Source organism: Lentzea sp. NPDC036955 (genome assembly GCF_055608005.1).
Genome location: NZ_JBVJRC010000003.1, coordinates 1 through 57,508, shown reverse-complemented (window position 1 = coordinate 57,508; position 57,508 = coordinate 1). Strand labels below are relative to the sequence as shown.

Sequence of the window (57,508 nt, the reverse complement as noted above, 5' to 3'; positions counted from 1 at the left end):
CTGCTCGCGCTGCAACCGGGTCAGCGCCTTCTCCGCCGCGTCCAGCCGTTCGGACGCCGAGCGCAGACCACCGAACGCGTAGTCCGAGTAGGTCTTCAGGAACGTCGACAGCGCACTGTCCGCAGTGGACAGCCGGACGATGTTCTCGCGGATCGACTCCAGGTCGTCGAACGACGTCGCCAGCTGCTCGACCATCGCCTGGTCCAGCGGCGGCAGCGCGTCGGACAGGATCTGCTCCAGCTGGCCTTCGAGCACCTTCAGGCCGACGTCGGGGTTGCGCAGCGTCCGCTGCAGGTGCAGCAGGTCGCCGTAACGTGCGGCGGGCACGCCGTAGACCGCGTCGGCGACCTTCGCGCGGAACGCCGGTTCCTCGAACATGCAGTCCGCGCCGATCAGGTCCCGCAGCTGCGCCGGGCCGTGCGGCACGCGTTCCGGGCCGGCGAGCTGGAGCTCGGTGCCGACCCGCATCGGCGTGACGAACCGCCACGAGTCCGTGATCGCCTGCGACGTCTTGGACGCCTTCACGCCCAGACCGCAGGTCAGATACTCGTTGCCGGAGTGGTCGGCCGCCTCGCGGACCAGCTCCACCCACGCGTAGCCGATGCGGTTCGGCCCGCCGTCGTAGTCGTCGAGCATCAGCCGCCGGATGCTGACCGTGTCGAAGCCCTTGGACCCGAGCTGGCGCAGGTCGCCGTCCAGGCACAGCGGCAGCAGCAGCTCCAGCGTGCGGGACTTGCCGGAACCGTTGGTGCCCTGGAAGATCGCGCGGCCACCGGAGAAGTCGAACGTCTGCTCGGTGTACTGCCAGATGTTGACCACGCCGCCGCGGTGCAGCCGCCACCTGCTCATGACACGTTCTCCTCGTCGAACAGGGACCAGCTCGGCACTTCGCGCACCACAACGGGTTCCGGTTGTTCTCGTTCCGGGTCGCCGTCGGGTGACGGCAGCCAGCGGTGCGCGGCAGCGCTGATCGACCAGCCCTCGGCGCACGGGACCGCGAGTCCCATGCGCCGCAGCAGTTCCGCCACCTCGGCGACCAGCCGGTCGAGGTCGTCGGTGAACTGCTTCGACCACGCGGCCGGGTAGTCCTCCACCAGCCGCGCGCAGACCTCGCGGAGCCGGTCGACCGTGACGACGTGCCGTGCGGGCGCGTCGTCGGACGGGTCGTCCAGCAGGTCCGGCAACGCGAGCAGCGCGATGCGCGCGACCGTCGAGACACCGGGGAACGACAGGTCCGTCAGGTAGTCCTCGGGGTCGGCGGCCAGCACGCCCTCGACGCGGCACTCGGTGAACAGCCCGAAGGCCTGCTCCAGCAGCGCCGTCTCCTTGCGCTGGTTGCGCCGCAGCCACTCCGCCTGGTCGGCGGGCAGGTCCGCGTAGAGCACCAGCGGCGTCTCGACCAGCTTGCGCCGCACCGCGTGCTCGACACCGCGCGGACCCGGTCTGGCCGCCAGCTCGACCAGCCGCGCCGGGGAGTCGGCCTCGCCGACCGGGCCGGTCACGAGCTGGCCCAGCAGGTCCGTGTCGATCGTGATCAGCGCCTCCTGCGGCACCACGTCCTGCGCGACCGAGCCCTCGGTCTCCTGCAGCACGCCGAGGGACACCAGGTGCCGCAGCGCCGCGGTCAGCGCCCGCCGCTCGGTCACGTCGTCGGGTGCGCTGATGCCCGCTTCGGCCGCGGCGGACCGGATGTCGGCCACCAGCCGGGACAGCAGCGCCTGCCGGCCGGTCCCGGTCAGCACGGCCAGGGTCAGCGCCAGGTAGGCGTACCCGCGCGGCGACATGCTCAGCACGCCGCGGGTGTCGTCGTTGCCCGGCCCCGACTTGTACAACCGCGCGAACCGGCGCTCCACCACGAGCCGGTACCCGAGCAGCCCGGCGAACAGGTCCTGCAGCACCGCCCGGTGCCGGTAGACGAGCGCCAGCAGCTCGCCGTCCGGGCCCTCGGAGCGCAGCAACGGCCTGCGCAGCAACGTTCGCGCGCACCGCACCACGTTCGCGGCGTCGATCTCGGAGAGGGTGTCGAAGTGGTTCATCGCTCCAGGGCCACCGTGGCGTCGTGCAGCGTCAGCGTCCCGGCGGCGGACTTGATCTGAGTGGTCGTGCCGGGGGTGATCGCGAGCTTCAACCCGCGCACGGGATCGCTGGCCGACCCGCTGTCGCGCGGTGAGTCGCGCTGCGCCATCGCCAGGGTCAGCAGCTCGCAGAACACCTCCAGCGCACCGTGCGACAGCGTTGTGCCGCCGAGGTTCCCGGCCGCGGAGGTCAGCTCGGCCACGTGCCGCGCGCGGACCTCCTCCGCCTCACGCGCCTCCGCCAGCAGCGACTGCTCGGTCATCGGGTCGTCGAGGATGCGCGACGGCCGCCCGCGCCCGCCCCGGTCACTGCGCGACCGCACGCTGACCGTGACGTCGCAGACCGGGCCGTCCCGCCACGGCGTGCGCTCGTTGTCGGAGTCGTGCTCGGGCGCGGGGGAGAGGTGGCGGGAGGAGTACAGGCCGAACGCGGAGGCGTAGATCTCGTGCGCCTCCTCGCGGGTGGCGCCGTCGAACCAGCTCGCGAGCTTGAGCAGCTCGGCCCGCCGGCCGGGCAGCAGGCCGCCACCGGACGTCGCACGCTTCACGCTCGCCAGCAGGCTGCCGATCGCGCGGGCGGTGGCCTCGCGCAACGCCGTGACCTGGCTCGGCCGACCGGGCCGGTCGACGAACCAGTCGGTCAGCTCCTGCCAGTCCTCCGGCGTGCGGCCGCGGGCGCGTTCGACGTGGGCGCCCAGGTCGGTGCCGAGCAGCCGGAGCAGCTCGGAACGGGCCTTCGCAAGCGCGGCGAGCGCCGCCGCGATCGGCGGCGTGTACTTCAGCACGTCCTCGACGACCCGCTGGATGTACTCGACCAGCAGGCTGCGGAAGCCCGCGATCTCCTCGGGCGCCAGGTGGTTGCGCGTCACGACCTGGCCGAGGTAGGCGTAGAAGTCGCGGACCGTGGCGGCGAGCTCCGCGTGCTGCAGGAACAGGGTGGTGACGCGTTCGGCGAGCAGCTCCCTGGTCTTGTCGCCCTCGTTCAGCAACGCCACCGACAGCGACCCGCCCAGCTCGTTGAGGCCGCGTTCGATCGCGGGCAGCAGCTCGCGCGACACCTCGCGGGCGCCCTCGGGCACCCGCAGCAGCTCGTCGACGTCGCGCTGCACGCGGACGGCGAGCTTGGAGACCTGGTAGCGGACGCTGCCGTGCTGGAACTCGGCGATGCTCGCGGCCACGACCTCGCGCCGGCCCTGCACCAGGTTGCCCCACTCGACCAGCTGCCGCAGCCGGTTGATCACGTTCTCGATGCGCGACTCGCCCTGCTCGACACGGCCCTCGCGCTCCTGGCCGGCGAGCGCTCCCGCGACCTCGCCCGCGCTGAGGTCGGCGAGCAACGTGGAGGTGAACAGCCGCATGATCGCCAGGTACGTGCGCTGGTGATCGCGCGCGTCCAGATAGGCGTACAGCTTCAGCCTCTTGTGCTCCACGACCGGCCACCCTAATGCGCGTGCCCGGGCGGTGCGGCGCTACCGTGCCTTCGACGAGCTGGGGAGGATGCCGTGGGCGCGGGTCGCGCGTTGGGGTTGGTGCTGGGCGTGGCCGCGGACGCGGTGTTCGGCGATCCACGCCGATTTCACCCGGTAGCGGCATTCGGGACCGCCGCCGCGGCACTGGAGAAGCGCGTGCACGCCGACTCCAGGGCCGCCGGCGTCGCCTACACCACCGTCCTGGTCGGCTCCGTCGTCGCAGGCGGGATCGCCGTCGAACGGCTCGCGCGCCGGCACTGGCTCGCGCAGGCGCTGACCACCGCCGTGGCCACGTGGACCGTGCTCGGCGGCCGGTCGCTGGCCGACGAGGGCACGTCCATGGGCCGCGAGCTCGACTCCGGTGACGTCGAGGCCGCCCGCGCCCGGCTGCCCCACCTGTGCGGCCGCGACGCAGCCCGGCTGGACACCTTCGGCCTGGCGCGCGCGACCGTGGAGTCCGTGGCGGAGAACACGTCCGACGCCGTCGTCGGCCCGCTGGTGTGGGGTGCCGCGTTCGGCGTGCCCGGCCTGCTGGGCTACCGCGCGGCGAACACGCTCGACGCGATGGTCGGCCACAGGTCCGCGCGGTACCTCAGGTTCGGCTGGGCGTCCGCGCGGCTGGACGACGTGCTGAACCTGCTGCCCTCACGGTTGGCGGCGCTGCTCACCGTCGGCGGTGCGCCGGTCGTCGGCGGCTCGGCCCCGCAGGCGTGGGAGACGTGGCGCCGTGACGCCGCCGCCCACCCGTCACCGAACGCGGGCCAGGTCGAGGCGGCCTTCGCGGGCGCGCTGGAGATCAGGCTGGGCGGCCGCACGGTGTACTCGCACGGCGTCGAGGAACGGCCGGTGCTCGGCCACGGCCGCAACCCCGACTCAGGTCACGTGACGCGTGCCGTGGAGCTGTCCCGCGTCGTCGGCCACGGTGCCGCCCTGGTCAGCGCCTTCGTCGCCGTCTTCCGCAAGTAGCTCGGCGATCGACTTCCGCTTCGCCTTCGCCTTCGGCGCGGTGTCGAGCGCACCGCCCGGCCGCGCCTCGCGGATCGTGAAGTACAACCACCCGCCGACCGCCATGACGCCGAACGCGATCCACTGCAGCGCGTAGGAGTAGAACGGCCCTGACTCGATCCGCGGCAGCGGCATGGTGTCCAGCGCGCCCGCCTGGCCGTCGATCAGCTGGTAGTGACCGGGCTCGATGCCGGGCCCGACGGCGTCGTTGTTGATCGAGTAGATCTGCCGGTGCCCGTCCTGCTGGATCGCCGGTCGCGCGTCCGACTCGTTGGTGCGCGCGAGCCCGACGATCGTGACCTCGCCCGTGGGGGCAGGGGCGAACCCCGGCGGCTTGATGCCGTTGACCGGCCGCACGTAACCGCGGTTGACCAGCACCTTCTTGCCGCTGTCGGTCTCGAACGGCGTGATGACGAGGAACGCGGCCTCGCCCTGGACCGTGCGCAGCCGGGCGAGCGCCTCCCCGTCGGGCAGGTACCGGCCCTTCAGCTCGACCTTCTGCCACTCGTCGTGCTGCGCGCCGAACGGCACCGCGGCACTGGCCAGCGACTTGGTGATCGCGGAGTTCTGCCCCTGGCGCTCGTCGTTGCGGCCGAACTGCCACGGCGCCAGGAAGTAGACGCACGCACCCGCGAACACCCAGACGGCCAGCGTCAGCGCCAGCCAGCCCGGCTTGAGGAGGAACTTGAACCGCACCACCTCACGGTAGATGCGTGACCTGGACCTCCTGGAACTGGGTCACGAACCCCTCACCCTCCGGGCTGGCGGCCATGACGCCGACCTTGGTCTCGATGTCCGGCGGGAAGTAGGCCTGGCGCAGCACCGTGGTCGGCTCCTCGCCGTCGACGCCGTACCGGATCCAGACCGCGTCGCCGCGGCGTTCGGCGGAGACGGTGAACCGCTCGAAGTCGCCGGTCAGAGCCAGGTTCCAGTCGGAGAAACCGCGGGTCACGACCGCGCTGGGACGCAGCTGCCCGTCGAACAGCTCGACGCCGGCCTTGATCCACGTCTCGTCGTCGACGAGCAGCCCGATGCCCGCGTGGTCGTACTGCGCCGCGTACTCGCCGGAGAAGGTCGCGGTGATGGTGAAGTCGCCGGCCAGCGTGACGCCGTAGAGGTGACCGCTGTCACGCACGACCCCGTTGCCGGTGCGGCGCCAGAAGTCCGAGCCGGGGTCGGCGTGCACGGTCAGCGGGGTGGCCGACCACTTCGCCGGTTCGTTGAGCCAGGTCCAGGTGGTGAGGTCCATGACCCTCATCTTCCCCGCAAAGCGGTCCGCGCCGCCGCCACCGCCTCTGTCCGGTATCCGCCACCGAACAGCACGGCGTGCACCAGCAGCGGGAACAGCTGGTGCAGCGGCACCCGCTCTCGCCACCCGTCGGCCAGCGGCGCGACCTCCCGGTACGCCCCGAGCACGTGGTCGAGGAACGGGCAGCCGAACAACCGCAGCATCGCGAGGTCGCTCTCCCGGTGCCCGCCGTGCGCCGCGGGGTCGATCAGCCACACCTGCCCGTCCGCGCCCCACAGCACGTTCCCGCTCCACAGGTCCCCGTGCAGCCGCGCGGGCGGCTCGGCAGGCCCGGCGAGGTCGGCGATGCGCTCGTACAGCTCGCCCAGGTCCAGCCCGACCCGCACCGCGTAGGGCTCGATCCGCTGTGACGCGAACCACTCCGGCCACGACGGCGCAGGTTCGTTGACCATCGGCGCCTGTCCGATCGTGGCCTCCCGCGGCCCACCGGGTGGCGGTGCGCCGAACGCCGGCGCGCCCGCCTGGTGGAGTGCGGCCAACCGGCGCCCGAAGGTCACGGCCGCCTGAAGATCCGGCGGGCCGACCGGGACCTCGTCGATCACCAGTTCGCCGCCGTCCGCCGAGTGCACGACTGGTACCGCGGGGCCGCCGTCGACGCGCAACCACCGCAGGCCGGCCGCCTCCGCCGCCGTGGCCCGCGCGGACTGGACCTTGCGCCTCAAAGCCTTTCCCGCACCCACGCCAGCAGCTCCGGCACCGCCGCCTCGATCATGCCCAGCACCTGGTCGAAGCCCTGCCGGTCGCCGTAGTACGGGTCCGGCACGTCCACGCCGTCCGCGTCAGGGTCGAACGACCGCAGCAACCGGACGCGATCAGGACCGACCATCCGGCGCAACGCGCGCGCATGACCGGAGTCGAGTGCGACGAGCAGGTCGGCGTCGAGGTGCTCGGGACCGACCTGCGCGGCCACGTGGTCGGTGGGGTAGCCGTTGTCCGCCAGCGTCTTGAGCGCACGCGGATCGGCCGGGTCCCCCACGTGCCAGCCGCTGGTGCCCGCACTGGACACTTCGACGTGGGAGGACAATCCTTCGCGCAACACCCGCTCACGGAACACGAGCGCTGCCACGGGGGACCGGCAGATGTTGCCGGTGCAGACAAAGGCGACCTTCACCGCCACACGGTAACGCTCAACCCTTGTCGCAAGATGTACGGACAAACGACATGGAGGCCGCCCATGCAGACCGGTACTGACGTGCCCCCGCAACGGGAGATCATCGGGTGCACCGACGCCCTCGGGCGCCGTCGTGCGTTCGAGGTGTACCTCAACGAGAAGGGGCGTGTGTGCTTCCGCACCCCGCCCGGTGAGTCCGCGCAGCTCGACGCGTTCCAGCTGGACGAGCTGATCAGCCACCTCACCGAGCTCCGCCGCTACATGCAGTGACGCGCGCGCCTGGGCTGGTCGCTTACTATTTGCCGCGATGACCAGCCCAGACCTGCGCCACCACGGTGACGTCGACGCCGCAGCGGGCCTCGCCGACTTCGCCGTCAACGTGCGGGTGCCGCGCCCGCCCGCCTGGCTGCGCGACCGGCTGTCCGCCGCGCTCGACGACCTGGGGCGCTACCCGTCCGCGGCAGCGGAACAACGCGCCCGTGAGGCCGTCGCCGGCCGGCACGGGCGCTCACCCGACGAGGTGCTGCTGCTCAACGGTGCCGCCGAGGGCTTCGCGCTGCTGCCGAAGCTCGCGCCCCGCCGTGCCGCGATCGTCCACCCCGGCTTCACCGAGCCGGAGGTGGCGCTGCGCGACGCCGGGGTCCCGGTGGAGCACGTCACACTGAGCGGCGACTTCACGTTGCCCGAGGTCAGCGCGGACGTCGACCTGACCGTCGTCGGCAACCCCACGAACCCCACCTCCGTGCTGCACCCGGCCGCGCGCGTCAAGCGGCTGCCCGGTCTCCTCGTGGTCGACGAGGCGTTCATGGACGCCGTCCCCGGCGAGCCCGAGTCGCTCGCGCACGACCCGGACGTGCTCGTGCTGCGCAGCCTCACCAAGACGTGGGGGCTCGCCGGGCTGCGCGCCGGTTACCTGCTGGGCGACCCGGAGACGTTGCGGCGCTTGGCGTTCGGCCGCCCGCACTGGCCGGTCGGCAGCCTCACGCTCGAAGCAGTCACCGCGTGCTGCGAACCGGCGGCGCTGCGGGAGGGCGAACGGCTCGCGTTCGAGGCCGCCGCGCACACCGCGCACGCCGTGCAGCAGCTGGGCGACCTCGTCGTCGTGCCGCCGAAGGGCCCGTTCGTGCTGCTCAGGGTGCCGCGCGGAACGCGTGAGGCGCTGCGCGACAAGGGGATCGCGGTGCGGCGCTGCGACACGTTCCCCGGACTGGACGACACGTACGTGCGCGTCGCGATCCGGCCGCCGGAGGAGTTCGCGGTCTTCGTGGACGCGCTGCGGGTAGTGATGGAGGAACTGGCGTGAAGCTCGCCGAGGTGATCGCGGTGCTGGCGGACGCGTACCCGCCGCGGATCGCGGAGAAGTGGGACGCGGTCGGCCTGGTCTGCGGTGACCCCGCGGAGGAGGTCACCAGGGTCCTCGTCTGCGTGGACCCGACGCGGTCCACTGTGGACGAGGCGGTCGAGGTGGGCGCGCAGCTGCTCGTCGCCCACCACCCGCTGCTCCTGCGCGGCGTCAACGGTGTTCCCGCCGACGAGCCCAAGGGCGCGTTGGTGCACAGGCTCATCCGCAGCGGCACCGCGCTGTACTGCGCGCACACCAACGCCGACAGCGCGCTGAACGGCGTGTCCGACGCGCTCGCGCAGGCCATCGGGCTCCAGGTGACCGGCCCGCTGGAGCCGACCGACGAGCCCGGTGTCGGCCTCGGCCGCATCGGTGAGCTTCCCGCCGCCGAGCCGTTGCGCGTGTTCGCCCAGCGCGTCGCCGACGCGTTGCCCGCGACCGTGCAGGGCGTGCGCGCCGCCGGCGACCCGGACCGCCCGGTCAAGCGGGTCGCCGTGTGCGGTGGCGCCGGCGACAGCTTCCTCGGCGCCGCCACCGCGGCGGGCGTCGACGCGTACGTGACCGCCGACCTGCGCCACCACCCGGTCTCCGAGCACGTCGAGGCCGGCGGGCCCGCGCTCGTCGACGTGGCGCACTGGGCCAGCGAGTGGCCGTGGTGCGAGCAGGCGGCGGAAATCCTGCGGGAGGCCTTCGGCGGTAGGGTCGACGTACTCGTCTCCACCCGCCGGACCGATCCGTGGACCGTCGGTGCGACGAGCTCAGCAGCAGGAGGACTTGCGTGAAAGCCGATCCCGCAGTGCAGCGCAGGCTGCTCGACCTGGCCCAGGTCGACGCCGAACTGGCGCGTGTCACCCACCGGCGCCGTACGCTGCCGGAGATCGCGGAGATCGCCGAGGTCGAGCAGCTGGTGCGCACCAAGCAGGACGCGCTGGTGGCCGTCGAGACGACGCTCGGCGACATCGACCGCGACGTGAAGCGCCAGGAGACCGAGATCGACCAGGTCCGCGCCCGCACCGACCGCGACCGCAAGCTGATGCAGTCAGGTTCCGTCGGCGCCAAGCAGCTCACCGACCTCGAACACGAGCTCGCCACCCTCCAGCGCCGCCAGGGCGTCCTCGAAGACGACCTCCTGGAGCTGATGGAGCGCCGCGAGGCCGTGGCCGCCGACGCCTCCTTCGCCCGCGTGGAGCTCGACAAGGCCCGCGAGACCCTCGAAGCCGCCGCGCGCCGCCGTGACGCCGCACTGGCCGACCTGGAGGCAACCGAAACCCGCCGCACCGCCGACCGCACCCTCATGGCCAAGGGCTTCCCGGACGACCTGCTGAAGCTCTACGACCGCCAGCGCGAACAGCGCGGCATCGGCGCGGCCGTGTTCCAGACCCGCAGCTGCGGCGCGTGCCGCATCGAGCTCGACCGCAGCGCACTGGGCAAGGTCAGGGAGGCCGCCGCGGACGAGGTCGTGCGCTGCGAGGAGTGCGGCGCGATCCTCGTGCGCATCGCCCAGCCCGCGGGCGCCTGACCCACCCTCGTCACCCGGCCGGCTGCCGCCCCAGCGCGGGAGCCAGCCGCGTGGCGATGTCAGTCAGCAGCTGCACGTAGTCGGCGTGCTCGAAGCTGAACGGCAACGCGAACGCCACCTCGTCGACCTCCCGGAACGCCGGGTCGGCGTGCAGCTGCTCCGCGATCTGCTCGGACGTGCCGACGAGGTCCCGCGCGAACATCATCCGCCGCGGCCCCACCGGACTGGCCGTCCGCGGCGTCCGTTCGTCCACGTACCGCTGGTACTTCTCCCGCTGCTCAGCCGTGGCCGAGTCCGTCGGGATCACCACGAGCCCCTGCGACACCCGCGCCTTGTCGCCGTCGGGGTGGTGCTCGCGGAACTTCCGCACCAGCGCGTGCTGAACCCGCGCGAAGTCCTCGGACTCCTCGGCCTGCACGACGTTGCTGGTGAGGAAGTTCAGCCCGTTCTCCGCAGCCCACCGCGCCGACCTGAGGCTGCCCCCGCCGTACCAGATCCGCTCGCCCAACCCCGGCGAGTGCGGCTGCACCCGGTCCGACCAGACCTCGATGCCCTCCCTGCCGCTGAACTCGACGGCCTTCTCACCCCTCACGAACCGCAGCAACCGCTCCAGCCGCCCGTAGCCGAAGTCCTCCACCTCGGCCGTGTCCGGGTAAAGCGCACCCTTGACGTCGTCCCAGTGCATCGGCGGCCCGACGCTCAGCCCGGGGTTGAGCCGCCCACCGGACAGCACGTCCACCGTGGCCAGGTCCTCCGCGAGCCGCAGCGGGTTCTCCCACCCCAGCGGGATGACGGCGGTGCCGAGCGCGATCCGGCTCGTCCGCTGACTCGCCGCCGCCAGCACCGCGACCGGCGACGAGATGCCGTGCTGCAGGTGCCGGTGCCGCACCCACGCGCTGTCGAAGCCCAGCTCCTCGCCGAGCTCGATCAGCTCCAGGGTGGACCGGTGGCCGGCAGCCGGATCGTGCTCGTCGAACTGCCCGATGGTGAGGAACCCCAGCTTTCGCAACGGCATGCCCGCCAGGGTAGGTGACACCTCAACTACCCGGCCACCGCGTCCACATGCTGGTATGCGCGCATTTTCGAAAGTGGACACAATTCTTCGTGAATTGTGGACAACTGCGATCAAGTAGCCGCATACCTCGTACGGGTTCCCGAAACTACGAGATTGTTGCGCAAATCTTATTCTCTGCGGATTTGCGGCTCATGACGTACGTTTCAAGGGTCTTGCTCCTCTCTGCCAAGGTGGGCGAAATGGCGATGTCTCGAAGGCAGGCGTTGGTGAACGCCGGTCGCGGTGCCGCGGTTCTCGCAGTCGGTTCACCAGCGCTGACCGCCTGCGGTGCGGCCAAGTCGATGCTCGCGGGAGCGGCGGGGGCCTGGCTCGCGGAGCTGGGCGATGCGATCAAGGCCGACATCGCGGCGAAGGCCGTCGAGAAGGGGAAGCTGGCGTTCGAGGAGCTGTGGAAGAAGTGGGAGAAGCCCACCTCGGACATGAAGACGAAACAGGTCGCCGAAGGGTTCGCGTACTTCGGGACCACGATCTACGGCCACGCCGTTCCGGGCACGACGCTGGTGAGCGTGCACCGGGTGAGGCAGGTCGACCCGGCCACCGATCGACTGGCCTGCGTGAGGGAGTCAGGTGAGCACGTGGTCCTGGAGAGCTGGGCGTGGAAGGGGATGCTCGCCTTCATCAAGCACGAGCTGGAGGGCAAGGAGGGCGACGACAAGCTCCACGCCCTCCAGCTGCTCGCCATGACCTTGATGCCGCACGGTGCCGTCCTGCCCGGCACGACGCCTGCCGGATCGGTCAGCTGGGTCAGCTACCCGGCGCGCGACGGCGCGGTCGAGATCGTCAAGTTCAGCGACGGCGGCAAGGACAAGGTCGGGGTCACCGCTTCCGGCTACTTCTCCGGCGACCACGGCAAGGCTACGAAGCTGACCTTCGATCTTGCGTGATCGCTTCACTCCTCACGACGGGGTGTCGGCACTGGCTCGATCTTCGTCGTCTGCTCGCCGGCGGTCAGGAACGACCGCGTTGATCGAGTTGACCCTGTTGCCGCCGTAACTGCTGGCGTCGACGAGCTTGCTGGGCGCTGGCAGGACTTCCGCAACAGGTGCCGTTTTCGCTGTGGCCTGAGCGGACAGGTGGCCGGTGGTGGCCACCGACTGACACGACTGGTGGGTGTGTTCCAGCGGCGTGCAGAGAGTCCTCGGGGTGTGATGCCGGGGACGTGGCCGCCTCTCGGGTGTGCGAAGACCTTGAGCAGAAAACAGCAAAAGAGGCCGTCTGCGCGACGACCTCTCAGTGCATGTGGTTAACGCTGGTGTCCGAGGGCGAAGTCACACACTATTCACTCGTGTCGCTCTGCCTGGCATCGAGTAGGTCTACCCGGCCTGTTCGGCACACGAAGGTCGTCCGGCGGCAATTACGCCGGACGGCCTCATGCCTAAAGGTTGTCCCGTAACGGCGCGTTGCCGCGGTCAATGATCTTGGTGTGGATCAGGTGATCAGCGCGGACCGGCCGGAGTGGGTGCCGGTGTTCACGGGCTTGTCGGTGCCGGTGTTCCGCAAGCTGGTGCGGGTCGTGGCCCGTGGTGGCGAGCAGACCGGCACCGGTCGGCGCTGGGGTTTGCCGCTGGCAGATCGGGTGTTGCTGGTGGCGATGTACTACCGGACGAATCTGACGTTCCGGCAGGTCGCGCTGCTGTTCGGATCTCGAAGTCCGCGGTGGGCCGCGTGGTGGATCACCTGGCGCCGCTGCTGGCGCTCGCGCCGGTGACCCGCTGGCACAGCCCGGACACCGTGCTGATCGTGGACGGCACCCTTGTCCCGACCCACGACCGCACCATCTCTGCGTCGTCGAAGAACTACCGGTACTCGGTGAACATGCAGGTCGTCATCGACGCCAACACCCGCCTGGTCGTCGCGGTCGGCGACCCCACCCCAGGCAACCGCAACGACTGCCGCGCCTACACCGACTCGCGCGTCGACCAGCAGTGCCGGGGCGCGAACGTGATGGCCGACGGCGGCTACCAGGGCAACCCCGAAGTGATCATGCCCTACCGCAATCCCCGCAAGGACCAACCACCGCTGCCGCAATGGAAAGAAGACCTCAACACCGTCCACAAGAGCATCCGCGCACGCGTCGAGCACGCCCTGGCACACATGAAGTCCCGGAACATCCTGCGCAACTGCCGCCGCAAACGCGACGGCGTCTGGCACGCCACCCGAGGCATCGCCCAGATGCGCAACCTGACCATGACCGCCTGAACGACCACCGGCCGCAAGCGACACCGCTGTCACCCGCTTGCCCCGCCAACACTATTGATCATTACGGGACAACCTTTGGTGTTCGTAGGCCGCTAGACAAGTAATGCGTAAGTCGAGGCGGTAGCCGAAGACGGACGAAAGGTGTCCAAGATCAGTTTGTAACCACCGATCTGAACACCCTTCTCACCGCGCTCTACGTCAAGATCGACGACCACCTTGCGGGCAGGACCCGCTTGGGAAGGCCGCGAAACTCACCGACGCCGAACTGATCACCCTGGCCGTGGCCCAGGCGCTGCTGGGATTCACCTCCGAGGCCAGGTGGTTGCGGTTCCTGCCCGCTCGCATGCCCGGCGCGTTTCGGTACCTGCCCGGCCAGTCCGGCTACAACCGCCGTCTGCGCGCCGCGTTACCCGTGGTCAAACAGGTCATGCGGTGGCTGGCGACTGACACCGACCTGTGGACCGATGCCACCTGGATCGTCGACTCCACCCCGGTCGAATACGGCCGCTCCCGGCCGACCGTGAAGCGCTCGGAGCTGGTCGGCTGGGCCAAGTACGGCTACTGCCGCTCACACTCGCGCTCGTTCTGGGGCCTGCGCCTGCACCTGGTCTGCACACCCGCCGGGCTGCCCGTCACCTGGGCACTGGGCGACCCGAAAATCGACGAACGACAGGTGCTCATGGCGATCTGCGACCACGAGCCCACCTACTCGCCGACCGCCCCGGTCTGCTGATCATCGCCGACAAGGGCTATGTCTCCCGCGAACTCGACCACTACCTCACCGGACGCGGAGCCCGGCTGATCCGGCCGTCCTACCGCAACCGGCCCCCGCACCCCGGCGAACACCTGCTCAAGTCCATCCGCCAACTCATCGAATCGGTCAACGACACGCTCAAAGGACAGCTTGACCTCGAACAGCATGGTGGCCGCACCATCGAGGGCGTCGGAGTTCGTATCGCCCAACGACTTCTGGCCCTCACCGCCGCCATCTGGCACAACCGCGCCACCGGCCAACCCGTCACCCGATCACTGACCGCCTACGACCACTAACCGACATACGCATTACTCGTCTAGCTGCGGACCTTCGCGCGGCGGGACGCGGCGGCACCTTGACCCCCACGTGTCTCACCGTCAAATATCGCGTCTCGGCGCCGGGGGATGGCGCCGCGCTACAGGGACAGCCGCCACTCGCTGACAACCACGTCCCCGCTCTCTGTCTGGCGCCCACAAGTCCGAACAGCATTCTGTCGTGCACGTCACGCTAGGCTGCCGCGCTCCTGCTTGATGAGTCCATTGGCGACCGCCCTGCTCAGCACCTCGGCGATTCCGCCGTCGTCTTCGTTCACATAGACACGCGCCTCCAGTTCAGCGCGGCTGAGGGCGAGGTACAACAGAGAGAGAAGCCGGGTGCGCTCGCTCGGGGTGGTCCTGGTGGGGTCCATGTCCGGGACACCCGCGACCAGGACGGCGTCGAACTGCAGGCCCGCCAGATACTCGGCGGGGCCAACGACTAGTCCTCGTTTGCGGTAGCGGAACCCTTCGACGTCGGACCTCCCGGTGATCGTCGAGACGTGGAACTTTCCCGATGTGCTGAGGCGGGACGCAAGCTCGCTAAAGCGGCTCCACTGCCGGCTATCTACGATGGCGAGTGCGATGCGGCCGCGGGAGTACAGGTTATGCATCGCCTTGACGATGTCGTTCTCCTCGGCGGCACGTGTGGCGGCGACGCTAAGGAGGGGGAGGGGTCCTGGCTCCCGCGCCGACTCCACCGCGCTGATGTTGATCTGCCAGTCCTTGCCGAGGTCCAGCGTAGGGAACTCGTGGTGGACATGCTTGATCAGGTCGAGGATCTGGGGGGTGAACCGGTGCACCGTGCTCAGCTCGAGGTTGGTGACGTCGCCGATCTCGTCCTCGAACGAGGACGAGGAAGATCGGGTGTCATCGGCCGCGAAACCAATGAACGCCTCAGACGGAGACTGGCGAGGATCGACCGCCATGAACACCCGTGGGTAGACACTGACGTCCCGCGACAAATAGTGGAGTACCTGCCGCTCCAGTGGGCTGAACATGTGGAACTCGTCCACGAAGATCAGGTCGTAGCCCTGGGTCTTGCGGGCTCGGTTCCACGCGTGCGTCTCCAGGTGGCTCAAAAGGTCGGCCAGCACCTGGTCTGACGTCAGCGTCGACCGTGCTTCGAGGTTCTCCATGTACTTGGTGTAGACGGCGAAGACGACCCGCATATCGTTCCGGCTCTGCAACGGAAGCATCCACGTCGACCTCGGCTGCTGGAAGTACTTCGACTCGGCGCCGGCGCCGGGGAAGATCGCGGCGGCGCCGATGACGGAACCGAACTCCACGAGAAGATCCCAGGCCAACGCGTTGCGATCGTCCTCGTTCAAAGAGTCGAACCTGGCTCGCAGGCTTTCTGTGACGCCGGCGCGGTAGGTGATCCAGTCACCGGCGACGAAGTCGCTCAACACCTCCAGGATCTCGTCCAACTGAGCTCTCTTGCCGCTGAAGCTGTCGTCGCCAGCCAGGCTGAATCCGGAGTCGTCCTTGGCATATTGCGGCGAGATGGTGGTCGCGATTTCAAGCAATGGGAAGACGTCGATCTCCTGCAACAGCCCCACACCCATGGAATCGAGCGAGTCGGCGATCTCTGTGGCCAGGGACCAGCTGTGAGTCACCATCAGAACTCGCGGCTCGTCACCCGCGTCCCTTGCGCTCAAAACCTCTCTCATCGCCTTGAGCGTGAGGGCCAGCGTCTTGCCGGAACCCGCCGGTCCGCGCAGCCGGATCGACTTCGTAGCCGGAGCCTCCACGAAGGAGCGTTGGTCGTCGGAGATCTTCCCCATCCACTGGTCGTATGACCAGCCTTTCGTCGTTGACTGCTCCAGGAGCGTCAGCTCAATCTCGACATCGGCTGGCCGAACCCGCTTAGCCTGCTCAACCCGTTCGGCGCAAGCTGCGACAGCCGCGTCCCAGTCCTTTTCCCAGCCAGGCGGAAGGGCAGGCTTACTCGACTCGAACTGCTCCAGCGTCGTTGTCCGGTCGGACGACGTCATGCCCCAGAGGACGATATCGGGAGGCTCGCCCGGCAGCAGTTCCGCGATCCACCGTCGTGCTTCGGGGTTGTCACGCGGGGTTGTGAAAAAGGCGAACAGGTTGTTGTGCTTGTACTGGTGCCAACTACGGGGCAGTGTCAGCGACGCCGTAGTCCGAGCGCGCTCGGCGAACGACGCCGCTCGGCTGAGCACATCGGTTGTTAGATCCGTGATTCGGTTGGGTGTGATGCGGTCTCTTGTGTCTGAACTCCGCAGCACGATGATCCGCTGCTCGTCAGACTTGTCGTTCACGCTCAGCAGGACATCGGCAGCGTCCCCGAAGTGCTCCAACATCCGCGGAGAGGAGGGAATGGCCTCAGGTGACAACCCGGTAGCCAGTTCTTTGAGCGCTTCGACCGTTGTGACGAGCGGTTTCACTTGTACATCGCCCCCAGGTACTCGGAGTGGAGGTCCCGCACGTCCTCGTACGCAGAGGGGAGACCGATCGACATGAACACATGCGCGAATCGCTGCGCCAACGCATGGGTGTACCGGTCTTGGAGGCGGGAGATGCGCCGATATTTTGACGAGCTCCTATCGGGGCTAAGCGCGATCTCTGTTTCCTGAACTTGTTCAAGGTGACGTAAGTAGGCGAAGTACCCGAGGCTGTTGCGGGCAGCGATCGATGAAAGGAACAACGCGTCCCCAGGAGGGTTCGAGTAGGCGTTTTTGAATTTGTTGACGATTCCGTCGATTATTTTTTCACGCTTCTGCGGATTGGGTGCGCCGACTTGCGAATCCACCAGAAGCTGGACCGCATCGTCCAGCGTCTCCGGCTTTCGGCTGAGCAGGCGGATGGATTCGCAAGCCGCCTTGACGTCGTCTGCACGCCGACCGCTCAACCCGAGTGCCGCGACAATCTCATTTGAGTCTTCTTCGCAGGGCCACGCCTTAAGGCGCTCCTCTGTGATCTTCGGCGCTGTGGGTGGTAGCGCCTTGCGCAGCTCATCGACAAACTTATTCATGGCCTTATCGCGAAGGCCGGGGATCTGCATCTCCAGCAGGTACTCCTGCTCGGTGAACAGCGGAACGCACGTCACGCGCCCGTGATGCTTCGCGCGCGCCAGATCACAGTCGGCCGTGAGCACGACAAGATGCCTTCGCCAAAGCGAGGCCGCCGGATCGGCGGCCTCGAGGACGTCACCTTGCCTGAGCGGGTCGACGACGCTGGTGTCCTGGTACTCCGCGAACGAGACGGTCATCTGGTCCTCCGGCGGTCGGAGATGCCAGCCGCTGAGCGTGGTGTCAGTTTGGGCGGCATGGCGTCATCTGCTGGTGGGGTTCGGCATATCGCCCATTTCGTTTGAGGGCGGCCGACCGTTACGCAGGGCGCCACGCCTGAGCGGCTTAGGGCACCGCGAGAAGTCAACGGATCTTGCAGGAGAACCACCTCCTGTGGTCGGAGTAGGTACAGCTGACCCGTCCAGTGCGTAGGGCCCGTCCTGTGAAGCCATGCGGGACGGGTCTCGGTCAATCTGAGTTGTCCTGCCGGGACGGATGAAAGATTGGACGGGGGACGGAGCCAAGGTGCATGTCCCCTGTGGCCTTTGGGCACCACAATGCGGCTGACCGGACAATTGCGGCGATGGTCGCGGCACAGGACGATCCCGGCGCGAGGCCGAGCAGGGAGGTCGTGAAGAAGCGACTCGCCGACGCGGAGGCGAAGCTCCGGCGTTCCAGGCGGTGATCGCCGCCGGTGTCGATCCGGCCGCGCTGATGAATGCAATCAATGAGACGGAGGAGCAACGCGCCGCGGTGAAAGCCGAACTTGACGGTTCGCCCGCGCCGAACCTGGCGTCTGCTGCGGAACTACAGGCCGCAGTGGACTCCCTGGCAGATGTGACCGTGATCATCAACGCGGGGCAGCCGGCCAAGCTGGCAAGGCTCTACGGGGAACTCGGGATCGAGCTGAGGTACGGCAAAGCAAAAGAGGCCGTCTGCGCGACGACCTCTCAGTGCGTGTGGTTAACGCTGGTGTCCGAGGGGGGACTTGAACCCCCACCCCCTTGCGAGGACTAGCACCTCAAGCTAGCGCGTCTGCCATTCCGCCACCCGGACCGGTGTGGCTGAAGCATATACGCCCCCTGAACACCCCCTGAACCAGGGGGCACGCAACGCCGGCACGCCCGCCTACGATCGGGGCCGCACAGGCGCGTGGACAGCGAGGAGGACGGCCGGTGAAGGTCATCGTCGAGGCCGACGGGGGGTCGCGGGGCAATCCCGGGCCTGCTGGGTACGGGGCCGTTGTCCGCGACCACCGGAGCGGGGAGACGCTGGCCGAGCGCAAGGGGTTCGTGGGGGTCGCCACCAACAACGTGGCCGAGTACCAGGGGCTCATCGCGGGGCTCAGGGCTGCGGCGGAGGTCGGGGCCGGGGTCGTCGAGGTGCGGATGGACTCCAAGCTGGTCGTCGAGCAGATGTCGGGGCGGTGGAAGATCAAGCACCCCTCGATGCAGCCGTTGGCGCAGGAGGCGCGGCAGGTGGCGCAGGGGTTTGACCGGGTCTCGTACGAGTGGATTCCGCGGGAGCGCAACCGGCAGGCTGACCGGCTTGCGAACGAAGCCATGGACGAAGCGCAAAAGCCTCAGGAACCCCGAAAGCCCTCCCAACCAGTCCAAGCCGAAGCGGAAGGCGACAAGCAACCGCACTGGAGCGGAGCCACGGGCGAGCCCACGCGGCTGATCCTCCTGCGGCACGGGCAGACCAGGTTGAGCGTCGAGCGCCGCTACTCCGGCCGCGGCGACCACCCGCTCACCGAGTTGGGGCTGGAGCAGGCGGCCAAGGCCGCGCAGCGGCTGTCCGAGGTGGAGGACGTCGCGGCGGTCGTGTCGTCGCCGTTGCAGCGGGCCGCGCAGACCGCGCGGGAGGTCGCCGGCGCGGCCGGGCTTGAGGTGGTCACCCACCAGGGGCTCATCGAGACCGATTTCGGCGCGTGGGAGGGGCTGACGTTCGCGGAGGCGGCGCAGCGGGACCCCGACGTGCACCGGCGGTGGCTGGGGGACACGAGTGTCCAGCCGCCGCAGGGGGAGAGTTTCGACCAGGTGCACGCGCGGGTGCGGAAGGCGCGCACGGACCTGATTGCCAAGTACGGCGGCAAGACGCTCGTGGTCGTGAGTCACGTCACGCCGATCAAGACGTTGCTGCGGCAGGCGTTGGACGTCGGGCCGCAGTTCCTGTTCCGGATGCACCTGGACCTGACCGGCGTCTCGATCGCCGAGTTCTACCCGGACGGGCACGCGTCGGTGAAGTTGATCAACGACACGTCACACCTGGGCTGAAGCTAGGAACGGCGGCGGTGCACCGCCAGGGCGACCGCCGCCGCGACCAGGGCGCCGCTGAGGGCCAGCACCTCGACGTCGGGGAGGGTGGAGGGGTCCGCGGACGCCTCTGCCGGTGGTCCGGTGTCGAGCAGCAGGAAGGTGAAGACGGCCAACAGGAGCACGACGCCGAACAGCTTCACGGTTCCCCTCCCGGAGTGGTCAGCCGGCCTTGCGCAGGTGGGGCGTCAGCGCCGTCATGAACCGGTCCGCCGCGGCCTCCAGCGCCGTGGTCGCCGCCGGGGTGCCGACGTTCTGGTCCAGCACGAACTCGCCGCGCACCACGTGGTCCGCGCCCTTCGAGGCGAGCAACGGGTGCAGCGCGTAGTCCATCGCCACCAGGAACCCCTGGCTGCCGCCGGTCGCGAGCGGCAGGACGGCGCGGCCGCGCAGCGCCTTCTTCGGCAGCAGGTCCAGCAGCGCCTTGACCAGGCCGCTGTAGGCCGCGCGGTAGACCGGGGAGGCGACGACGACGCCGTCGGCGGAGAGCACGGAGCTCACGGCCGCGGCGATCTCCGGGTCGCGCAGGTCCTCGGTGAGCAGCGACAACGTCGGCAGCGCGCGCACGTTCAGGTGGGTCACGCGGTGGCCGGCGGCCTCCAGCAGCGCGGCGACGCAGGACACGACGAGACCGGTGGGCGCGGCGGGGGACGGCGCGCCGGAGATGATCAGCAGCTCGGACACGGCAGGGCACTCCCTGAGATCGCGGACGTGGGCGGTGGCGGTCTCAGCGGCAACACAGGCTGGCTGCCACGCGGCCGTAGTCGACGTGGCGACGTCGTGTCATGGGTGTGAGTGAAGCAACGTTCGGACCAGTGGACAACCGCTCCCAGCCGCTGGGATATCCTGGTGGACGCGGATGAGTCGGCAGGGCGGCCGCGGCGGGAGACCGTCGAGGAAAGTCCGGACTCCACAGGGCAGGGTGGTTGTTAACGGCAACCAGGGGCGACCCTCGGGATAGTGCCACAGAGAACAGACCGCCTCGGCCCACGGCCGGGGTAAGGGTGAAACGGTGGTGTAAGAGACCACCAGCGCCCCAGGTGACTGGGGCGGCTAGGTAAACCCCACCCGGAGCAAGGCCAAGAGGGCGCCTGACCGAAAGCGACGGCGCCTGCGCGAGCGTTCGAGGGCGGCCCGCCCGATGCTCGCGGGTAGGCCGCTAGAGCCTGTCGGCGACGGCAGGCCGAGATGGATGGCCGCCGAGCGGGGCGTGAGCCCCGTGAACAGGATCCGGCTTACATGCCGGCTCATCCGCCTGTATTGATGGACGCATGCTTTCTCACCTGGAGTGCGCCCGGTGCGGCCGTGAGCACGACGCCAACGCCGTCCAGAACCTCTGCCACTCCTGCGCCTCGCCGCTGCTGGCCCGCTACGACCTGACCCGCGTCACCCGGCCGACGGCCGAGAACTCGCTGTGGCGCTACCGCGACGTGCTGCCGGTGTTCAGTCCGGACCCGGCGTTCAGCCTCGGCGAGGGCATGACCCCGCTGGTGCCGCTGCCGGCGCTGAGCCGGGTGCTGGACGCGAACGTCATCATGAAGGACGAGTCGCTCGTGCCGACCGGGTCGTTCAAGGCCCGCGGCGCGGCCGTCGGCGTCGCGAAGGCCAAGGAGCTCGGCATCAAGGGCATCAAGATGCCGACCAACGGCAACGCGGGCGCCGCCTGGGCCCTGTACGCGGCCCGCGCCGGGTTGCGCAGCGTCATCGCCATGCCCGAGGACGCCCCGCTGATCACCCGCGAGGAGGTCGCGGCGAGCGGTGCCGAGCTGCGGATCGTGCCCGGCACCATCGCCGACGCGGCCAAGGCCCTCGCCGACGTCGACCTGTTCGACGCGTCGACCCTCAGGGAGCCCTACCGGATCGAGGGCAAGAAGACGATGGGCTACGAGATCGTCGAACAGCTCGGCTGGCGGGTGCCCGACGTGATCGTCTACCCGACCGGCGGCGGGGTCGGCCTCATCGGGATCTACAAGGCGCTGCAGGAGATGCGCGAGCTCGGCTGGATCAGCGAGAAGCTGCCCAGGCTGGTCGCCGTGCAGGCGACGGGCTGCGCGCCGGTCGTGCGGGCGTTCGTGGAGGGCGCGGAGGAGTCGGTGTTCTGGGAGGGCGCCCACACCGCCGCGTTCGGCATCAACGTGCCGAAACCGCTGGGGGACTTCATCATCCTCGAAGCGCTCCGGCAGACCAACGGCACCGCGGTCGCCGTCACCGACGAGCAGATCGAGGCCGACCGCGCCGAGTGCGCCCGGCTCGAAGGCGTGTTCCTGTGCCCGGAGGGTGCCGCGACCGTCAGCGCCGTCAGGCAGCTGCGCGCGGACGGCTGGCTCCAGCCGGCCGACGAGGTGGTCGTGCTCAACACCGGTGCGGGCGTCAAATACCCGGGGATCCGCCTCTAAGTACGCGCAGGCCCTGAGGGCGTTACAGAAATGCGGCCGTTCGAGTGGTGCGCCGGCCCCGGTTCACCACTCCCGGTATCACGGCCCGCACGCCCCCATCCTCCTGTCAGACGGTCGGCCCCTGCAGCCGGCCGTACCACCGAGGAGGGGGAACAAGACGATGCAACGCAAGCTGACCGCGGTGCTGGCCCTGTCCAGCCTGATCACCGCGGGAGCCGCGGGCACCAGCCTCGCCGCAGAGGCGGAGCTGCCCGTGTACGGGGTGACGAGCTCCGGGCTCGACCAGGAGCAGGCGCAGAAGCTGCAGAGGGCGTTGGGGCTCAAGGACGTCGCCAGGTCCGAGAGCGGTGAGGTGGCGTTCGCCGACGAGCAGCGCTACCTCCAGGTCCCGACCGTCGACAAAGGACGGGGCAAGGAGGACGAGGACGGCAACGAGACCACGCAGTCCGCACTGGACCTGGAGGCCCTCAAGCGCATCCAGACCGTCCCGACCGACGTGGCCGTGAAGCGCGTCCAGGAGGCGCTGCGCTCCGCCGGGGTGCTGCCGGACAACGCCACCCCGACCGCCCGGCACACGACGTTCGAGCTCGCGGACGCCAACGGCCGCACCGGGCTCACGCAGAACCTCGACACGTCGGTGTCGTACACGTTCGACCTCGGCGGCATCCCGCTGGAGGGCGAGGGCGCGAACATCCGCGTCGCGTTCGACGCGCAGGGCGTCACGGCGCTCAGCCACGCCGCCCGCACGTACGAGAAGACCGGCAGCGTGAAGGTCAACGACCTGACCTACGGCCTGAAGCTGTGCCAGAGCTACCTCGGCGCCGAGGTGAAGCCGGACGTGAACTACGTCTACGCGGCCCCCGCGCTCGGCGAGAAGGTCGACCGGGTGGAGCCGTCGTTCCGCTGCACCGGCCGCAACGCCGACGGCGGCGCACCGCAGGCCATCATCCTGCCCGCGGTGGTGGGCGCGGAGATGCCCGCCCCGCAGCCGCCGCAGACCCCGCGTCCCGAGCAGCAGCTCAAGGCGCAGCGCGCCGGCACCCAGGTCGGCAGCGAGGGCACCGGCAACTGCTCCGGCCTGCCCAACACCCCGGCCAACATCGGCTCGTTCAACTCCGAGGCGAGCAGCCACGGCATCACCCGCGACTTCAGCTGGCTCGACCACAACGCCTGGGAGAGCGACTTCAAGGACCCGGTGTTCCCCGGCGGTGACGACACCAACTGGGCCGACGACGTCGACCTGACCTACTGGCAGGGCCACGGTTCCGGCACCGGCTTCTACTTCACCGGCTGCTCCAACCACAACGACACCAAGCTCGCCAACACCGAGGCGCGCTGGGGCAACAACGACGTCGAGTGGATGAGCCTCTTCACCTGCCTGATCCTGGAGACGAACACCGGTGGCCAGACGTGGGGCCAGCGCTGGGGACAGGCGTTCCGCGGCCTGCACCAGATCAACAGCTTCACCACGATCAGCTACAACTCCTCCAACCACGGCGGCAAGTACGGCCACTACATGTGGCGCTCGCCGTTCCTGTGGTGGAACAAGCCGATGAAGGTCCGCGACGCGTGGGCGCAGGCCAGCATCGACACCCAGCCGGCGTCCGTCGAGTGGGCGACCATGGGCGTGTACCTGGGCGCGTCCGGTGGGTACGGCAACTTCAACGACTACTTCTGGGGCAAGGGCTCCGTGGGTCCCGACTACGCCTCGACCGGCATGTTCTGGCGGATCCGCGGCGGGTCCTGACCCTGCCCGGCACACCGGTGGGAGGCCTGGCGACTGCGGTCGCCGGGCCTTTCCGGCGTGCTCAGCGCTTCGCCGGCCGCCCGGACGGCATCCGCAGCACGGGCCGGAACGGCTCCCCGCCGTTGTACAGCTCCTCCAGCTCTGTCACGTACGCCAGGACAGCCGGGTTGACGATGTCCGCGAGCGAGCGCACCCCGGCCTGCGGTTCGTACGACGCGAGGTATGTGGCCGCCGCACGGGCGCGCTCCAGCACCGAACGGTCGAAGTTGATCGTCCGCTGGACCCGGCGCCGGGATTGCGGGCCCGTCCCGGTAGGCTGGGGAACGCCTGGAGCACTAGGGGAGGCTGTGATTCCGTCCACACTTCCGTCCGGCACGAGGTCAGGTTCGAGCATGGGCGAATCTCCTCGGAGTCGTCGCTTCGGGGCGTACGCGCGGCGGAGCCGCGAACCGGCCGTTCAGCGCATCCAACCTGGATGGACACGTGCGCGGTTTTGAGACGCACGCACTGTGTGTGACCAGGGCGTTCGCAGTCGGGTGAACCTTGCCAGCGACGGAGAGAATCTTGGTCCTGGTGTTCCCCACTGACGTCTCCTCAGTGATGATGTGTCGGCCAGATTAGACGTAATTCGCCGCCCAGGGAACGCCCAGATGATCTGCAGCCAGCTCCACTTGCTCCACACGCCGTGACGAACTCGTGTTCTACTCGTAGCGCAAGCCCGAGCGCACTCAGGAGTACCTAAATGACCGCCATGGAACTGGTGACACTCGCTCAGCAGCAGCCGACGGTGCCGGGCACAAACAACATCCGCGACTGGATCCTGGGCAACATCGTTCCCCTGCTCCTGCTGACCGTCGCGTTGCTGCTGCTCTGGCTGGGTGGCGGCAAGGGCGACAACGCGGGTGTCATGCGCCGCCTCGGTGGTGTGATCGTCGCACTGGCCATCATCGGCCTCGCGGTCACGACCGACGCGGGCAAGAACATCGGGCAGTGGCTCGCCGGTTTGTTCGTCGGAGGCTGACGCGTGCGGGTTCGCACTGACGACGAGGTCTACCGGGTCGACGCCGTCTGGCTGGGCCCGCCGAAAGCGACCTTCCCCTGGCGTGCGCGCTACGTCGCGTGGGGCGTCGGGATCGTCGTTTTCCTCGTCGTACTCACGATCGAGCGCCAGATGGGCATCGGGTTCGGGTTCTTCTCGACCGCGTGGGCCCTCGTCGCCACGATCATCCTGACCAGGTTCATCACCCAGCGGATCAGCCACGAACGGCCGCTCACGGCGGTCATGTCGATGTGGGTCCGCGAGCTCACCGCACCTCGAGAACGCACGGCCAGCACCGGCGGGGCGGCCAGTGCCGCCCGGATCCGGGTCAGCTCGCAGCGCCCTCGTCCCAAGTTGAGCAAGAAACAACGGGCGAGACAGCAGGCCCAGAACCGCCGGACGTCAGCCACGCGCAAGAAGGAGGTTCGCGGTGTTCGGACGCCGGCGAGACCGTGATCGTCGCTCCGCCCAGCACATCGCGCAGCACGCGGCCGCGGACCCGCGCGACCGCGACCGGGCCGCGTACTCCAAGCGCGGCCGCCGCCTGCCCGGCGAGCAGGCGGTGCCCAGCTACACGCCGTCGATCAGCGCCCGCAGCATCGACGGCCACCTGCTGCGCACCGGCCAAGAGGTCTACGCCTGGTACCGGCTCGCGCCGCAGCGCTGGTCGTTCCGCAGCGACTCGCAGCGCCAGGACCTGATCGCCGCCATCGCCGGTCAGTACGCCGAGCTGCAGGGCCGCTGGATGCACCTGCGGGTCACGACGCGGCCGTACCCGATCCGCATGTGGGCCGAGGCGCACGTGCACAACGCCGTCAAGCGCCTGCCGGACACCCCCGGCACGCTGACGTTCGACGACTACATGGTCGGCGAGCAGCAGCAGCTCATGGGCCGCTCGATGGCGGAGAAAGAGGTCTACCTGGGCGTCCAGGTGCAGACCCGCAACATGATGGACCGGGCCGTCGAACGCGCGGCCCCCGTGCTGCGCAAGGTCTTCCCGGACGCCGTCGACGCCGAGCTGGTGGCGCTGGACTCCGAGGTCGAGCACCTCGACCAGGTCATCGGGTCGGCCGGTCTCGAAGGCCGTCCCGCGACGGCCGAGGAGATGTCCTGGCTGATGCACCGGTCGTGCTCGCTGGGCCTGCCCGCACCGCGCAACCTGCCCGCGGTGCCGGGTGCCGCGTGGGAGCCGGAGGACCTGGCCAGCTTCACCGACGCCGCGGACTTCCACCAGGAGCCGTACTCGCCGACGGTGACCGTGCGCGGCCGCACCGGCTCGAACGCGGGCATCCGGCGGCACGTCGCCGTGCTCACCGTCGGGCTGATGCACGGCCTGCAGATCCCCGAGGTCGACGACCCGTGGGTGCAGCGCGCCGACCGGCTGCCCGCCTCCGTCGAGTGGTCCGCGCGGATCTACGTGCGCCGCCCGGAGGAGGTGTCCGGCGAGCTCTCCCGCCAGATGAGCAAGGTGCGCTCGCAGGTCCGCCACTACACCGACGAGCACGAGCTGGAACCGCCGCAGTCGCTGGCCCGCCAGGCCGGGCGCGTGCTGGAGATCGACGACGAGATGACGTCGGGCTTCACCGCGCTGGGCACCAGGGTGCGCTCGTGGTGGCGGCTCGCGGTCTCCGGGCCGACCGAGCGCGAGGCCCTGCGCCTGGCCCAGCAGCTGCTGGAGCTGTACAAGCCCAAGATCGCCATCGACCACCCGGAGGCGCAGTACGCGATCGCCCGCGAGTTCATCCCCGGTGAGCCGCTGTCGAACGGCGCGTACCTGCGGCGCGGCAGCGTGCTGTGGGCGGCGTCCGCCGTCCCGACGGCCACGGCCGAGGTCGGTGACCGCCGCGGCATCCTGCTCGGCGAGACCGTCACGGCCACCCGGCGCCCGGTCGCCTGGGACCCGTGGATGGCCCAGGAGCTGCGCGACGCGTCCGGTCTGACGGCGATGGTCGCGGGTCTGGGTGCGGGCAAGTCGTTCCTCGGCGGCGGCATCGTCTACAAGACGCTGCGCTCCGGCGCGCACTGGACGCTGCTCGACCCGTCCGGTCCGCTGGCGGCGCTGTGCGAGCTGCCGGAGCTGCGCCCGTACGCCCGGCCGATCAACCTGCTCAACGCCCAGCCCGGCATCCTCAACCCGTACCGGGTGGTCGCCGAGCCGATGATCGAGCACTTCCTCGACGAGGACGACCCGGAACGCGCGTGGCGCAGGGAGAAGGCACTCGCCGCGGCCACCCGCCGCCGGCTGGTGCTGGACGTGCTCACCGGTCTGCTGCCGTTCGAGGTCGCCCGCCTGCCGCAGACGCGCATCGTGCTGCTGCGCGCGGTCCGCACCGTCGGTGGCCGCTTCGACGCCCACCCCGGTCTCGTCTTCGAGGCGCTGCGCCGGGACGCGTCCGAGCACCACGAGCACGCCGTGGTCGTCGCGGACTTCCTCGACGAGATGCGCGAGCGCATGTCGTTGCTGATCCCCGAGGCGAACGCCGACCCGTACAACGAGGCGCGGGACGACCGGCTCACGGTGCTGACCATGGCGGGCCTGAACCTGCCCAAGGACGGCGTCGGCCGCGAGCACTGGACGGACGCGGAGTCGCTCGGCGTCGAGATGCTGAACCTCGCCGCGTGGCTCACCCAGCGCTCGATCTACGAGAAGCCGAAGGACCAGCGCAAGGGCGTCTGGATCGACGAGGCGTTCTTCCTGTCGGAGGTCCCGACCGGTCGCGTGCTGATGAACCGCTTCGCTCGCGACTCGCGCAAGTGGAACGTCCGCGTGCTGCTGTCCTCGCAGATCCCGGCCGACTTCCTCAAGATCCAGGGCTTCGTCGCCCTGCTCGACTCGGTCTTCGTCGGCAGGCTCGACGACGACCAGGCGCAGGCGGACGCGCTGCGGTTGCTGAAGGTGCCCGTGGGGGCCGGTTACGAGCAGGTCGTCGCCTCGCTCGGCCGCCGTCCCGGTGGTGAGCGGAGCGTGTCCGAACGCGACCGCGCGCCGCGGCAGTTCATCTTCGGCGACGGTGCCGGTGGCGTGGAACGGATCCGCATCGACTTCAGCGGTCCGCACCTCGAGCACCTGCGCAACGCGCTCGACACGACTCCGGACGCTAAGCGCGACCGCGATGCTCTTCCGTCGGGCGAGGAGGACCAGGTGCCGTCAGTGCCACAACCCGCGTACGTGCCGGACGAGATCGACGACGAGCTCGCCGCAGACCTCGAACTGGGGCTGACAGAGGACGAGGCCCACCTGGTGGGTCACGGTGACGGCTCCAACCGCCACCGGGACGGCGTGGCATGACGCTGCTGGCGGTCGTGGTCTCGGTCGTCGCCTTGCTCTGGGCGAGGCGGCGGTTCGGGCTGCGCCTCTCCCAGCGCGTGGGCGCGCGCACGAGGGCCATCGGTCTCGTGTCGGCGATCCTGGCACTCCAGGTGGTACTGGGTGCCCCCGCCGCCCACGCCCAAAACTGCGGTGAGGCACCCAATCCGGAACGTCCGGGCGCGGGCATGGTCGGCGCGCTCGACCCGCCGGTCGGCAACGGCCTGCCGGGCTCGGCGTACCTGGACTACGGCTACGCCGGCATGGTCTGGCACTACTACCAGAAGAGCTGCACCATCCCGAACGCCAACGCCACGATCGACACGTGGGCGGGCAACGAGCTCTTCAGCATCGGCAAGAACATCGTCGGCGCCACCAACGCGCTGCACTACACGGTGATGGGCCGCGGTCTGCTCGTGCCGCTGGACGACGCCGTGAACAACGGTGTGCAGAAGGTCTACGACAACGTCTACCTGCGCTGGTTCGGGCTGGTCGCGCTGATCCTCGCGATCCTGATGTTCCGGCAGATCTGGACCGGCGACTTCGCCGCGATCTCCAAACGCGGGCTCTGGGCACTGGCCGCGATGTGGCTCGCCACGTCGACGTTGGCGCTGCCCCAGTTCTACAACCTCCTCGACAACACCCTGGTCTCCAAGACGTCGGAGATACAGGCGGGCTTCATCGAGGCCCCCGAGGAGCAGGGCACACTCCACGTGCTGCCGACGAAACTGCACGAAGCCGTTGTGTACCAGAGCTGGTTGCGCGGCGCGTTCGGCACTCCCGAGGCACCGCAGGCCGTCGAGTACGGCCCGCGCATCCTCAAGGCGCAGGCCTGGACCACGGCCGAGATCGCCGAGCACAAGGACGCCGACCAGGCGGCACTGAGCGCCAAGAAGGCCGAGTGGATCGCACTCGAAGGCCAGCTCGGCACCGCGAAGGGCTACTTCGACGGCACCGACGGCAGCCGCACCGGCGCGGGGTTCCTCTCGCTGCTGCAGGCGGTCGCGTTCTCGCTGTTCCAGCTGTTCGCGAAGGGCGCGGTGCTGCTGGCCCAGCTGCTGCTGCGCATCCTCACGCTCGCCGGCCCGCTCATCGGCCTCGTCGCGCTGATCCACCACGACCTGCTGCGCAAGGTCGCCCGCGCGGCCGCCGTGACGGTGTTCAACGTGCTGGTGCTCGCGGTCCTCGCGGGTGTCCACGCGCTGCTGCTGCAGGCGATCTTCAACGCGACCGGGCTGTCGCTGCTGACGAGGACGTTGCTGGGACTGATGCTCACCCTGGTGTGCTTCGTGATCGGCAAACCGCTGCGGCGCATGTGGCAGATGGTCGAGATGTCGGTCGGCTCCGCGAGCAACGTCCTGCCGATGCAGGGCGGCGTCTGGTCGAAGCTGCGCGGCCGCAAGCAGACCGGCCCCAGCCCGCAGGACGAGTTCTGGGACTCGGTGCGCGAGGGCGACGGCGCCGGCGAGGAGGTGCCGCAGCGGGGCCGCGGACGGGTGCGCCCGGAAGCGTCGAACCCGGTCGCGGCCACCGCACAGCGGCTCGACCGCGGTGCGCCGAGCCAGATCAACTCGTCCGGCGACGGTTACAGCACCACGCGCGCCGGCGCGCTGCCCGCGGGATCGGGCCCGGCGGCGCTGCCGGTCGGCCGGTCGCGCGTCGTGGACAGCCCACCGGTCACCGACCGGCAGTGGGACCGCGTGGACGACGCGGTGCTCGTGCCATCGCGGTCGAACGGCTACTCGGCCCCGGTGCAGGAGCCGCGGCGCGCGGAGACCGAAGTGGTGGCGGGACGCCAAGTGCACGTGATCTACCGGCCGTCGCGCGGCTTCGAAGTCAGGGACAACTGAGGAAGGGGGACAACCGGTGCCTATCCGCACGAACCGCGGCCGTGCCGCGGTCTACCGCAGCCTGTGGGGCTGGCCGATGCGTTCCCCGCGCCACCTCGGTGCGTCGATCGTCATCTTCGTGCTGCTCGTGGTCGCCCTCGGGGTGATCATCCCGAGGATGCTGGACCGCACGCCGACCGGCACGACGGTGGCGGCCCAGTCGACCTCCGTGCAGCCGACCCAGGTGGGGCAGCTGCCCAGCAGCGGGGTGTCGCTGCCGACCAAGCTGCCGCCGCCGACGAACTCGGCGCAGGCCGCGCCGCCGCAGGCGGACGCGCAGCTGGTGGCCGAGCTCTGGGCGGAGAACTGGATCAAGCCGCCGCCCAACAACGACGTCGAGAAGTGGCTCGCGAACCTCCGCCCGTACACCACGGAGGAGTTCCTCGCGCAGATGGCGACCATCGACCCGAAGAACGTGCCGGACAAGATCACCGAGAAGGTCGCCCCGGTGCGGTCCACGGTGTCGTCGGCCGACTTCCGGGTCGGGACCGACTCCGGCAAGGTCGTCATCACGTTGATCAAGCTTTCGCCCAGCAACGAGTGGCGGGTCAACAGCTACACGAAGGCGGACTGAGCCATGCGCCTCATGTTGATCATCGGTGCGGTCGTCGTGGCCATCGTGACGGTGGTCGCGACGTCCGGTGTCACGCAAGTGGTCAACAACCAGAGCGGTGCGGCCGGCGGAGCCGGCGTGCTGCGGATGAGCTGCAACGCCTCGATCGGGCCGTGGGACGCGGGCGGCGGCGACAAGGGCCGCCACGACGCGTCGCGCCTCAACGACGAGCAGCGCAACATCGTCGCCCAGATCATCTCCATCGGCCAGCAGCGGGAGCTGCCGCCGCTGGCGTGGCAGATCGCGATCCAGGCCGGCATGACCGAGTCGGGTCTGCGCCCGCTGAACTACGGCGACCGCGACTCGCTCGGCATCTTCCAGATGCGCCCGTCGATGGGCTGGGGCACCGAGGCCCAGGTGGTCGACCCGGTCTACGCGATCAACAAGTTCTACGACGTGCTGCTGAAGGTGCCGGACTGGGAGAACCGCAGGCCCGGCGACTCGGCGCAGGCGGTGGAGCGCTCGGCGTTCCCGGACAGGTACCACAACTGGGAGTCCATGGCGGCGTTCCTGCTGAGCGAGCTCGGCCAGATCTCCGACCCGGCCGGCTGCGGCGCGGGCGCCGGCGAGTTCCTGGTCGCCTCGAACGCGGCGGGTGTCGCCATCGAGTTCACCAAGCAGCAGCTCGGCGAGCCGTACCTGTGGGGCGGCAACGGCCCGGACGCCTGGGACTGCTCCGGCATCCTGGTCAAGGCGTTCGCGGGGGCGGGGGTCAAGATCCCGCGGGTGGCGAACGACCAGTACGAGAAGGGCGGCGCCCACCTGCCGGTGCGCGACGCGCAGCCGGGCGACCTGATCTTCTGGGCCTACAACACGGCCGACCCGCGTTCGGTGCACCACGTGGCCATGTACCTCGGCGGCGACGAGTACATCCACGCACCGCAGACGGGTGACGTCGTGAAGATCAGCAAGATCAACTGGAACTACCACGAGTTGATGCCGATGGCCGTCCGGCCGGGCGTGTAGATCGCGGGGAGGCGCTGCATGTTCAACCACAACCCCATCCCGAGGCCCGCCGGACCACCCGCGTCGAGCGCACCCGTGCGCGACTACACGGCCGTCGGCGCTCCCGGTGTCTCGTCCGACTACGTGGTGGTCCCGCGCGCGCTGGCCGAGGCCATGCCGTTGCCGTGGCAGCAGCACATGGTCCACCTGCTCGCGGAGTTCCACCGCACCTACGGCCACCTGAAGTGGCCGATCTACCGCGTGGTGCCCTCGCGCTACGAGAAGCTCACCGATCTCGACGAGGAACAGCTCGCGGAGGTCGGTGCCGTGGTGGAGATCGACTCGGACGGTTCGCTGGTCTACCGTGACCGGTCCGACCGCTTGATCGACAACGCCGAGCACCGCACGGTCCTGGTCTCGTGTTTGGATCCGATCCCGTCGGAGTACGCCAACGCCAACCAGTCCACGCCGCCGCGGGGATTCCCGGCGCCCATGGGAGGCGAACGCGCATGAGTGACACCAGCGGGTGGTTCTACTGCCTGACCCACCAGACCGTCGAGCAGGGCAAGGGCTGCCGGGGCGCTGACCGGATGGGCCCGTACCCGGACGAGGCCACGGCCGCACGCGCCCTGGAGATCGCCCGCGAACGCACGCGCTCCGCGGACGAGGCGGACAAGAAGTGGCGCGGCGACGACGAGGACTGATCGCCGGTCCTTAGGCTGTGCGGGTGGCCTCCCTGGTGATCCGCACGGGTCGTGCTGACCTGTCCTTCGACGGCATCCGCACCGAGTTCGGGCTGCGGCCGGTGTTCCCGGCCGCGGCACTGGCCGAGGCGCAGGAGGCGGTCGCCCGCCCGGTGGGTGACCGCCTCGACCTCACGTCGATCCCGTTCGTGACGATCGACCCGCCCGGCGCGAAGGACCTGGACCAGGCGCTGTGCCTGGACCGCACGTCCTCCGGTTTCGTGGTGCACTACGCGATCGCCGACCTGGGCCTGTTCGTGAGGCCGGGCGGCGCGCTGGACGAGGAGGTCCGGCGCCGCGGCCAGACGGTGTACCTGCCCGACGGCAACGTGCCGCTGCACCCGACCGTGCTGTCCGAGGGCGCCGCGTCGCTGCTGCCCGGCGTGGTGCGGCCGGCGGTGGTGTGGACGTTCACGTGCTCGGCCGACGGCGAGGTCGCCGCGGTCGAGGTCCGGCGCGCTCTCGTCCGTTCGACCGCGCAGTTCGACTACGCCTCCGTCCAGCGGACCTTCGACGCCGGCACCCCGCACCCGTCGGTGGCGGCGCTGGCGGAGTTCGGCCCGCTGCGGCGGGCACTGGCCCGTTCCCGCGGCGCCATCGAGCTGCAGCTGCCCGAGCAGGAGGTCGAACCCGACGGCGCCGGCTGGAAGCTGGTGACCCGCCCGCGGGCCGCCGTGGACTCCTGGAACGCCGAGATCTCGCTGATGACCGGCATGGCGGCGGCGAAGATGATGATCGAGGCCCGCGTCGGTGTCCTGCGGACCCTGCCGGAGCCGGACGCCGAGGCCGTGGCGTCGCTGCGGAAGTCGGCGGCGGCGCTGGGCGTGCCGTGGGCCGCCGGGGTGTCGCCGGGTGCGTTCCTGGCCGACCTGGACGCCTCGACACCGGAGGCGCTGGCGCTGTTCACGGACGCCACGCGCCTGCTGCGGGGTGCGGGCTACTCGGCGTTCGACGGCACGGTGCCCGAGCTCGTGACGCACGCGGGGGTCGCGGCGCCGTACACGCACGTGACCGCACCGCTGCGCCGGCTCGTCGACCGGTTCGCCACCGAGGTGTGCCTGGCGGTGTCGGCGGGGAAGCCGGTGCCCGCGTGGCTGGCGGAGGCGCTGCCGTTGCTGCCGTCGCTGATGGGGGCGTCGGACTCGCTCGCGTCGAAGGTGGAGCGGGCGACGCTGGACCAGGTCGAGGCGTGGGTGCTGAGCGGACGGGTCGGGCAGGAGTTCGAGGCCGTCGTGCTGCGGGCGGGGGACGACGAGGCGGAGGTGTTCATCGCCTCGCCGCCGATCCTCGCCAAGTGCGCCGGCCCCCGCCTCCCCGAGGGCGAACGCATCCGCGTGCGCCTTGCGGAAGCCGACCCGCCTTCCCGCCGCGTCCACTTCACCGCCCAGCTCTGACGCCACGCGGGCCCCTTTCGTGCCCTCCTGATGCCACGCGGGGCCCTTTCGTGCCCTTCTGGCGCACGCGGGGACCTTTCGTGCGATCCCCGCGTGCGCGGGCTATCGGCGTTCGCGGCGTAGTTGCGCGTGTCGAGCGCAAGGTCACGTTGGGCCGCACGCCCCCACCGGACCGTGTGAAGATGCACGGGTGACAGAGATTCGTGACCTCACCGTCGGCGTGCTCGGTGGCACCGGTGCCCAGGGCAAGGGCCTCGCCATCCGCTGGGCCAGGGCCGGGCTCAAGGTGATCATCGGCTCCCGCAGTGCCGAGCGGGCCGGGCTCGCCGCCGAGGAGATCGCCGGTGTCGCCGGTGGTGACGTCAGAGGCGCGGACAACGCCGACTGCGCGGCCGACTCCGACGTCGTGCTCGTCGCGGTGCCGTGGGACGGGCACGGCGACCTGCTGGCGTCGTTGCGGGACCAGCTGGCGGGGAAGATCGTCATCGACTGCGTGAACCCGCTCGGGTTCGACAAGCAGGGCCCGTTCGCGTTGCCGGTGACCGAGGGCAGCGCGGCGCAGCAGGCGGAGCTGCTGCTGCCGGAGTCGCGGGTCACGGCCGCGTTCCACCACGTGTCCGCGGTGCTGCTGGCGGACCTGACGGTGTCCGAAGTGGACATGGACGTGCTGGTGCTGGGCGACGACCGCGAGGCCACGGACACCGTGCGCGAGCTGGCCGAGCTGGTGCCGGGCTTCCGCGGCGTCTACGGCGGGCGGCTGCGCAACGCGCACCAGGTCGAGGCGTTCACGGCGAACCTCATCGCGGTCAACCGCCGGTACAAGGCGCACGCCGGTCTGAAGATCACGGGAGTCTGATGCTGCCCGTCGACGACCTCGGTGAGCCGGTTCCGGTCGACCGGCCCCGGCGCGTGGTCAGCCTGGTGCCGTCCATCACCGAGGCCGTCGCGGTCAGCGTTCCGGGAGCACTGGCCGGTGCGACGGACTACTGCACGCACCCGGCCGGCCTGGACGTCGAGCGGGTCGGCGGCTCGAAGTACCCGGACGTGGAGGAGGTTCTGCGGCTGCGGCCCGACCTCGTGATCGCGAACTCCGAGGAGAACCGCGCCGAGGACGTCGACCGGTTGCGCGCCGACGGCATCCCGGTGTGGGTGACCGAGGCGCCGCGGACCGTGCCGATGGCGCTGGCGTCGCTGCGGCGGCTCTTCGCCACCGCCTGGGACCTCGAACCCGGCTGGCTCGTCGACGCCGAGGACCTGTGGCGGGACACCGCACCGCAACGCCTCACCGCACTCATCCCGGTGTGGCGCCGGCCGTGGGTGGTCGTCGGCCGCGACACGTTCGCCACCGACGTGCTGCGCAGGCTCGGCGTCGAGAACGTCTACGCCTCCCACGAGGAACGCTATCCGCGGCCCAGCCTGGACGAGCTGAACGAGCAGCGGCCCGACCTGGTGGTGCTGCCCGACGAGCCGTACGCGTTCACCCACTCCGACGGGCCGGAGAGCTTCCCCGGCCTGCCGTACGTGCTCGTCAACGGCCGTCACCTCACGTGGTACGGGCCCTCCCTCGTGGAGGCCAGGGCGAGCCTCGAACGGGCGCTGGGCCACCTCGGGGGCTAGTCGCGGAACCGGTCGGTCGCCGCCAGCAGCGCCGCCAGGACGCCGGGCTCGTCGTAGGCGTGCCCGGCGTCCGGCACCAGCACGAGCTCCGAACCGGGCCACGCCTTGTGCAGGTCCCACGCCGACACCGCGGGTGTCGCCATGTCGTAGCGGCCCTGCACGATCACGCCCGGGATGCCCGCCAGCCGGTCGGCGTCGCGGATCAGCTGACCCTCCTCGAACCAGCCGTCGTGCACGAAGTAGTGGTTCTCGATCCGGGCGAACGCCAGCGCGTACGCCGGTTCCGCGAACTGCGCCACCAGCTCGGGCCTGGGCAGCAACGTCACCGTCGCGCCCTCCCACGTGCTCCACGCGACCGCCGCCGGGCCGTGCACCGCGGGGTCCGGGTCGGCCAGCAGCTCCGCGTACAGCTGCACGGGGTCGCCGGACATGCCCTCCAACGGCGCCATGAACTTCTCCCACAGGTCGGGGAAGACGTTCGCCGCGCCACCGCGGTAGTACCAGTCCACTTCGGACTGGCGCAGCGTGAAGATGCCGCGCAGCACCAGTTCCGTGACGCGGTCCGGGTGCTTCTGCGCGTACGCCAGCGCCAGCGTCGACCCCCAGGACCCGCCGAACACCTGCCACCGCTCGACCCGCAGCGACTCGCGCAGCAGCTCCACGTCGGCGACGAGGTGCCAGGTCGTGTTCAGCGAGAGGTCACCGGACACCGACGCGTGCGGCAGCGAACGCCCGCAGCCGCGCTGGTCGAACAACACGATCCGGTACACCTCGGGGTCGAACAGCCGGCGGTGCGCGGGGGAGCAGCCGCCGCCGGGACCGCCGTGCAGGAAGACGACGGGCTTGCCGGAGGGGTTGCCGCACTCCTCCCAGTACACCTGGTTGCCGTCGCCGGTGTTCAACAGGCCTGACGCGTGGGGCTCGATCTCCGGGTACATGGGCCTATCGTCGAGGACATGGCGCAGTTCACGAAGGAGACGTCCACCACGGGAGCGTTCGTGCGGCAGCCGAACCGCTTCACCGCGCGGCCGGAACCCGAGCCCGGCCGCTACCGGCTCGTCGTCAGCCTCGCGTGCCCGTGGGCGCACCGCGCGGTCGTCGTGCGCAAGCTGCTGGGCCTGGAGGACGCGATCTCGCTCGCCGTCGTCGACCCGATCCGCGACGACCGCGGCTGGCGCTTCCAGGGCACGGACCCGGTGCTCGGCTACGACTTCCTCAGCCAGGCCTACGAGAAGGCCGACCCCGGCTACGAGGGCCGCGTGACCGTTCCCGCGCTGGTCGACACGACCACCGGCGAGGTCGTCACCAACGACTACCCGCAGCTCACCCTCGACTTCAGCCTCAAGTGGAACCCGGAGAGCACCCTCTACCCCGAGCACCTGCGCGAGGAGATCGACTCCTGGATCGAGCCGATCTTCCACAACGTCAACAACGGCGTCTACAAGGCCGGTTTCGCCACGTCACAGGAGGCCTACGAGGAGGCGTACACCGCCTTGTTCGCCGAGCTGGACCGCATCGAGGACCACCTGGCCACGCACGAGTACCTGGTGGGCGGCCAGCTCACCGAGGCCGACATCCGCCTGTGGACCACGCTCGTGCGGTTCGACGCCGTCTACCACGGCCACTTCAAGTGCAACCGGACCAAGCTGACCGAGATGCCGAACCTGTGGGCGTACGCGAAGCGCCTCTACGCGCAGTTCGGGGACACGGTCGACTGGGACCACATCAAGCGCCACTACTACGTGACGCACCACGAAATCAACCCGACCGGCATCGTGCCGGCGGGCCCAGACCCGTCGGTCTGGACCCGCTGACCCTGCTCGGCTTGCTGTCACGCGAGGGCCCCGCGTTCCCCGGAAGGGAACGCGGGACTCCCACGTGCCTCAAAAGGGAACGTAGGACTCCCGCGTGACTTCCGCTCAGTGGAAGGTGTGCTCGGGGCCGGGGAACTGGTGCCCGCGCACCTCGTTCGCGAACTCGGTCGCCGCGCCCAGCATGACGTTGCCGATGTCGGCGTAGCGCTTCACGAACCGGGGCGCCTTCCCGCGGTTCAGGCCCATCATGTCCTGCCAGACGAGCACCTGGGCGTCGGTGTCCGGACCGGCACCGATGCCCACGGTCGGGATGACCAGGTCGTGCGTGATCTGCTTCGCGACCTCGGCGGTCACCATCTCCAGCACGACCGCGAACGCGCCGGCCTCCTGGACAGCGGCGGCGTCGTGCAGCACCACGTCGTGGTTCTCGTGGCGGCCCTGCACCCGGTACCCGCCGAGCTGGTGCTCGGACTGCGGGGTGAAACCGATGTGCGCCATGACCGGGATGCCCGCGGCGGTGATCGCGCGGATGTGCGGCGCGAAGTAGGCGCCACCCTCCAGCTTGACCGCGTGCGCCTGGCCTTCCTTCATGAACCGCACCGCGGTGGCCACGGCCTGCTCCACCGACACCTGGTAGGAGCCGAACGGCAGGTCGGCGACCACGAGGGAGCGCTTGACCGACCGCGTCACCGCCCGCACCAGCGGGATCAGCTCGTCCACCGTGACCGGCAGCGAGGTGTCGTTGCCGAAGACCGTGTTCGACGCGGAGTCGCCGACCAGCAGAACGGGGATGCCCGCCTCGTCGAAGATCTGGGCGGTGAACGTGTCGTACGCGGTGAGCATGGGCCACGGCTCGCCGCGGTCCTTCATCTCACGCAGGTGGTGGACCCGCACGCGCTTCGCGGGAGCCTTCTGGGGAGCGGCTCCGGAGCCGTAGGGCGCGGAAACTTCGGCATTGGTCATCGTCGACCGTTCCTTTCCTCGAGGCCCGCCGCAGCGAGTCCCCGGGCGCTTGGTGCACGGTTGCCGACCCCCAGGGTGGCACCGCCGACCGGAAACCGGTTGCAGATGCGGCTACCGTCACACGGGTGGCAGCCCGAATCACAGAACTGGTGCTCGACTGCACCGATCCGGAACGACTCGCGGCCTTCTGGTGCGAGGTCCTCGGCTACGAGGTGGTCGACCGCGAGGACGTCCTCGTCGAGATCGCCCCACCGGACCGCCGCACCACCCTGCTGTTCCTGAAGAACCCGGACCGCAAGCTGCAGAAGCTGCGCCTGCACATCGACGTCCGGGCCACCGACCGGGAGCAGGACGAGGAGCTGGCGCGCCTGCTGGAGCTCGGCGCCACGCGCGTTGACATCGGCCAGGGCGAGGACGTCAGCTGGTACACCCTCGCCGACCCGGAGGGCAACGAGTTCTGCCTGCTCAGCGGCCGGGCAGAGCCCTGAGCACGGTCCGGATCGCCATGACCACGGCGTCCGGCCGGTCCATCTGAACCATGTGCCGACTGCCGGGCACCGGCACGTTGCGCCCCCACGGCACGAGGGAGGCCAGCGACCGGTGTTCCGGCCATATCTTCCGACCGGCCGTGAGCACGAGGAACGGCACCTCCGGGAACGCGCAGCGGGTCCGCAGCCGTTCCAGCGTCGCCACCTGACCGGGGTAGGACGCCAGCTCGGCCAGTGTGGCGCGTCCCACATCGGCCCGCCGGTAGACCAGCTCGACCAGGTCCCGCGGTGCCGGGTCGGTCGCGCCCAGCGTGGACAGCGCGGTCAGCCAGTTGCGGAAGGAGTGCCCGTACCTGCGCGTGAGGCGAGCTCCCAGCCAACGGCTGCCGAACGCGCGCAACACCTGCGCCACCACCGCCGACACGTCGAACGGCGCCCCCGCGCCCGGCATCTCCGTGTCCGGGTCGAGCAGCACGACCCCCAGCACCCGGTGCGGCCGCAGCCGCGCATAGGCCTCGACGTGCATCGATGCCATCGAGTGCCCCACCAGCACCGCCTGCGGGACGCCGCGCAGCACCGCGTCCAGCACCGCCACCTCCCGCGCCAGCGACGGCCCGCGCCGCGCCGGACCGGACATGCCCAGACCGGGCCGGTCGAACACCACCACCCGCGCCAGCGGTTCGAGCATCCGCACGGTCCGGTCCCAGTCGAACCACGCCCCGCCCAGCCCCGAGCTCAGCACCACGACCGGCCGGTCAACACGCCCGGAGACCGCCACGTGCACCCGGCCCGCCGAAGAGGGGATCATGGCCGTCATCGGCTGACCTCGGGAGATGATGTGGGACCGGCGTGGCAGTGGAAGGTCGCTGGCTGGATCGCGACGATCGTGCAGCTGGCCGGGGTGATGTCGCTGCTGCGGGTGGTCCTGCCGGAGGACAGCTGGTTCACCGACCTCGCCGACGGCGTCGGGTACTTCACGGGCCTGCCCATCGACGGCAACCTCTTCATCGCGCTCGTGTTCTTCGTGCTGGGCGCGGCGCTGCGCAGGCGCAAGCGGGCCGCCCTGTGGGCCCTGCTGCTGTTCCAGGCGCTGGGCCTGCTCGCGGTCGCGTTCACCATGGTCATCCTGGCCGTCGCACCTGAAGAAGTGCTGGACGGCGACGACGAGTCGAGCTACTGGGCGTTCCTCGGCGTCGGGCTCGCGACCTCGGTGCTGTTCGTGGCGGCGCTGTGGGCGGTGCGGGCGGCGTTCCCGGCCCGGCTGGCGCGCGGTGCGTGGCGGCAGGCGCTGGCGTCGTTCGTGCTGGGCATGATCGCCCTGGTGCTGGCCGGCTGGGGCCTCACCGAGCTGTTCCCCGGCAAGCTGGTGGAGCACGCCGACAAGCTCGCGTGGGCGGCGAACCAGGCCACCGGTGAGGTCGTCCGGCTGGGCCGGCTCGACATCCCCGAGGGACCGCAGTGGCTGAGCGTCGTGCTGGGACTGGGCGGCACGCTGGTCGCGAGCCGCGCCCTGTACGTGTTCTTCCGCGGCGTCCGCACCCAGAGCATGATCACGTCCGAGCAGGAGCTGGACGTGCGCCGCCTGCTCGCCTCCGACGGCGAACCCGACTCGCTCGGCTACTTCGCGACCCGGCGCGACAAGAGCGTCGTGTTCGCGGCCTCGGGGCGCGCCGCGCTGACCTACCGGGTGATCGGCGGCGTGACGCTGGCCAGCGCGGACCCGGTCGGTGACGAGGAGGCGTGGCCGGAGGCGGTGCTCGCGTGGCTCGCGGAGGCGCGCACCTACGGCTGGACCGCCGGTGTCCTGGGCGCCTCCGAACGCGGCGCGCAGGTCTACACCGACGCGGGCCTCAAGGCGCTGGAGATCGGTGACGAGGCGATCCTCGACGTACGCGAGTTCAACCTCGCCGGCCCGGAACGCCGCGGGCTGCGCCAGGCCGTGTCCCGCGTGGAACGCGCCGGGTACACCACGCGGGTGCGCCGGCACAGCGAGATCGCACCGGACGAGATGTCGTCCATCCTGGACCTGGCGCAGGCGTGGCGCGGAGCGGAGACCGAGCGCGGTTTCTCGATGGCGCTGGGGCGCCTGGGAGATCCGAGCGACGGCCGGTGCGTGATGGTCGAGGCCTACGACGCCTCGGGTGCGCTGCGCGGGCTGCTGTCGTTCGTGCCGTGGGGCCGCCGGGGCGTGTCGCTCGACCTGATGCGCCGCGACCGGGGAGCCGAGAACGGCCTGAACGAGTACATGGTCGCCCAGCTCGCCGCGGCCGCGGGACACCTCGGCGTGCAGCGGATCTCGTTGAACTTCGCGATGTTCCGCGCGGTGTTCGAGGAGGGCGAGAAGATCGGCGCCGGCCCGGTGCTGCGGGCGTGGCGGCGGGTGCTGTCGCTGGCGTCGCGGTTCTTCCAGCTGGAGTCGCTGTACCGGTCGAACGCCAAGTACCTGCCGGAGTGGGAGCCGCGGTTCCTCTGCTACCAGCGGTCCAGGGCGCTGCCGCGGGTCAGCATCGCCGCCGGCGTGGCCGAGGGGTTCGTGCCGTCGCTGCGGTCGCTGCGCAGGCGCGCGTTGCAGAAGACCGGCGTGAGCTCCGACTTCGCCGCCCGCGTCGCCGAGATCGACGCGCTGAAGGTCGAACCGAAGACCGTGCGCCGCCCCGAACAGGTCAGGGTCCGCATCGCGAAGGTCGAACGCCTGGTCGCCGCCGGCGTCGACCCGTACCCGGTCGGCTTCGCGCGGTCGGACCTCCTCGCGGGCGCACGGGAGCGGTTCGGCGAGGAGGTCTCCGTCACCGGCCGCGTGGTCGCACTGCGGGAGATGGGCGGCCTGTGCTTCGCACGGCTGCGCGACTTCAGCGGCGAGATCCAGCTGATGCTGGAGACCGAGTCGCTCGGCGACGCCCTGCGGTCGTGGAAGTCGGACGTCGACCTGGGCGACCACGTCGGCGTGACCGGCACCGTGATGAAGACCGACAAGGGCGAGATCTCCGTGCGCGCCATCTCGTGGACGCTGACCGCGAAGTGCCTGCACCCGTTGCCGGACAAGCGCAAGGGCCTCGCCGACCCGGAGGCGCGGGTGCGGCAGCGCTACCTCGACCTGGTGGTGAACCCCGACTCGGCGGCCCTGCTGAAGCTGCGCAGCGACGTGATCCGCAGCGTGCGGGAGTTCCTGCACGCGCGCTCGTACCTGGAGGTCGAGACGCCGATGCTGCAGGCGGTGCACGGCGGAGCGAACGCCCGGCCGTTCGTCACCCACATCAACGCCTACGACATGCGGATGTACCTGCGGATCGCCCCCGAGCTGTACCTGAAGCGGCTGTGCGTGGCGGGCGTGGACCGGGTGTTCGAGCTGAACCGCAACTTCCGCAACGAAGGTGCCGACGCCACGCACAACCCCGAGTTCACGATGCTGGAGGCCTACCAGGCCTATGCGGACTACCGCGTGATGCTGGACCTCGTGCGCGCGTTGATCCAGCACGCGGCACGGGAGGCGTTCGGCGCGGAGATCGCCTCACGGCCCGACGGCGACTTCGACCTCTCGGGGGAGTGGCCGGTCATCCCGGTCTACACGGCGGTCTCGTCGGCGCTGGGCACTTCGGTGACGCCCTCGACACCGGTCCCGGAGCTCCGCTCGCTGCTCGCCGCACGCGGCGTCGAGGTCAACGAGGACTGGGACCACGGCCAGCTCGTGCAGGAGGCGTACGACTCGTTCGTCGAGGCGACCACCGTCGGACCGACGTTCTACATCGACTTCCCGACCTCGGTGTCCCCGCTGACCCGCCGCCACCGCGACGACCCCCGCCTGGCCGAACGGTGGGACCTCGTCGCGTTCGGCGCGGAGATCGGCACCGCCTACTCGGAGCTCACCGACCCGCTCGAACAGCGGCGCCGGCTGGAGGCGCAGTCGCTGAAGGCCGCGTCCGGCGACGTCGAGGCGATGGAGCTGGACGAGGACTTCCTGCGGGCGCTGGAGCACGGCATGCCACCCACGGGCGGGCTCGGGATGGGCGTGGACCGGTTGCTGATGATGCTGACCGGGACGTCGATCCGGCAGACCGTGCTGTTCCCGTTCGTCCGCCCTCAGTGAGTGCCGCGCAGCTACGCGAAGGCGGTGATGGCAGCGTGGAAGCGCGGCCTGCCTGTCGCGCCTGACGACGAAGTCGCACCAGAACGGCGGACAAGCCGCTGGTCCTGGACACCATGTGCGGGACAGCAACATGAGGTTGCCCTGCACAGGCGCGGGGTTCAGCGCATGCGCGAGGAGCTACGACCTGCTGTGAGCGATCGTCCTCAGTGAGCGATCGTCCTCAGTGATCCAGGTACGCCAGCACGGCCTGCACGCGTCGGTCACCCGCACCGTCCTCGGTGTTGAGGCCGAGCTTGAGGAAGATGTTGCCGATGTGCTTGTGCACGGCCCCCGGGCTGACGACGAGCCGTTCGCCGATGGCCGCGTTCGACAACCCCTCCGCCATCAGGCCGAGGACCTCGCGTTCGCGCGGTGACAGCCCGCTGAGCGCGTCGTCGGACTTGCGGCGCACCAGCAGCTGCGACACGACCTCGGGGTCCAGCGCCGTGCCGCCGTTCGCGACGCGGTGCAGCGACTCGAGGAAGTCCGCGACCCGGCCCACGCGTTCCTTGAGCAGGTAGCCGACGCCGCCGGAGGTGCCGGCCAGCAGTTCGTGGGCGTAGCTCTGCTCCACCCACGCGCTGAGGACCAGCACGGCGAGCTTCGGGTGCCGTGCGCGCGCCTCGACCGCGGCCCTGAGTCCCTCGTCGGTGAACGTCGGCGGCATGCGCACGTCGACCACGGCGATGTCCGGCTCGTGCTCGGCGACGGCGACCAGGAAGTCGTCCGGGTTGTCCGTCGCCGCGGCCACGTCGAGGCCCTCGTTGCGCAGCAGCAACGTCAACCCCTCGCGGAGCAACGCGTCGTCTTCGGCGATCACGATGCGCATGTGGTCACTTCCCGGTCGGCAACTCGACGGTGAGAACCGTAGGGCCTCCCTCGGGACTGCTCATCGTCGCGGTCCCGTCCAGCGCCTCGACCCGCCCGCGGATGCCGTCCAGGCCGGTGCCCTTCTTCTCGTCAGCACCTCCCTTGCCGTCGTCGTGCACCACGACCGTGAGCCGCTCGCCGTTCATCCCGAGGCTGACCCACGCGTGGTTCGCGCCGCTGTGCTTGGCCACGTTGGTCAGCGCCTCGGCCACCGCGAAGTACGCCGCCGCCTCGACCGCCGCCGGCAACCGCCCGAGGTGGTCGGCCTGCAACAGGCACGGCACCGGGCACCGCGCCGCGAGCGCCTGGATGGCCCCGTCGAGCCCCAGGTCCTCCAGCACCGGCGGGTGGATGCTGCGCACGACGTTGCGCAGCTCCTCCAGGGCGTCGCCGGCCGCGTCCTGGGCCCGCAGCAACGCCTGCAGCGCGTTCTGCGGGTTCTGGTGCAGCGTCCGCTCCGCGATCCCCAGCATCATCACCACGCCGACCAGCTTGTTCTGCGTGCCGTCGTGCAGGTTCCGCTCGATCCGCCGCAGCTCGGCCCCGTGCGCCTGCAACGCCGCGGCCCGCGTCGCGACCACCTCAGCCAGCCGCTTCTCCAACGTCGCCCGCGGCGGCGCCAGCAACACCCGCGCCCACCGCGCGTCCACCTCGGCGAGCCGCGGCAACTGCGTCAGCGCCAGCGCGAGCACGAGCCCGATCGGGATGCTCAGCAGCGCCTTGCCCCACGAGTCGATCCGCATGCCGAACGAGTTCTCCATCGGCACCACCGACCACAGCGCCACCGCGAGCGGCTGCTGCACCAACGACCCGGGAACCCCGATCGCCAGGGACCCGAACAACGTGCCGAACATCGCGTGCAGCACCAGCCACAACCCGTCCCGCCGGCTCGCCGGGTCCGCCAGCACCCGCTGCGCCCGGTGCAGCCACGGCCCGTCGAGCGGTTCCGACGCGGGCACCTCAACCCCGGTGAACCGGGCCAGCCGCCGCCGGTCGAAGTCCACGATCCGGCGGATGTACGGCGCGGTCACCGGCAACAACGGCAGCACCACCACCGACAGCAGCAGCACGCCGATCGCGAGCCACGCGGCGATCGCCGTCAGCAACCCGGTCGCCAGGTAGACCACCGCTGCCCAGATCCGTTTCATGTGGCCAAACGTAGCCACCCGGACCCGTCGGTCGCGGTAGAGCAGGCTCCACTCCCCGGTTTCCACCCTCCTGCCCGGGTTCTCGGCCGCACCGTTCGCCACCCCCGCGCCCCTTCCTCCTTCGGCGGGGGTCGGAGGAGGGAGATCCGGACATGAGACAGACGCGGTCAGGCGTGGATCAGGACAAGGATCACTCGGGTGGGTGACGAAGTGGACTGTCCGTCGAGGTCAGGAGGGCGAGCACAGCCTGGCCAACCCTGCCCAACCCGGCCCTCAGCCCTCCCGCCACCCGTTCGTGATCGGCAACCGCCGATCCCGCCCGAATGCCTTGTTCGAGATCTTCGTGCCCGGCGGGTACTGCCGCCGCTTGTACTCCGCCCGGTCCACCATCCGCAGCACCCGGTCGACCAGCTCCGGCTCGAACCCGGCGGCCAGCAGGTCGTCGTACCCGCGGTCGCCCTCGACGTAGTCGTCCAGCAGGTCGTCCAGCACCGCGTAGTCCGGCAGCGAGTCCGAGTCGACCTGACCCGGCCGCAGCTCGGCCGAGGGCGGCTTGGAGATCGAGTTCTCCGGGATGGGCGGGGTCTCGCCGCGCTTCTCGGCTTCGGCGTTGCGCCACCGCGCCAGGTCCCAGACCAGGGTCTTCAGCACGTCCTTGATCGGCGCGTAACCACCGACCGCGTCGCCGTAGATCGTCGAGTAGCCGACCGCGAGCTCGGACTTGTTGCCGGTCGCCAGCACCAGGTGCCCGTGCTGGTTCGACAACGCCATCAGCAGCATGCCGCGGCAACGCGCCTGGATGTTCTCCTCGGCGAGACCCGTCAGCCCCAGCTGCGACACGTACACGGACACCATCTCGCCAATGGGTTCCGTGGTGAAGTGCAGGCCCGTGCGCGCCGCCATCTCCGAAGCGTCCGAACGGGAGTGTTCCGACGAGTACGACGACGGCATCGAGACGCCGTACACGGAGTCGGCGCCGAGGGCGTCCACGGCCAGTGCGGCCACCACGGCAGAGTCGATGCCACCGGACAGACCGAGCACAACGGAGCGGAAGCCGTTCTTGTGCACGTAGTCGCGCAGGCCGGTCACGAGCGCGTGCCACACCTCGGCCTCATCGGACAGTGGCTCGAACACGCGCGGTGCGGGCAGCGGTTCGTAAGGAGCGACGGCGTCCGAGATGAACACCCGGCGCACGTAGAAGTCACCGATCTGACCCTGCTCGTAGGACGCCGAAGAAGGCACGTCGAAGTCCACGAGCATCAGGTGCTCGACGAACTGCGGTGCCCGTCCGATCAGCTGGCCGTCCGCGCCGACGACCATCGAGTCGCCGTCGAACACCAGCTCGTCCTGGCCGCCGACGAGGTTGCAGTACGCGAGCGGTGCGCCCGCCTCGGCCGCGCGGCGGACCACCAGGGGCAGCCGGGCGTCGTCCTTCTTGCGCTCGTACGGGGAGGCGTTGGGGGAGACGACCAGGTCCACGCCGGCGTCGCCCAGCGCGGTGATCGGGCCGCCGTCCTGCCACAGGTCTTCGCAGATCACCATGCCGACCTCGACGCCGTTGACGCGCACGATGTCGAGCGACGAGCCGGGCTTGAAGTAGCGGCGCTCGTCGAACACGCCGTAGTTGGGCAGGTGGTGCTTCGACTGCCGCGCCACGACCCGGCCCTCGTGCAGCACCCCCACCGCGTTGCGCGGGCCGACGGAGTCGTGTTCCAGGTAGCCGACGACCGCGGTCACGGAGCCGAGCCCGGCGTCGTCCAGTGACACCGCCAGCGCCTCCAGCGCCTCGGCGGACGCCCGTGCGAACGAGGTGCGGATCGCCAGGTCCTCGACCGGGTAGCCGGTCAGGACCATCTCGGGGAACACCACCAGGTGGGCGCCGCCCTCGCGGGCCTTGCGCGTCCACTCCACGACCAGCGCGGCATTGCCGGAAAGGTCGCCCACAGTGGCGTTGACCTGGGCGAGCGCGATGCGAAGCTGCGGCATGCCCTCATCATCTCCCATACCATCGGACTGTGGTCCGTCTCTTGAGCGTGTTGCTCGTCATTCCCCTTCTGGCCTCCTGCACCTCGATCCTCGAAGGGACCGCCAAGCCCGGCGTGACCTTCGAGAAGCCCGGTCCGGCCGGCACCGTCCCGCCGGGACTGGAGAAGTACTACGGCCAGCAGCTCGCCTGGCAGGACTGCGCGCCGTTCGCCACGACCGGCACCAGCCGGCAGGCCTACGGCTCCAAGCGCGACGTCGAGTGCACCCGGCTGCAGGTGCCGCTCGACTACGCCAAGCCCGAGGGCGACACGATCACCATCGGCGTCCTGCGCTACCGGGCCACCGGGCAGAAGATCGGGTCGCTGCTGACCAACCCCGGCGGGCCGGGCGCGTCCGGCATGGCGTCGGCCGCGGGCATGGTGGGTGACTACCGCAAGACCGAGCTCGCGAAACGGTTCGACCTGATCGGGTTCGACCCGCGGGGCATCGGGGCGAGCGAGCCGGCGGTCCGCTGCCTGTCCAACGCCGAGCGCGACGCGGAGCGGCTTGACCTCGACACGGACACTTCTGCGGCCGGAATCGCCCAAACGGAGCAGGAGAACAGGACGTATGCCGAGAAGTGTGCGGCCGGGACGAAATTCGGGGCGGCAATGCTCGCCAACATGGGCACGCGGGACGTAGTTAAGGACATGGATGTCCTTCGCTCTGCGCTCGGCGACGCGAAGCTGAGCTACGTCGGCTACTCGTACGGCACCCGCATCGGTACCGAGTACGCCGAGACCTTCCCCCAGAACGTGCGCGCCCTCGTCCTCGACGGTGCCGTCGACCCGACCCAGGACCAGCTCCAGTCGCTGGTCGCGCAGGGTGCCGGCTTCCAGAAGGCGTTCGACGAGTTCGTCAAGTGGTGCCGGGCGGAGGACAACTGTCCCCTGGCCGGGGACGCCAACACGAGCTTTCGCCAGCTCACGACCCCGTTGATCCAGAAACCGGTCGACGTGGGCAGCCGCAAGCTGTCCTACAACGACGCCGTCACCGCGACCATCCAGGCGTTGTACTCCGAGCAGCTGTGGCCGCTGCTGCTGCAGGGGCTCAACGAGCTGAAGAACGGCAAGGGCACGATGCTGCTGCGCCTCGCCGACGCGTACTTCGACCGCGACGACCAGGGCAGCTACTCGACCATCACGGACGCGTTCAGCGCCGTTCACTGCGTCGACGACCAGCGCCTGACCGACAAGAACGCCCTGCTGGAGACCGCCAGGCAGTACAAGGCCGCGGCGCCGTTCCTCGACGACGGCAACCCGCCGGGCGCGGCGCTCGACTCGTGCGCGTTCTGGCCGGCCCCGGTGACCGCGCGCACCGGCCCGCCCACGGCCGACGGCATCCCGCCGCTGCTGGTCATCTCCACGACCGGTGACCCCGCCACGCCCTACGAGGCCGGCGTGAACCTGGCCAAGGCGCTCAACTCGCGGCTGCTCACCTACGAAGGCGTCCAGCACACCGTGTTCCTGCAGGGCCAGTCGTGCGTCGACGCGGCCGGCGTGAAGTACCTGGTCGACCTGACCCTGCCCGCCGACGGAACCCGGTGCGCCTCATGACGAAACGGCGGTCCCGCATCACCGCGGCCGTGTTCGCCCTGATAGTCGTGTTGGGCACCTCCACGTCCTACGCGCGCATCGACGGCAGTCCCGTCGCTGCGCGCAAGGGCGTCGAGCGCTTCTACGCGCAGGCGTTGTCGTGGGCCGCGTGCCAGCCGTACGCGACCGATGCGAAGAGCAAGGGCCTGTTCGAGCGCGAAGGCATCCAGTGCGCACGGCTGCAGGTCCCCCTCGACTACGAGAAGCCGGACATCGGGACCATCACCATCGGGCTCTTACGCCGGCCCGCCGCCGAACAGCAGCGGCGGGTCGGGTCGCTCGTGGTGAACCCGGGCGGTCCGGGTGGTTCGGGCATGACGCACGTCGCGAACATGCAGCCGGACAACCCGGTCGGCAAGCGGTTCGACGTGGTCGGCTTCGACCCGCGCGGGGTCGGGGCGAGCCAGCCCCGCGTCCAGTGCCTCACCGACGCGGAACGGGACGCGCAACGCCTGCGCCCCAAGGGCGAGAACGCGAGCCAGACGGAGTCGGAGAACAAGTTCTTCGTCGACCGGTGCACCCAGCGCAGCGGCATCGACCTGCTGCGCAACGTCGGCACCCGTGACGTCGCACGGGACCTGGACGTGCTGCGGGCCGCGCTGGGCGAGAAGAAGCTGACCTACCTCGGTTACTCCTACGGCACGCGCATCGGCACGTTGTACGCCGAGATGTACCCGCGCAACGTGCGCGCGATGGTGCTCGACGGCGCCGTGGAGGTCAGCCCCGACCGGGTGGCCGCGTCGGCACGGCAGGCGCAGGGCTTCGAGGAGTCGTTCCAGCGCTTCGCCGGCTGGTGCGCGCAACGCGACTGTCCCCTGGGGAGGGACACGAACACCGCGGAGTCGAAGTTCCGCCAGCTGATCGAGCCGCTCAAGAAGACCCCGCTGCCGGTCGGCGACCGCAGGCTGTCCCACTCGGACGCGAACACCGCCATCATCCAGGCGATGTACAGCGACCGGCTGTGGGAGACCGCGCTCAAGGGCCTGCAGGAGCTGCGCACCAACCGCGGCACCACGTTGCTGCAGCTCGCCGACCAGTACCTCGGCCGCGCCGCGGACGGCACCTACAGCCGCATCCAGGACGCGTTCGTGGCCATCCGCTGCGTCGACGAACCGCCCATCAAGGACCGCGCCACCCTGGAGTCCAACCGCCGGAAGCTGCTGGAACTGCTCGGCAACGACACGGTCCCCACCGACGAGACGGCGCTCGGCCCGTGCGCGTTCTGGCCGGCCCCGCACACCTCGGAACCGCATCCGCCGAACGTCACCGGGCTGCCGCAGGTGCTGGTCATCTCCACGACCGGTGACCCGGCCACGCCGTACCGGTCCGGTGTGGACCTCGCGGCCGCACTGGGCGCGCGGCTGCTGACCTACAACGGCAACCAGCACACGGCGTTCCTGGCCGGTATCGGCTGCGTGGACGGGGTGGCGACGAACTACCTGGCGGAGCTGCGGTTGCCCGAGACCGACCCGGTCTGCTGACGGGCGGGCAGGAACACCGATCCCAGCGCTCCGAGCGCGCAGACCACCGACGTGATCAGGAAGATCTCGTGGTACTCGGTGAGCAGCGCCTCGGTGAGCGCGCGCTGGTACTCGGCGAACCGCCGCTGGAACTCGGCGGGCTCGACCCCGAACGGCAGCGGGGTATCCAGGTCTGCCGTGAGCTCGCGGAAGCGGTGCAGTCCCCACGCGGACAGCGCCGCCACGCCGACGAGCATGCCCGTCATGCGCGCGACGACGACGAACGCCGACGCCACCCCGTGCCGCACCGGTGGCACGACCCGCAGCACCGCACCGGACAGCGGCGCGATCACCAGGCCCAGCCCGAACCCGGCGACCGCGAGGTCCCGCGTCAGCACCAGCCCGCTCACCTCCGCGGGCCACTGCGCGATGAACACGTACGACACCGATGCGATCGCCAGACCGGCGAACGACACCCAGCGGTCACCGACGCGTCCGGCCAGCAGTCCACCCAGGACCGCACCGACCGGCAACGCGACGAGGAACCGCGTCAGCAGGGTCGCCGCGGCGGCGGAGTCACGCCGCAGCACCGTCTGCGCGAACAGCTCCACGTCGACCAGCGTCACCATCAACGCCGCACCGGCCGCCAGCGATACCCCGAGCACCGCCCAGAACGGCCGCCACTGCACCCCCTCGGGATCGATGAGCCGCACGGCAGCACGGCGTTCCCACACGAAGAAGCCCGCCAACACCACCACTGCCGCACCGAGCACCGGCCAGCCCCACGCGGGCAGCACGGACTCGGCGGGTGCCGGGTTGTAGAGGGCCACGACGAGCAGCGACAACGCCACCGCGAGCAGCACACCGCCCACGACGTCGATCCGAACCGGACGCCGTGTGTCCGGCACGGACCGTTGCACGACCACCATCGCGATGACCGCCAACGGCACGTTCACCCAGAACACCCACCGCCAGCTCTGCGGCTCCCACGCCTCGAACAACGGCATCGCGTTGAACAGCGTGGCCACGCCGATGCCGTAGAGGGTGCCGAGCACCGACCCCAGCTCCTGCGCCGCACCCACGGTCCCGAGCGCGGTCGACCGCTTCCCGGCCTCCCACAGGTCCGCGACCAGCGCCATCGTCACCGGCAGCAGCGCACCACCGGCCAGTCCCTGCACCACGCGGCCCGCCACCAGCACCGGCACGTCCGCGGCCAGTGCCGTCACCACGGACCCCACCAGGAACCCGAGCAGCGACACCTGCAGCACGAACCGCCGCCCCAGCCGGTCCGACAGCTGCCCGAGCAACGGCATGCCCGCCACGTACCCGAGCAGGTACCCGGTGACGATCGGCGTGGCCTGCTCCAGCTGGTTCACCGCGATGCCCAGGTCGCGCACGATGTCCGTGAGCACGCCGACGACGACGTACGCGTCGAGCGCACCGAGGAGCACGGCCGCGCCGGACGCGGCAAGGGCTGCTGTGCGCACGTTACGCGGGCGCCGTCACCGTGACGGGCTTGTCGAAGTCCGTCAGGCCGACGTCGACCTTCTGCCCGCCGGGCAGCTCGAACAGCGCGTTCTTCAGCTTCGAGTCCTGGTCGACGGAGAACGTCGCCTTCACGTCCGACGAGATCCCCGGCACCAGGCCCGCGGCCACGTCCTTCGGCACGGTCGCCTCGACCACCGACACGTCACCGGCCGACTTGGTCTTCGGGTCCTTCGCCGCCGACAGGACCTTCGCCACGCCCTTGTCCGGGTTCAGGATCGCCGACGGGTCGTACACCTGGCCCGCGAACGCCGCGGGCAGCTTCGTGTACCCACCGGTCGGGCCCTTGAAGTGCAGGTTGCCGCCCGTGAGCACGTACTCGACCGACAACAGCTGACCGGCGAAGTTCACCTTCGCGTTGCCCTTCGAGTCACCGGCCGCGGTGAGGTCGCCGTCGGCGTCCTTCACCGGCACGTCCGGGAGCTCCCCGTCCACCTTGATGGAGAAGTGGACGCTCGACACCGAGCGCATCGACTCCGCCGACTTCGAGAGCAAAGTCGCACCATCGGGGAGATCCCCGCCTGAGGTGCAGCTCGTGAGCAGGGCGAGTAAGCAAACCGACAACCAACGGGCGGACATGCGTTGATCGTAGAGTCCCCCCAGGCCTTAGGCTGCGCGTTATGGACCGCCAGCAGGAGTTCGTGCTCCGCACGCTCGAGGAACGCGACATCCGGTTCGTCCGGCTCTGGTTCACCGACGTCCTCGGCTTCTTGAAGTCCGTGGCGGTCGCACCCGCCGAGCTCGAGGGCGCCTTCAGCGAGGGCATCGGCTTCGACGGCTCCGCGATCGAGGGCTTCGCCCGCGTCTACGAGTCGGACATGGTCGCGAAGCCGGACCCCGCCACGTTCCAGGTGCTGCCCTGGCAGACGCCGGAGGGCAACAACTACTCCGCGCGCATGTTCTGCGACATCACCATGCCGGACGGCTCCCCGTCGTGGGCCGACCCGCGGCACGTGCTGCGCAGGACCCTGTCCAGGGCCAGCGAGGCCGGCTTCACCTGCTACGTGCACCCCGAGATCGAGTTCTTCCTGCTCAAGGGCCTTCCCGGCGACGGGAGCGAACCCGAGCCCGCCGACAACGGCGGCTTCTTCGACCAGACCTCGCACGAGACCGCCACGCACTTCCGCCGCCACGCCATCGAGGCGCTGGAGGCCATGGGCATCTCCGTCGAGTTCAGCCACCACGAGGGCGCACCCGGCCAGCAGGAGATCGACCTGCGCTACGCCGACGCACTGACCATGGCCGACAACGTCATGACGTTCCGGTACGTGGTGAAGGAGGTCGCGATCACGCAGGCCGTGCGCGCCTCGTTCATGCCCAAGCCGTTCTCGGACCAGCCCGGCTCCGGCATGCACACGCACTTCTCGCTCTTCGAGGGCGACCGCAACGCGTTCTACGACGAAGAGGACCCGTACCAGCTCTCCGAGATCGGCAAGCAGTTCGTCGCGGGCATCCTCAAGCACGCGCGCGAGATCTCCGGCGTCACGAACCAGTGGGTCAACTCCTACAAGCGCCTGATCGTCGGCGGCGAGGCACCCACGGCGGTCTGCTGGGGTCACGCCAACCGGTCCGCGCTGGTCCGCGTGCCGATGTACTCGCCGGGCAAGTCGTCGTCGCGCCGCGTCGAGGTCCGCACGCTGGACTCCGCCTGCAACCCGTACCTGGCGTACTCGGTGATCCTGGCCGCCGGCCTCAAGGGCATCGAGAAGGGCTACGAGCTGCCGCCGCCCGCCGAGGACGACGTGTGGTCGCTCACCGACCGCGAACGCCGTGCCGCGGGCTACGCGAACCTGCCGCAGAACCTCGGCGAGGCGCTCACCGAGATGGAGAACTCGGAACTGCTCCCCGAAGCGCTCGGCGAGCACGTCTACGACTTCTTCCTGCGCAACAAGAGGACGGAGTGGGACGCGTACCGTCGTAGCGTCACCCCGTACGAGTTGCGCACTCTTCTTCCCGTGCTGTGAGGCCGATACGTTGCTCTCCGTGACAGAGGTACCCGAGTTCCAGCCGACGATCTGCGCGTGCACGGTCGCCACGGCGGCGGAGCTGCCCGCGGTGAAGGTGCTGTCCAGCTCCTTCCTCGCGGAACACCCCGAGGGCCGGTTCGTCGCGCTGATCGTCGACGCCCAGCCCGAGCACGCAGGCCCCGGCCTCATCACACCGCTCGAGATCGGCGTCTCCGAGGTCGAGCTGCACGTGCTGGCCACCGCGCGCGACGCCGCCGAGCTGAAGGCCGCCATGCTGCCCCGGCTGCTGGAGGCGCTGCTGACGCAGGGCATGCCGGTGCTCTACCTCGACCCGTGGGTGCAGGTCTTCGGGTCGGTCACGAAGCTCGTGCTGGAGGCGCTGCGCACCGCACCGGTCGTGCTGCTGCCGCGCACCCTGCGACCACTGCCCGACGACGGCCTGCAACCGGGGCCGTGGGAGCTGCACGAGTCGGGCGCCTTCGACCCCGGCTTCATCGCGGTCGGCCCCGGCTCCGAGCCCTACCTCGGCTCGCTGGACATGCCCGCGATCGTGCCGCACCACGTCGTGCGCGACGCACGGGTCGGACTGTCCGTGTGGAACGTCGCCGACCGGCCGTTGCACCGCTCCGAGGCCGGCACCGTCCAGGTCCTCGGCGAGGACCTGCTCACCGTGCACTTCGCGGGCTTCGACCCCCTGCGGCCGTGGATGCTGTCCGCGGAGTTCGTCGAACGGCCGCGCGTGCTGCTGTCCGAACACCCCCTGGTCGCCGACCTGTGCACCGCCTACCGCGCCGAGCTGGTGCGCTGCGGGTGGACCACCGCCCCCGTGCCCTACCGGTTCGGGGCCCTCATCGACGGCACGGTCATCCCGTCCGAGCTGCGCGCCGACTACCGGGCCACCGCACCGACGCCGCTGCCCGCGTTCGGCGAGGACGGCGGCGGCGGGTTCCTCATCTGGGCGTGCGAGCGGACCGAGCAGGGCGGCACCCGCTGGGCGGACGCCGTCTGGCGCGCGGACCCCGCGCTGCAACAGCAGTTCCCCGCACCCTTCGGCGCCGACTTCGAGGACTGGCGCGAGTGGTGCGCCGGTGCCGGCGTCGCCTCCGGGCGGCTGCCCGTGCCCGCCGTGCCCCAACCGCGGTCAGAAGGCCCGGCGCTGCTGGACCAGCTCGGCGTCTCGATCGTCGGCAACGGCCCGGTGACCGAACGCGTGCTGGCCGCCGCACGGGCGTCCGGGCTGCCCGTGTCCGACTCCGCCGCCTACCCGGTCGTCGTGCGCACCTCCGACGACGTCGAGGTCCCCGACGGGCGGTTCGTCGTCGACATCGCCCTGGACGCCTCCGCGGCCGACGACCGCGTCGGCGTGAACGAGCTGTGGGTGTCGTCCGAGTCGTCACGCGCCGCCGCGGAACGCATCGGCGGCCCGATCGTCCGCGTGGTCCCGGTACCCGTGCACGACGTGGGCGCACGTGACCACGAGGCCGGCTCGGTGGTGGTGTTCGCGGCCATCGCGGACCACGCGCTCGACCGGCCCGGCAACGTCCTCGGCGCCGTGTCGGCGTTCCTCAGCGCGTTCCCCGACCGCACCGACGTGACGCTGCAGGTCGCGGTCTCCGGTGCGTACGACCACCCCGAGGCCGCCGAGCGGCTGCGCCTCGCCACCGCCTCCGACCAGCGGATCGCCCTGGTCGAGGACTTCGACGTGTGCCAGACCGCCGACGTCGTGGTGTCGCTGCACCGCGGCGGCGCCGACGACCGGATCGCACTGCGCCTGGCCGAGCTCGCCGTCCGCGGCATCCCCGTGCTCGCCTCCGACCACGGCGGGGTGGCCGAGCTGTTCGGCAAGACCGCCGTGCTCGTGCCGTGCCACCAGGGCGCGGAACCCGACGTCCAGGCCGCCGCGAAGCTGATGCGGTCACTGGCCGACGACCTCGGCACGGCCGCCGCCCTCGGCCAGGCCGCACGCGACCACGTCCTGTCCGTGCGGTCCGTCGCACGCGTCGGCGAACTGCTGCGCGAACGCGTCGAGCACTCCTACCGCGGCTGGCGGGCCCGCCGGCCCAAGCCGCGCCCCGAGGTCGACCCGCTGCTCGCACTCCAGTCGGCCAAGCACGCGTTGCTGCGCCAGCCCGACGTGGGATCCGCACACCGAACGCCCATGGCTCCCGCGCTGCGCAAGGTCATGCTGCGCGCGCTGGACCACTACGACAACCACATGCGCGAGGTGCTCCACACCCTCGTCGACGGCGTCGAACGCACCGTGTCCGAGCTGGTCAACCGGCAGGACGCGCTGCGCACCGGCGTCGGCGCGGGCGAGCTGGAGCTGCTGCGCGCCGAGGTCGAACAGGTCGCCGCCCGCCAGACCCACTTCACCGACCAGCTCGTCGGCGTCGACGACGGCGTGGTCCGCGTCCGCGCCGACATGGCCGGCCAAGGCCGCCGGCTGCGCGAGATCGAGGACGCCGTCGTCGCCGAGGCGGCCAAGCGCGCGAAGACGACCGACGTGCTCGCCGACCGGATCGACAAGCTCACCGTCGCACTCGACCGCACGCTCGACCGGATCGACACCCTCGAATCGCGCGTCGTCGAGGTGTTCCGCGAACGCGACACCCGCCTCGACGCCGCCGTCCGCGCCGCCCACCAGGCCCAGCAGACCGCCGACGCGCTCCGCCGGGTCGTGGTGCGCCAGCACGAGACCTCCTCCGACGTGCCCGGGGTGCGCAGCTCGCTGGTGCTGTGCGACGCGGGCATGCTGCGGCTGCCCTCCGACGACGCGTTCATGCTGCCGCTGCTGTCGTCCAACGGCGTGTGGGAACCGGACCTCGCCGAGGTGCTCGACTCGCACGTCGAACCGGACGGGATCTTCCTCGACGTCGGCGCGTACGTCGGCTACCACTCCATCAGGGTGCTGTCCCGCCTCGGCCTGATGGGCGCGGTCGTCGCCGTCGAACCCGACAGGGGCGCCGCGGCCCTGCTGCGGCACAACGTCTCCGCGAACCTGCCCGCCGCCGTCGCCGACCGGATGACCGTCATCGAAGGCGCCGCGTGGGAGAGCACGGGCGAGCTCGCCGCCGCGCCGACGCTGACCGGCGGGGTGTCGGTGGCACCGCTGCCGGCCGACGCGGGCGACGACGTCCCGCGGGTCCGCGCGGTCCGGCTCGACAAGGAGCTCGAGGAGATCGCCCTCGCACAGGGCATGAAGCTCTCGGTCGTCCGGGTCGACACGCCCGGTCGTGGTCACCGCGCACTGGCCGGCCTGGTCCGGTTGCTGCGCAGGGACCGCCCGCAGGTGTTCCTCGAGTTCTCCGCCACCGCGACCGCCGACTTCGGTGACGATCCGGTGACGGTCCTCAAGGAGTTCGGCATCTGGGGGTACGAGCTGGTGCCGCTGGCCACCCGCCAGGCCGCCTCTCCCGAGCAGATCGTGCGGGCGATGGAGGGTCTGCGGTCGGTGACGCTGTGGCTGCGACCGCGTCCGATCGGCGCCAAGCCGGCCGCTCCACCGCCGTCCGTGCCCATCAAGCAGCCCGCTGACCAGGCGATTTGACACCGGTGCCCCCGGTGAGTAACTTTCTCCGGGTCGCAAGCGAGACCCCCGGAACGAGCGGTTGACACCGCGGATCGGGCCGGGTAAAGTTTCACGGCGTCAAACCCCCAGAAGTAAATGAACGGCCTACCGTGCTGTCCGGGATCTGAAAATGACCCCGATTTGACACCGGAAAAGCCAGTCGGATAACTTCTGAACCAAGCAAATTGAATGCGAAGCGAGTTTGCGCCGCACCGAAGAAGCCGAAACGGCCGATTTGACAAAGCGAAAACGAACTGGCTAAGCTTCAAACACAAGCCCCGAGAGAAACTCTCCGGAAACGGAGATGGACCCGGTGAGCGCGTGTTCTTTGAGAACTCAACAGCGTGCCGATAACACAGCCAGTAATATGAATACTCCTCGTCAGGAGTATTCCTTTGAGTAGCTAGACCAGATTGCCAGACATATTCCGTCTGGAGCGATCAACACAATCCTTATTGGAGAGTTTGATCCTGGCTCAGGACGAACGCTGGCGGCGTGCTTAACACATGCAAGTCGAGCGGTAAGGCCCTTCGGGGTACACGAGCGGCGAACGGGTGAGTAACACGTGGGTAACCTGCCCTGTACTCTGGGATAAGCCTTGGAAACGAGGTCTAATACCGGATACGACCTGGAATCGCATGATTCTTGGTGGAAAGTTCCGGCGGTATGGGATGGACCCGCGGCCTATCAGCTTGTTGGTGGGGTAATGGCCTACCAAGGCGACGAC

49 protein-coding genes, 1 tRNA gene, 1 rRNA gene, 1 other RNA gene and 2 pseudogenes (1 of these 54 cut by a window edge) are annotated in these 57,508 nt (G+C 70.1%); 31 read left to right on the top strand and 23 right to left on the bottom strand.

All coding sequences use genetic code 11. From position 1 onward, the window contains the following. The 3 genes in view from ACZ7CF_RS09395 to ACZ7CF_RS09385 are tightly spaced (each overlapping or abutting the next) and all read right to left on the bottom strand, a layout consistent with a single transcriptional unit that may run on beyond the window. Window positions 1-849, bottom strand: the beginning of a protein-coding gene (locus ACZ7CF_RS09395) for an SbcC/MukB-like Walker B domain-containing protein (RefSeq protein ID WP_470369364.1). 3,300 nt of this gene lie to the left of the window's left edge; only the first 849 of its 4,149 coding nucleotides appear in the window; its start codon is at window positions 847-849; the stop codon falls past the left edge of the window. After that, on the bottom strand, window positions 846-2,036 hold the full coding sequence (locus ACZ7CF_RS09390; RefSeq protein ID WP_360386431.1) for a TIGR02678 family protein: 1,191 nt from the start codon (window positions 2,034-2,036) through the stop codon (window positions 846-848). The genes ACZ7CF_RS09395 and ACZ7CF_RS09390 overlap by 4 nt, the downstream gene beginning before the upstream one ends. Beyond that, a complete protein-coding gene (locus ACZ7CF_RS09385; protein WP_470369363.1) occupies window positions 2,033-3,505 on the bottom strand; it encodes a DUF2397 domain-containing protein in 1,473 nt (490 codons plus the stop codon). The genes ACZ7CF_RS09390 and ACZ7CF_RS09385 overlap by 4 nt, the downstream gene beginning before the upstream one ends. A gap of 72 nt (window positions 3,506-3,577) precedes the next feature. On the opposite strand from ACZ7CF_RS09385, the gene ACZ7CF_RS09380 reads away from it, so the two are divergent. Beyond that, entirely contained in the window at window positions 3,578-4,510 is a 933-nt protein-coding gene (locus tag ACZ7CF_RS09380; protein ID WP_470369362.1) for a cobalamin biosynthesis protein, read from the top strand. Here ACZ7CF_RS09380 and ACZ7CF_RS09375 read toward each other — a convergent pair. The 4 genes from ACZ7CF_RS09375 to ACZ7CF_RS09360 are packed head-to-tail and all read right to left on the bottom strand — an operon-like array spanning window position 4,418 to window position 6,969. Further along, window positions 4,418-5,245: an SURF1 family cytochrome oxidase biogenesis protein gene (locus tag ACZ7CF_RS09375; protein WP_470369361.1), complete on the bottom strand. Its 828-nt coding sequence runs from the start codon at window positions 5,243-5,245 to the stop codon at window positions 4,418-4,420. The genes ACZ7CF_RS09380 and ACZ7CF_RS09375 overlap by 93 nt on opposite strands. A gap of 4 nt (window positions 5,246-5,249) precedes the next feature. After that, window positions 5,250-5,798: a DUF1349 domain-containing protein gene (locus ACZ7CF_RS09370; protein ID WP_458429248.1), complete on the bottom strand. Its 549-nt coding sequence runs from the start codon at window positions 5,796-5,798 to the stop codon at window positions 5,250-5,252. A gap of 5 nt (window positions 5,799-5,803) precedes the next feature. After that, window positions 5,804-6,520 (bottom strand): fructosamine kinase family protein, encoded by a 717-nt coding sequence (locus ACZ7CF_RS09365; protein WP_458429247.1) that lies wholly within the window; start codon window positions 6,518-6,520, stop codon window positions 5,804-5,806. Then, the gene (locus tag ACZ7CF_RS09360; RefSeq protein ID WP_470369360.1) at window positions 6,517-6,969 is read right to left on the bottom strand and encodes a low molecular weight protein-tyrosine-phosphatase; all 453 of its coding nucleotides are present in this window, start codon (window positions 6,967-6,969) and stop codon (window positions 6,517-6,519) included. The genes ACZ7CF_RS09365 and ACZ7CF_RS09360 overlap by 4 nt, the downstream gene beginning before the upstream one ends. Window positions 6,970-7,032: 63 nt before the next feature. On the opposite strand from ACZ7CF_RS09360, the gene ACZ7CF_RS09355 reads away from it, so the two are divergent. From ACZ7CF_RS09355 to ACZ7CF_RS09340, 4 genes are read left to right on the top strand one after another with little or no spacing between them, the layout of a single operon-like run. Next, on the top strand, window positions 7,033-7,239 hold the full coding sequence (locus ACZ7CF_RS09355; protein WP_030472678.1) for a hypothetical protein: 207 nt from the start codon (window positions 7,033-7,035) through the stop codon (window positions 7,237-7,239). A 37-nt stretch (window positions 7,240-7,276) separates the two neighbouring features. Further along, the gene (cobC, locus tag ACZ7CF_RS09350) at window positions 7,277-8,272 is read left to right on the top strand and encodes an Rv2231c family pyridoxal phosphate-dependent protein CobC (RefSeq protein ID WP_360386450.1); all 996 of its coding nucleotides are present in this window, start codon (window positions 7,277-7,279) and stop codon (window positions 8,270-8,272) included. Beyond that, window positions 8,269-9,093 (top strand): Nif3-like dinuclear metal center hexameric protein, encoded by an 825-nt coding sequence (locus tag ACZ7CF_RS09345; RefSeq protein WP_360386453.1) that lies wholly within the window; start codon window positions 8,269-8,271, stop codon window positions 9,091-9,093. The genes cobC and ACZ7CF_RS09345 overlap by 4 nt, the downstream gene beginning before the upstream one ends. Further along, on the top strand, window positions 9,090-9,830 hold the full coding sequence (locus tag ACZ7CF_RS09340) for a zinc ribbon domain-containing protein (protein ID WP_360386456.1): 741 nt from the start codon (window positions 9,090-9,092) through the stop codon (window positions 9,828-9,830). Before ACZ7CF_RS09345 ends, ACZ7CF_RS09340 begins: the two co-directional genes overlap by 4 nt. 10 nt (window positions 9,831-9,840) lie before the next feature. Here the strand turns inward: ACZ7CF_RS09340 and ACZ7CF_RS09335 are convergent, their stop codons facing one another. After that, window positions 9,841-10,845, bottom strand: a complete 1,005-nt coding sequence (locus ACZ7CF_RS09335; protein WP_470369359.1) for an LLM class flavin-dependent oxidoreductase — start codon at window positions 10,843-10,845, stop codon at window positions 9,841-9,843. Between the two features lie 239 nt (window positions 10,846-11,084). Between ACZ7CF_RS09335 and ACZ7CF_RS09330 the strand changes: the two genes are divergently transcribed. Continuing rightward, the gene (locus ACZ7CF_RS09330; RefSeq protein WP_470369358.1) at window positions 11,085-11,789 is read left to right on the top strand and encodes a hypothetical protein; all 705 of its coding nucleotides are present in this window, start codon (window positions 11,085-11,087) and stop codon (window positions 11,787-11,789) included. Window positions 11,790-11,801: 12 nt separating this feature from the next. Here ACZ7CF_RS09330 and ACZ7CF_RS09325 read toward each other — a convergent pair whose 3' ends face one another. Next, window positions 11,802-11,996: a hypothetical protein gene (locus ACZ7CF_RS09325; RefSeq protein ID WP_470369357.1), complete on the bottom strand. Its 195-nt coding sequence runs from the start codon at window positions 11,994-11,996 to the stop codon at window positions 11,802-11,804. Window positions 11,997-12,328: 332 nt separating this feature from the next. Here ACZ7CF_RS09325 and ACZ7CF_RS09320 point away from each other — a divergent pair. Next, window positions 12,329-13,104: pseudogene (locus ACZ7CF_RS09320) on the top strand (transposase). A 170-nt stretch (window positions 13,105-13,274) separates the two neighbouring features. Next, window positions 13,275-14,154 (top strand): annotated as a pseudogene (locus tag ACZ7CF_RS09315) (IS982 family transposase). A 206-nt stretch (window positions 14,155-14,360) separates the two neighbouring features. Here the strand turns inward: ACZ7CF_RS09315 and ACZ7CF_RS09310 are convergent. The 3 genes from ACZ7CF_RS09310 to ACZ7CF_RS09300 form a co-directional block, all read right to left on the bottom strand. Beyond that, window positions 14,361-16,586 (bottom strand): UvrD-helicase domain-containing protein, encoded by a 2,226-nt coding sequence (locus tag ACZ7CF_RS09310; RefSeq protein ID WP_470369356.1) that lies wholly within the window; start codon window positions 16,584-16,586, stop codon window positions 14,361-14,363. After that, window positions 16,583-17,410, bottom strand: coding sequence for a hypothetical protein (locus ACZ7CF_RS09305; protein WP_470369355.1), 828 nt, complete (start codon window positions 17,408-17,410; stop codon window positions 16,583-16,585). The genes ACZ7CF_RS09310 and ACZ7CF_RS09305 overlap by 4 nt, the downstream gene beginning before the upstream one ends. Before the next feature lie 770 nt (window positions 17,411-18,180). After that, window positions 18,181-18,266: transfer RNA gene (locus tag ACZ7CF_RS09300), tRNA-Leu, on the bottom strand. 119 nt (window positions 18,267-18,385) lie between these two features. Between ACZ7CF_RS09300 and ACZ7CF_RS09295 the strand changes: the two genes are divergently transcribed. Continuing rightward, the gene (locus tag ACZ7CF_RS09295; protein WP_470369354.1) at window positions 18,386-19,486 is read left to right on the top strand and encodes a bifunctional RNase H/acid phosphatase; all 1,101 of its coding nucleotides are present in this window, start codon (window positions 18,386-18,388) and stop codon (window positions 19,484-19,486) included. 2 nt (window positions 19,487-19,488) lie between these two features. On the opposite strand, the gene ACZ7CF_RS09290 is transcribed toward ACZ7CF_RS09295, so the two are convergent. Then, window positions 19,489-19,668 (bottom strand): hypothetical protein, encoded by a 180-nt coding sequence (locus tag ACZ7CF_RS09290; protein WP_360386512.1) that lies wholly within the window; start codon window positions 19,666-19,668, stop codon window positions 19,489-19,491. A 19-nt stretch (window positions 19,669-19,687) separates the two neighbouring features. After that, window positions 19,688-20,209, bottom strand: coding sequence for an NAD(P)H-dependent oxidoreductase (locus ACZ7CF_RS09285; protein WP_360386515.1), 522 nt, complete (start codon window positions 20,207-20,209; stop codon window positions 19,688-19,690). A gap of 176 nt (window positions 20,210-20,385) precedes the next feature. Here ACZ7CF_RS09285 and rnpB point away from each other — a divergent pair. The 3 genes from rnpB to ACZ7CF_RS09270 all read left to right on the top strand — a co-directional run bounded on the left by rnpB (window position 20,386) and on the right by ACZ7CF_RS09270 (window position 23,668). Further along, an RNA gene (rnpB, locus tag ACZ7CF_RS09280) (RNase P RNA component class A) lies at window positions 20,386-20,779 on the top strand. Between the two features lie 17 nt (window positions 20,780-20,796). After that, window positions 20,797-21,921, top strand: coding sequence for a threonine synthase (locus ACZ7CF_RS09275; RefSeq protein ID WP_470369353.1), 1,125 nt, complete (start codon window positions 20,797-20,799; stop codon window positions 21,919-21,921). Between the two features lie 160 nt (window positions 21,922-22,081). Next, a complete protein-coding gene (locus ACZ7CF_RS09270) occupies window positions 22,082-23,668 on the top strand; it encodes a DUF6345 domain-containing protein (RefSeq protein WP_458429225.1) in 1,587 nt (528 codons plus the stop codon). A gap of 61 nt (window positions 23,669-23,729) precedes the next feature. On the opposite strand, the gene ACZ7CF_RS09265 is transcribed toward ACZ7CF_RS09270, so the two are convergent. Next, window positions 23,730-23,921 (bottom strand): ParB family protein, encoded by a 192-nt coding sequence (locus ACZ7CF_RS09265; RefSeq protein ID WP_360386523.1) that lies wholly within the window; start codon window positions 23,919-23,921, stop codon window positions 23,730-23,732. A 489-nt stretch (window positions 23,922-24,410) separates the two neighbouring features. Between ACZ7CF_RS09265 and ACZ7CF_RS09260 the strand changes: the two genes are divergently transcribed. The 11 genes from ACZ7CF_RS09260 to ACZ7CF_RS09210 all read left to right on the top strand — a co-directional run bounded on the left by ACZ7CF_RS09260 (window position 24,411) and on the right by ACZ7CF_RS09210 (window position 35,215). Then, a complete protein-coding gene (locus ACZ7CF_RS09260) occupies window positions 24,411-24,689 on the top strand; it encodes a hypothetical protein (protein ID WP_360386526.1) in 279 nt (92 codons plus the stop codon). Between the two features lie 3 nt (window positions 24,690-24,692). Further along, a complete protein-coding gene (locus tag ACZ7CF_RS09255; protein WP_360386528.1) occupies window positions 24,693-25,163 on the top strand; it encodes a hypothetical protein in 471 nt (156 codons plus the stop codon). Window positions 25,164-25,182: 19 nt separating this feature from the next. After that, window positions 25,183-27,996: an ATP-binding protein gene (locus ACZ7CF_RS09250; RefSeq protein WP_360386695.1), complete on the top strand. Its 2,814-nt coding sequence runs from the start codon at window positions 25,183-25,185 to the stop codon at window positions 27,994-27,996. Continuing rightward, the gene (locus ACZ7CF_RS09245; protein ID WP_360386531.1) at window positions 27,993-29,864 is read left to right on the top strand and encodes a hypothetical protein; all 1,872 of its coding nucleotides are present in this window, start codon (window positions 27,993-27,995) and stop codon (window positions 29,862-29,864) included. The genes ACZ7CF_RS09250 and ACZ7CF_RS09245 overlap by 4 nt, the downstream gene beginning before the upstream one ends. Before the next feature lie 16 nt (window positions 29,865-29,880). Further along, window positions 29,881-30,477 (top strand): hypothetical protein, encoded by a 597-nt coding sequence (locus ACZ7CF_RS09240; protein WP_360386534.1) that lies wholly within the window; start codon window positions 29,881-29,883, stop codon window positions 30,475-30,477. A gap of 3 nt (window positions 30,478-30,480) precedes the next feature. Beyond that, complete coding sequence (locus ACZ7CF_RS09235; protein WP_360386537.1) at window positions 30,481-31,482, top strand: C40 family peptidase; 1,002 nt, start codon at window positions 30,481-30,483, stop codon at window positions 31,480-31,482. A gap of 18 nt (window positions 31,483-31,500) precedes the next feature. Beyond that, window positions 31,501-31,974, top strand: a complete 474-nt coding sequence (locus ACZ7CF_RS09230; RefSeq protein ID WP_470369352.1) for a hypothetical protein — start codon at window positions 31,501-31,503, stop codon at window positions 31,972-31,974. Further along, window positions 31,971-32,165, top strand: a complete 195-nt coding sequence (locus tag ACZ7CF_RS09225; RefSeq protein ID WP_360386543.1) for a hypothetical protein — start codon at window positions 31,971-31,973, stop codon at window positions 32,163-32,165. Before ACZ7CF_RS09230 ends, ACZ7CF_RS09225 begins: the two co-directional genes overlap by 4 nt. A gap of 35 nt (window positions 32,166-32,200) precedes the next feature. After that, entirely contained in the window at window positions 32,201-33,598 is a 1,398-nt protein-coding gene (locus ACZ7CF_RS09220) for an RNB domain-containing ribonuclease (RefSeq protein ID WP_470369666.1), read from the top strand. Between the two features lie 190 nt (window positions 33,599-33,788). Beyond that, entirely contained in the window at window positions 33,789-34,454 is a 666-nt protein-coding gene (gene npdG / locus ACZ7CF_RS09215) for an NADPH-dependent F420 reductase (protein WP_458429222.1), read from the top strand. Next, window positions 34,454-35,215: a helical backbone metal receptor gene (locus tag ACZ7CF_RS09210; RefSeq protein WP_470369351.1), complete on the top strand. Its 762-nt coding sequence runs from the start codon at window positions 34,454-34,456 to the stop codon at window positions 35,213-35,215. Before npdG ends, ACZ7CF_RS09210 begins: the two co-directional genes overlap by 1 nt. On the opposite strand, the gene pip is transcribed toward ACZ7CF_RS09210, so the two are convergent. Next, complete coding sequence (gene pip, locus ACZ7CF_RS09205) at window positions 35,212-36,153, bottom strand: prolyl aminopeptidase (protein WP_360386550.1); 942 nt, start codon at window positions 36,151-36,153, stop codon at window positions 35,212-35,214. The genes ACZ7CF_RS09210 and pip overlap by 4 nt on opposite strands. An 18-nt stretch (window positions 36,154-36,171) precedes the next feature. Here pip and ACZ7CF_RS09200 point away from each other — a divergent pair, with 18 nt between their 5' ends. Next, the gene (locus tag ACZ7CF_RS09200; protein WP_360386553.1) at window positions 36,172-37,029 is read left to right on the top strand and encodes a glutathione S-transferase family protein; all 858 of its coding nucleotides are present in this window, start codon (window positions 36,172-36,174) and stop codon (window positions 37,027-37,029) included. A 105-nt stretch (window positions 37,030-37,134) separates the two neighbouring features. On the opposite strand, the gene panB is transcribed toward ACZ7CF_RS09200, so the two are convergent. After that, window positions 37,135-37,992 (bottom strand): 3-methyl-2-oxobutanoate hydroxymethyltransferase, encoded by an 858-nt coding sequence (gene panB, locus ACZ7CF_RS09195; protein ID WP_360386555.1) that lies wholly within the window; start codon window positions 37,990-37,992, stop codon window positions 37,135-37,137. 125 nt (window positions 37,993-38,117) lie between these two features. Here panB and ACZ7CF_RS09190 point away from each other — a divergent pair, with 125 nt between their 5' ends. Next, entirely contained in the window at window positions 38,118-38,480 is a 363-nt protein-coding gene (locus ACZ7CF_RS09190; protein ID WP_360386557.1) for a VOC family protein, read from the top strand. Here the strand turns inward: ACZ7CF_RS09190 and ACZ7CF_RS09185 are convergent. Continuing rightward, window positions 38,458-39,297 (bottom strand): alpha/beta fold hydrolase, encoded by an 840-nt coding sequence (locus ACZ7CF_RS09185; protein ID WP_360386560.1) that lies wholly within the window; start codon window positions 39,295-39,297, stop codon window positions 38,458-38,460. The genes ACZ7CF_RS09190 and ACZ7CF_RS09185 overlap by 23 nt on opposite strands. Before the next feature lie 21 nt (window positions 39,298-39,318). Here ACZ7CF_RS09185 and lysX point away from each other — a divergent pair, with 21 nt between their 5' ends. Next, window positions 39,319-42,564: a bifunctional lysylphosphatidylglycerol synthetase/lysine--tRNA ligase LysX gene (gene lysX / locus ACZ7CF_RS09180; RefSeq protein WP_470369350.1), complete on the top strand. Its 3,246-nt coding sequence runs from the start codon at window positions 39,319-39,321 to the stop codon at window positions 42,562-42,564. A gap of 220 nt (window positions 42,565-42,784) precedes the next feature. On the opposite strand, the gene ACZ7CF_RS09175 is transcribed toward lysX, so the two are convergent. The 3 genes from ACZ7CF_RS09175 to ACZ7CF_RS09165 form a co-directional block, all read right to left on the bottom strand. Further along, window positions 42,785-43,432, bottom strand: a complete 648-nt coding sequence (locus ACZ7CF_RS09175; RefSeq protein WP_360386570.1) for a response regulator transcription factor — start codon at window positions 43,430-43,432, stop codon at window positions 42,785-42,787. 4 nt (window positions 43,433-43,436) lie between these two features. Further along, window positions 43,437-44,621, bottom strand: a complete 1,185-nt coding sequence (locus ACZ7CF_RS09170; protein ID WP_360386573.1) for a sensor histidine kinase — start codon at window positions 44,619-44,621, stop codon at window positions 43,437-43,439. A gap of 273 nt (window positions 44,622-44,894) precedes the next feature. Beyond that, window positions 44,895-46,607: an NAD+ synthase gene (locus ACZ7CF_RS09165; protein WP_470369349.1), complete on the bottom strand. Its 1,713-nt coding sequence runs from the start codon at window positions 46,605-46,607 to the stop codon at window positions 44,895-44,897. Between the two features lie 29 nt (window positions 46,608-46,636). Between ACZ7CF_RS09165 and ACZ7CF_RS09160 the strand changes: the two genes are divergently transcribed. Both ACZ7CF_RS09160 and ACZ7CF_RS09155 read left to right on the top strand, forming a co-directional pair. After that, window positions 46,637-48,202: an alpha/beta hydrolase gene (locus ACZ7CF_RS09160; RefSeq protein WP_470369348.1), complete on the top strand. Its 1,566-nt coding sequence runs from the start codon at window positions 46,637-46,639 to the stop codon at window positions 48,200-48,202. Next, window positions 48,199-49,722, top strand: coding sequence for an alpha/beta fold hydrolase (locus ACZ7CF_RS09155; protein WP_360386581.1), 1,524 nt, complete (start codon window positions 48,199-48,201; stop codon window positions 49,720-49,722). The genes ACZ7CF_RS09160 and ACZ7CF_RS09155 overlap by 4 nt, the downstream gene beginning before the upstream one ends. Here ACZ7CF_RS09155 and ACZ7CF_RS09150 read toward each other — a convergent pair. Both ACZ7CF_RS09150 and ACZ7CF_RS09145 read right to left on the bottom strand, forming a co-directional pair. Then, window positions 49,677-51,188, bottom strand: a complete 1,512-nt coding sequence (locus ACZ7CF_RS09150; protein WP_470369347.1) for an MFS transporter — start codon at window positions 51,186-51,188, stop codon at window positions 49,677-49,679. The genes ACZ7CF_RS09155 and ACZ7CF_RS09150 overlap by 46 nt on opposite strands. Before the next feature lies 1 nt (window position 51,189). Then, complete coding sequence (locus tag ACZ7CF_RS09145; RefSeq protein WP_470369346.1) at window positions 51,190-51,741, bottom strand: LppX_LprAFG lipoprotein; 552 nt, start codon at window positions 51,739-51,741, stop codon at window positions 51,190-51,192. A 125-nt stretch (window positions 51,742-51,866) separates the two neighbouring features. Between ACZ7CF_RS09145 and glnA the strand changes: the two genes are divergently transcribed. From glnA to ACZ7CF_RS09130, 3 genes are all read left to right on the top strand, one after another. Further along, the gene (glnA, locus tag ACZ7CF_RS09140; RefSeq protein ID WP_360386587.1) at window positions 51,867-53,210 is read left to right on the top strand and encodes a type I glutamate--ammonia ligase; all 1,344 of its coding nucleotides are present in this window, start codon (window positions 51,867-51,869) and stop codon (window positions 53,208-53,210) included. 19 nt (window positions 53,211-53,229) lie between these two features. Continuing rightward, entirely contained in the window at window positions 53,230-56,760 is a 3,531-nt protein-coding gene (locus ACZ7CF_RS09135; RefSeq protein WP_470369345.1) for an FkbM family methyltransferase, read from the top strand. Window positions 56,761-57,233: 473 nt separating this feature from the next. Beyond that, window positions 57,234-57,508 (top strand): 16S ribosomal RNA (locus ACZ7CF_RS09130); the annotation flags it as partial.

Bases quoted from the DNA above. Each gene is read 5' to 3' on its own strand.
- ACZ7CF_RS09175 (WP_360386570.1), bottom strand. From the start codon at position 43,432: ATGCGCATCGTGATCGCCGAAGACGACGCGTTGCTCCGCGAGGGGTTG.
- ACZ7CF_RS09235 (WP_360386537.1), top strand. From the start codon at position 30,481: ATGCGCCTCATGTTGATCATCGGTGCGGTCGTCGTGGCCATCGTGACG.
- ACZ7CF_RS09225 (WP_360386543.1), top strand. From the start codon at position 31,971: ATGAGTGACACCAGCGGGTGGTTCTACTGCCTGACCCACCAGACCGTC.
- glnA (WP_360386587.1), top strand. From the start codon at position 51,867: ATGGACCGCCAGCAGGAGTTCGTGCTCCGCACGCTCGAGGAACGCGAC.
- ACZ7CF_RS09245 (WP_360386531.1), top strand. From the start codon at position 27,993: ATGACGCTGCTGGCGGTCGTGGTCTCGGTCGTCGCCTTGCTCTGGGCG.
- ACZ7CF_RS09260 (WP_360386526.1), top strand. From the start codon at position 24,411: ATGACCGCCATGGAACTGGTGACACTCGCTCAGCAGCAGCCGACGGTG.
- ACZ7CF_RS09230 (WP_470369352.1), top strand. From the start codon at position 31,501: ATGTTCAACCACAACCCCATCCCGAGGCCCGCCGGACCACCCGCGTCG.
- ACZ7CF_RS09185 (WP_360386560.1), bottom strand. From the start codon at position 39,297: ATGACGGCCATGATCCCCTCTTCGGCGGGCCGGGTGCACGTGGCGGTC.
- ACZ7CF_RS09270 (WP_458429225.1), top strand. From the start codon at position 22,082: ATGCAACGCAAGCTGACCGCGGTGCTGGCCCTGTCCAGCCTGATCACC.
- ACZ7CF_RS09200 (WP_360386553.1), top strand. From the start codon at position 36,172: ATGGCGCAGTTCACGAAGGAGACGTCCACCACGGGAGCGTTCGTGCGG.
- ACZ7CF_RS09155 (WP_360386581.1), top strand. From the start codon at position 48,199: ATGACGAAACGGCGGTCCCGCATCACCGCGGCCGTGTTCGCCCTGATA.
- ACZ7CF_RS09170 (WP_360386573.1), bottom strand. From the start codon at position 44,621: ATGAAACGGATCTGGGCAGCGGTGGTCTACCTGGCGACCGGGTTGCTG.
- ACZ7CF_RS09355 (WP_030472678.1), top strand. From the start codon at position 7,033: ATGCAGACCGGTACTGACGTGCCCCCGCAACGGGAGATCATCGGGTGC.
- ACZ7CF_RS09370 (WP_458429248.1), bottom strand. From the start codon at position 5,798: ATGGACCTCACCACCTGGACCTGGCTCAACGAACCGGCGAAGTGGTCG.
- ACZ7CF_RS09165 (WP_470369349.1), bottom strand. From the start codon at position 46,607: ATGCCGCAGCTTCGCATCGCGCTCGCCCAGGTCAACGCCACTGTGGGC.
- pip (WP_360386550.1), bottom strand. From the start codon at position 36,153: ATGTACCCGGAGATCGAGCCCCACGCGTCAGGCCTGTTGAACACCGGC.
- ACZ7CF_RS09335 (WP_470369359.1), bottom strand. From the start codon at position 10,845: ATGCCGTTGCGAAAGCTGGGGTTCCTCACCATCGGGCAGTTCGACGAG.
- panB (WP_360386555.1), bottom strand. From the start codon at position 37,992: ATGACCAATGCCGAAGTTTCCGCGCCCTACGGCTCCGGAGCCGCTCCC.
- ACZ7CF_RS09330 (WP_470369358.1), top strand. From the start codon at position 11,085: ATGGCGATGTCTCGAAGGCAGGCGTTGGTGAACGCCGGTCGCGGTGCC.
- ACZ7CF_RS09305 (WP_470369355.1), bottom strand. From the start codon at position 17,410: ATGACCGTCTCGTTCGCGGAGTACCAGGACACCAGCGTCGTCGACCCG.
- ACZ7CF_RS09275 (WP_470369353.1), top strand. From the start codon at position 20,797: ATGCTTTCTCACCTGGAGTGCGCCCGGTGCGGCCGTGAGCACGACGCC.
- ACZ7CF_RS09210 (WP_470369351.1), top strand. From the start codon at position 34,454: ATGCTGCCCGTCGACGACCTCGGTGAGCCGGTTCCGGTCGACCGGCCC.
- cobC (WP_360386450.1), top strand. From the start codon at position 7,277: ATGACCAGCCCAGACCTGCGCCACCACGGTGACGTCGACGCCGCAGCG.
- ACZ7CF_RS09390 (WP_360386431.1), bottom strand. From the start codon at position 2,036: ATGAACCACTTCGACACCCTCTCCGAGATCGACGCCGCGAACGTGGTG.